This is a genomic window from Myxococcus sp. CA056 (genome assembly GCF_013336715.1).
GTDB lineage: Bacteria > Myxococcota > Myxococcia > Myxococcales > Myxococcaceae > Myxococcus > Myxococcus llanfairpwllgwyngyllgogerychwyrndrobwllllantysiliogogogochensis.
Map to the genome: position 1 here is coordinate 1 of NZ_JABUMT010000004.1, position 57,160 is coordinate 57,160.

Sequence of the window (57,160 nt, forward strand, 5' to 3'; positions counted from 1 at the left end):
TGGTTGCGGTGGTGGCGGTACGATCCCCGTGTTGACCGACGTGCTGGCGTAGTCGTTCAGTCCACCCGTTTCACCCGGAGAATATCCATGCAGATCAAGACCAAGGTTCGTGGCGGTCCCCGTGGTTGCGGTGGTGGCGGTACGATCCCCGGCCCCGTGCTCAGCACGGACGTGCTGGCGTAGTTCCTGGCGTCGACTGGCTTTGCCGGTTGACCTCGGCGGTATCTGTTCCTTCAACTCAGTCTTCACCAGGAGTTCATCATGCAGATCAAGACCAAGGTTCGTGGCGGTCCCCGTGGCTGTGGCGGTTCTCTTCCCTTCCCCACGCCTGTGTTGACCACGACGGACGTGCTGACGCAGGTTCCGTAGTTTTTCGTCGGGCGCCTCGGTGCCCGTATAAGACGTAAGTCGCCAGCGGGTGGTGGACCACCCGCTGGCGACTGTCATTGCGGGCAAAGACAGCCTCCCGGGCGCCACCTCTCCGGAGTGAACTCGCGCTAGGCTGGAGGGATGTCACTCCATGCCCAGAGCTATGCCTGGCAGGCCGCGATTGTCGGCAACGCCCGTCTTGGAGGCCTGGAGCTCCGGGCGCTGATGCTCGAGGACCCGTACGCCGGGGTCTTCTGCGGGGCGCCGGACAAACCCTTCCGAGGTTTCCAGGTGGAGGGAGGCTTCGAGCCGTCCTTCTATGCCTGGTTGGACTCGATGAAGGCGCGGGGGCTCGTCGCCATCCGTTCGGTCGAGGCCCTGGACCCGGCCGACTGGGTCCTCACCACGCCTCCGCCTCCGCTCCCCAGGATGCCGGAGCTGGTGCTCGTGTTTCCGGACCGGGACGTCTGGTACCAGCACGTCTTCCCGTGGCCAGGGCCCGACGGCAAGGCGAAGACTCCCGACGAGTGCTTCAGGGAGGTTCCGGAGTCGCGCTCCTCGGCCGTCCCGTCCGTGGAGGACGCGGAGCGCGAGCTGCTCGCGGCCACCCGGGCCTATGTCGACTTCGTCGGGGCGCGGGCCCGGGCGGATGACACGACGGACGTGTTCCATGCGGAGATGGGGCGCACCGCGCTGGCGCGACTCCTGGATACGGAAGCCCAGTTCCGCGAGCGACTGGTGGCGCTGCGGGACGAGCGGCTGCGGGAGTACCGGCGCCGCGCCAAGGACTGGTACCCGGTGAAGCCGGTGACGAAGGCGATGCGCCCGCTCATCCTGGAGAACGCGGCGAAGAACCTCCAGCTCGACGACTACCTGCGCATCATGGAAGCAGCGGGGCTGTCCTGGCGGGCCGTCCGGCTGGCCTGCGCGGCCGAAAACCTGCACCCCCTCAACATGCGCCACGAGCGCACGTCCGAGGAGCAACTGCCGCCCTTCGTCAATGCGCCGGGCTATGTGGCCGTCGGCGAGCGGTTCGACCGGGCGGCGGGGGACGCGCGCAATGCCGCGGTGAACGCGCGGTAGCTTCCGGGCCGGGGCGTCTCAGCGGGGCGTGTCCACCGAGGTGCCCGTGGGGGAGGGCGCGGAGCGGGAGAGGGCTTCGCGCAAGCGTCCCTCACGCTGGGCCACGCAGACCTGGAAGCCCTCCACGGTGCCGCAGGTGACGGCGTCACCCAGTCGCCGGAAGGACTCCAGCCGGGCCGGGTCGACGATGTAGAGCGTGTCCGGAGAGAGTCGCCCCGCCGAGACGTCGGCCAGGAGCGCCTCGCAGACCTCGGAGACGCGCGCCTCGCTGAGCCGGGCTGGATAGCCGCTGTTGGTCGTCAGGCCCTGCCTGTACGCCAGGTCCCCGAAGCTCACGTAGTCGCGCTCCACGAAGGCGCTCTTGAGGCAGGGCGTCTCCGAGAGGTGGACGTACGGGGGGACGAGGACGAGGTGTCGGTAGGACGCGTCCACCAGGGCCCACTCGGGGGCCTTGAGGCGGGGCCAGGGCGTGACGGCGAAGTGGTTGCGCGTCCAGAGCTCGGCCGTGTCCAGGGACTGGAGCAGCACCGCGCCCAGCAGCAGGCCCGTGGCCACCGCGGGCCGCTGGCGCCAGCGCCACAGCGTGAGCGCGAGCAGCCCCGTCAGCACCGCGTAGTGCAAGGGCCAGATGAAGCGGCCGGAGGCCCGGAAGGGACTGAGCAGCGGCAGCAGCGGGGACACGGCCTTGCGCAGCGACAGCACCGTCACGCCCGCCACCGTCAGCACCGACGAGAGCGCCAGCACCGCGAGCAGCAGCAGCACGACGACGAGCGGAGCGTGGGTGCGCAGGCGCTCGCGCGCCTGGGCGCCCACGCCCTGGGGCTTCCAGAGGGCCGCCGCCGCGAGGGCGAGCACGCCGGTGCCCAGGTAGCCGAACCCCTCATACTGTCCACGGCCGGTGGGCAGGCCCGGCAGCACGCGGGACCAGTCCATGGGGTTGACCAGGGTGAGCAGGTCGGAGCTGAAGTAGCCGAAGCCGGCCGAGCCCGAGCGCACGCCCTGGCCCACGTAGCCAAAGGCGACGAACAGCGCCGCCGGCACCAGGCAGAGCCCGGCCAGCGCCAGGGCCGCCGCGCGCCGCGACAGGTGGTGCTCGCGCCACGTCACGGTGGCCAACAGGGACAGGGTGAGGGCGAAGACCATCACCTCCAGGTACGGATGGATGCCCGAAGCGAGCGTGTTGAGCAGCAGCGCCCACCCCAGCGCCTTCCACGCGTCGCGAGTGCTCGCGCGCGGGCGCAGGTGCACCCAGAGCATGCCGGTGAGCAGCCATTGCGCGCACAGCGTGTCGTGCCCCGTCCGGTACAGCAGCACGGGCGCGAGGACGAACAGGGCGCCCCCGAGGACGCGCTGGACGGGGCTCGGCGTGAAGAGGCCCGTCAGCCGCGCGCCCAGCCAGCCCTGGAGCATGAAGCACAGGGCGAGCCACGGGCCGATGAACTGGAAGTCCCGGGGCAGCCAGTGCGCGAAGGGCTTGAGCGCGAGCGACACCCAGGGATTCGAGTCGGAGAAGGCCACCGACATGGGCAGCGGGCGCAGGAGGCCCGGCGTGCTGCCCAAGGGAAAGCCCCAGGGCGCGTCGCGGAAGTGCATCCAGCCGAGCGCGTGCTGCGCGAAGTCGCCCCCCAGCCAGTCCAGGTCGGTGGGGTCCAGCGTGGGCCCACCGCCCACCGCCAGGTACCAGAGCAGACCGAACACCGCCGCGAGGAGCGGAGCCACCCAGGTCCAGCGGCCCTCCACGCCCGAGCCCAGGTCCGCGCTCAAGCGAGGGCTCCACTCGGGAGGAGGGGAGGTGGGGCCGTCGTGTCGAGGGACGTCGAGGCCGGGCTGCGAGTCGCGGTCATCACCACCTGCGGGGCTCCTGGACTGTCCTGGTGTCTCGCTCCCCGGCAACCCGGGGGACAGGAGGGCGAGCCATATCGTCAGTCGAGCGTCGTCGCCAGCCCCGGGGCTTCAGGCCCTGTCAGCCCGGGGTGGAGGACGGCGTGGAGGGCCGCGCCTCGCCCCCGTGGACCTCGAGCACGGGAGCGAGCGCTGGCTCCGCGCGCTTCCGCGGAAGCGCGGGCAGGGGGCTCACCACAGCATGATGGCGGACTCGCCCGCGCGCTCCTCGTAGTAGAGCCGCAGGCGGACCACGTACTCGCGTCCCCGGAACAGCTTCAGCTTGAGGGCCGCGTTGGTGCCCAGGCCGCTGTCGTCGTCACCGGCGAGGAAGCGCAGCCCCGTGCCGCTCTTCTCGAAGAGCACCATGACGGTGTCGGAGACGCCGAACGTGCGCAGCTCGTACGTGCGGGTCTCCTGGGGCGTGAAGGTGAAGTTGCGCTGCTGTCCGGGCTTGAGCTGCAGGCGCACGGACTGGAACGGCTGCAGCGCGGTGTAGTCCTGCTCGGTGAGGGGCGGGTACATCGTCCGGGCCCAGGCCTTGTCCTGGTCCGACAGCCCGCCCTTCGGGGTGAGGCCGTTGCGGAAGTACTCGATGGGCTCCTTGATGAGCCCGGGCTGGAAGGGGTACTCCATGACGGAGTCCGGGTCCCAGGTGGAGCCCTCCACCGAGCTCGCGACCAGCTTGCGGATGATGTTGTGGAACGTCGTCTCGCGGCTCCAGCTGTTGGGGGGCCGGGCCAGCGCGGCGTAGACGGCCTCCTCGTCCCAGATGATGCCCGCGTGGGGGTTCTGGTGCTCGTGCGGGAAGCCGAGCGTGTGGCCGATTTCGTGGATGGCCGTGTCGATTTCGCGCGGGTGCTCCGTGAGGTCCCAGCCGAAGTTCATCGTCCGCTCGTCCTGCCCCTGGGCGAGGATGTCCCTGCCCACGTAGGACCAGGCGCCGTCGTCGCGCATGAAGCCGATGCGCACCTCGGCCTCGTCGCGTGAGGCCACCTCCTGGAACTTCAGGCCGAGGCCCACCTGCGTCCACCGCTCGAAGGCCGCGCGCACGACGTCCTTCTCGGTGTCCGTGGTCGTCCATGGCACGAAGCGCGTGGTGCCGTTGGCCAGCCGCACCTCCTCGCCATCCGTGGCCTTGTCGAAGAAGTAGTAGTGGAGGACCGTGCCGTTGGCCCACTTCTGCTCGTTCATGCGGATGAGGCGAAGTCGGCGCGCGTTCAAGTCCGGAGGCAGTGGCCGCTCCGGGACTTGCGGCAGTGCGCAGTAGGCATAGCCGAGCGCCTTCGTGGTTTCGCTCGTCGTGGCGCGGCCTGTCTTTCCCGCCGTCCTCGCGCGAGGCGCCGCCTTGCGGCCCCGGCGAGTCGTGGGCTCGGGTGCCGCCGCGCGGGGTTTCGAGCGCCCCCTGCCTCGCGCCCCGCCCGCGTTCTGTTTGAGTTTGTCCGTCATGGTGACTCTCCCCTGGCGGTGGATGCTCCGCCCGTCAGAGAGAGTCCCGAGGTGTTTCGTGTGACGGCGCGAGGACTGGGAGGGACGCGGCCAGCGCTCGGCGCCGGCCTCGCCCGGGCAGGGAGAGACCAGCGACGTGAAGCGGCCCGGGAGGCGTGCTCCGGGGCAGTCTCTCAGCTCGCCTTGGCGAGCACCTCGTTGGAGACCTGCGGCGGAACGACATAGCCGGCGGCCATGAGAATCTCCGAGGCGGCCATCGCGACGCGGGCTTGCACGGCGCTGGCCTGGGGCTGCTTGCAGTACACGCCGATGCCCAACACGGGACCCAGCACGCTGAACTCCGCCACCTCGACGCTGGGCGCGGGTTTGGCCTGGACGTCCGGCACCAGCGCCACGCGCTCCTCGAGGGCCCGCATCAGTCCGCGGACGTCACCGCCGTGCATCATCGGAACCTTCACGACAAGCTTGCGGTGGGGGTGGTGGCTGTAGTTGACGATGTTGTCGCCGAAGAGCCGGTTGTTGCCGACGGAGATGCGCAGGTTGTCGGACGTGTCGATGGTGGTGGCGAACAGGCCAATCTCCTGCACCACGCCTGTCGCCCCCGCGGCGGAGATTTCGTCTCCCACGCGGAACGGACGCAGCACGAGCAGGAAGATGCCCGCCGCGAAGTTGGAGAGCAGGCCGGACCAGGCCGTGCCGATGGCGATGCCCGCGGCGGCCAGCAGCGCGGCGAACGACGTGGTCTCGAACCCCATCATCCCCAGGATGCCGAGCAGCAGCAGGATGGTGAGGGAGCCTGCGAACAGCGATTCGATGTACCGGATGAGCGTGGCGTCGAACTGACGCTTCTGCAGGGTGATGTTCAGCACGCGCCGGAAGGTGTTGATGACGGCGCGACCCACGAACCACAGCACCAGGGCCCCGACTGCCTTGAGCAGGAAGGGGAAGGCCTCTGCGAGTGCCAGGGTTTTCAACTGCTCGATAATGGCGTCCATGACGTTCCTGAAGCGGCGGAGAGTCCACGTCCGTGGCGCGCCAGCTTCGCGGGTGCGCATGTGCAGGGGACGGGCCAGCAGTGGGGCTGCCGGTAAGCCCCCGGATGCAAAGCACTTTCACGCCCGCGGAGGCAATCGCCCCTCGGTCTGAGCCGCCCATGGACGCGTCAGCCTCCCCCGTTGACGTGTCAGCGGGGGCCCTCCGTCAGGGGTGGGGCCCTCAAGAGAGCTTCGTGGCCGTGAGCAGCTTCTCCACCGCGAGCAGCACCGAAGCGGCGGTGGCGGGGTGCTTCACGAAGGCGGCGGGGCTGAGGTTCGACAGCCGGCCCATCAACGAGTCGGGCCCGCTCACGTTGACCAGGATGGTGCGTGAGCCCGGCCGGCCCGCGGTGCTGAGCACGTCGAGCGCGGAGCCGGTGTCGACGACGATGATGGGCGCGGGCCTGTCGCTGTCCGTCACGACGCGCAGTCCCTTCTGGTGGAACAGCTCGGTGACGAGCGTCATCAGCCGCGCGTCCGACAGGCGCACCAGGATGGGGACTCGCGTATCCAGCTCCACGGCGGTGGCCGCCTGGGGCGCGGGGCCCTTGCCCAGCTCCCGCACGTCCGTCTTCAGCAGGCCCATCACGTCCGTCTTCAGCACGCTGCGCACGCGCTGGAGCAGCGAGGCATCCTGCGTGAGGAAGGACTTCAGCCGGCGCTCGGCTTCGGGCGGCAATTGGGTGAAGGCCACGCCCATGCCGTCCTCGCGGGACCAGACCACCTGTCCCTCGGCGCGCAGGGTCTGGGAGGCGTCGGGCAGGGTGATGCGCAGCTCCAGCGTGCTGCCCACCGGCAGCGCGCGCGGGGTGCGGATGGCCAGCCCTCCGGTGCCGATGTTCTTGCTGTACGCGCGCACCACGTCGTCCTGCGTGGCGAACGTCAGCTCCAGCACCGCGTCCGCTCGCGCGGGGCGCGGGGGAAGGGGACTGCCCTCGGGTGGCAGCGCGCCCAGCTCCAGGAGCACGTCGCGCAAGAGCTCCAGTCGTTGCTCGTCGTCGGGGCCGAGCGGTCGGGTTCGTTGTCGCTCGAGCAGCGCCTTGTACTCCTCGAGCGCGTTGACGCGTGGACTTCCCATGGAGCCCCCCTGCCTGCCTGGACTTCCGTGCAGCCTGCCATGTCCCCGCGGAGGCGCGCGAGAGGTCCGCTTCCACCCTGTCGTGATGGATACACCCTGGTATAGCGGGCCGCATGGACGTTCCCTGTGCGCTCCCTCCCCGCCCGGGTCTGCTGTCGAGCCTGCTGCGCTGGAGCGCGGCCTGCGCGGCGATACCTCCGCTGCTGACGCCCGCGCTGTTGCTGGGCCCGGTGAGCCAGGGGGCGTCGGATGCACTCATGCGCGCCTGGTGCCTCTGGGCGCGGCGGGTCTTCGGCGTGGACGTGGAGGTGGTGGACCACAACGCGGGCCGGTACGACGCCGCCGCGTACGTCTTCCTGCAGTTGAATCAGACGAGCCTGAGCGAGACGTTCGTGACCCCCCCGGCGCTGCCGCGACCCGCGCTCATCTTCATGAACCTGGGGTTCGCGGTGCTGCCCTTCGCGGGGTGGGTGCCGCTGTCGCAGGGCTCCACGGTGGTGGTGCGGCAGTGGCATGCGCAGGCGCGGCGCGCGGTGGACCGGGCCACGGAGGCGCTGCGGCGGGGGGCCAGCTACTACATGTCCATCGAGGGACTGCGCAGCCCCGACGGCGCGCTGGGGCCCTACAAGAAGGGCGCGGCGGTGCTCGCGATTCGCTCCGGGGCGACCATCGTCCCCATGGTGTTCCACGGAGCGCGCGCGGTGCTTCCCGTCGGCGAATGGCGTGTGCGCCCGGGCCGGGTGCGCGTCGAATTGCTGCCCGCGATGGAGACGCGGGGCCTGCGTTACGAGGACCGGGATGTGCTCCTCCAACGGCTGCGTGAGCTCGCGGAGGCTCACGGGCTGGGGCGGCCGCCGGGGTGAAGTCCCACGTCGGGGCCGGCCCCGAGTAGGCTCGGCGTCATGTCCTACCAACGCAACCCGGTGAAGGCGCCCCGCGTGTCGGGGTTCGCGCTCAAGGCGTTCGTCAACACCCTGGAGAGTGGGGTCGGCGCTCCCGTGCTGGAGAAACTGGTGCGGGACAGTGGCATCACCCAGTGGCGCGAGCTGCCCGCGGGTGACGCACCTCCGCTCCAGTTCCCGCTGCCGCCCGGTGCGCCCGCGACGGAAGTCCAGTCCCCGCAGGAGCAGGCCGCGCGTGCCATCGCCGCGCAGGCCGTGACGCCGGAGCGCGAGACGGTGGGCTCGTACGCGCGCGCCTACCGGGAGGGGGGAGCGGACCCTGTCGCCGTGGCGCGGCGGTTGAACGAGGCCATCGACCGGCTGGAGCGGGGCGAGGCGCGGATGGGCTTGTTCATCGCGCGCAAGCCCGACGAGGTGCTCCGCGCCGCCGAGGCGTCCGCCGAGCGCCTGCGCGCTGGTCGTCCGCTGAGCGTGCTGGACGGTGTGCCCGTGGTGCTCAAGGACGAAGTGGACCTGGCGGGTTTCCCCACGACGTTGGGGACGCGGTTCCGCAATCAGGTGGCCTCGACGGACTCGACGGTGGCCGCGCGCCTGCGGGCCGCGGGCGCGCTCATCCTGGGCAAGGCCAACATGAATGAGATTGGCATCAACCCCATCGGGTTGAATCCGCACCACGGTGCCGCGCGCAACCCGTGGAACCGGGCGCACATCACCGGGGGCAGCTCCAGTGGCTCGGCCGCCGTCGTGGCCGCGGGCCTGTGTCCGCTGAGCATTGGCGCGGATGGCGGTGGCTCCATCCGGATTCCGGCGGCGCTGTGCGGCATCGTCGGGCTCAAGGCGACCTGGGGCCGCATCCCGGAGACGGGCGTGCCGCCGCTGTGCTGGAACGTGGGCCACGTCGGGCCCATGGGACTCACCGTCGACGACGTCGCCGCGATGTATTCGCTGCTGGCGGGGCCGGATGGCAAGGACCTGGTCTCGCAGACGCAGCCGCCGCATCACCTGTCTGGTTACGAGCGCACGGATTTGATGGGGGTGCGGCTGGGCATCTGCTGGCCCTACTTCGAGGATGCCTCGCCGGACGTGGTGGCGCGCTGCAAGGACGCGGTGCGCGCCCTCACCGACGCGGGCGCGACGGTGGTGGAGATTCCCGCGCCTGACTTGAACACGGTGCTGTGGACGCACAGCTGCATCATCCTGAGCGAGATGGCGGAGTCGATGCTTCCGCACTCGCGCGCCAATGCCGCGGACTTCGGGCTCGACTCCCGCACCAACCTGGCCATCGGCCGGCACTTCCGCGCCACGGACCTGATTCATGCGCTGCGCCACCGCCACCGGCTGACTCGCGACTTGTTGGCCGTCATGGCGGACGTGGACGTCATCGTCACGCCGTCGACAGCCACCACCGCGCCGCTCATTCCGGAGGCGACGTTGCCGGATGGCGAGTCGAACCTGCCCGTGGTGGATGCGCTGATGCGCTTCGTGCGCGAGGGCAACCTGACGGGCTTCCCCGCGCTGTCGGTCCCGGCCGGCTTCGACCGCGCGGGCCTGCCGGTGGGTGTCCAGCTCATGGGGCGCCCGTATGAGGAGCACCTGCTCCTGCGGCTGGGCCGCGTGGTGGAGCGCGCCACGGCGGTGCGGACTCCCGCCATCCACGTCACGGCCTTGCGCTGACCTGGCGCGCGGTGTGCGCGCGTGTCACGGCGCGGAGGGCTTCATGGGCCTGGCGCGCCGACTCTCCCGGGTGGACATCTCCAGGGTGCCGTCGGGTGTGACGATGACGTCGCCGCCCGCGCAGGAGATGAACAGCCGGCCGTCTTCCATCGTCCCGGCGACCTTGGGCGAGCCGGGCAGCACCCTCCAGGGCTCGGCGACATAGGAGTCACCCTTGGGGACGATCCGGTACATCATTCCGCGATGGCTGGAGAGGTGGGCCAGTCCCGTGACGGCGACGAGGGTGTCGCCGATGCGGTGGATGGACCGCGTGTTCTCCTTCAGCAGCACCGAGGTGGCGCGCTTCGCGCTCCGGTGGACCAGCTCGCCTCCCCACTCTCCCCGGTTGGTGCCCAAGAGGTGCCCGTTCGCGACGCGCAAGCCACAGCCCGGCTCCGCCTGGAAGTTCTGGACGCGCCAACCCTTCTCGGCCCGGGTGCGCACCTGCATGGGGTACTTCAGTGGCTTGAGGTCCTTCTCGGAGAGTTCGTCGCTCCCCGGGACGAAGGGCGGCTCGACCGGGTTGGGCGTGTCGTCGACCGAGAACCGGTAGTGGAGGAACTCCGAGGGAAAGTGCGGATCCTCGGTGTACGTGGCCTCGCCCCGGATGACCTTGATGGCCTGGAGCGCTCCCTTGCGCACGAAGGGATACCAGTGCTCCTTCGCGACGCGCTCCAGTGGCCCCACGGCTTTCTGGGCCTTGAACTTTCCGAGGGCCTCGACCGAGACGATGACCATCCGCCAGTCCTTCTCGTCGTTGAGCTGGGCGATGAGCAGGTCGGTTGCGTCCGTGTACTGGAGGTAGCCCATGGCATGGACCGCCGCGACGCGTATCTCCCAGTTCTCGTGGGTCAGCAGCTCGACGAGGGCACCGCCGGCTCCGCGCCCGTCCTGACGCAGCTTCGCGAGGTCTCGCAGCAACGGGATGGTGGGCTCGACACGCAGCTGTTGGGCGAAGAGCGCCGCGGTCAGCTCGGGGCGGATGCTGATGAGCGCCAGGTCGATGTCCCGCTTCAACCGGGGCGTCTTCTCACGAAACTGCTCGAGCCTGTCGGCGGCGGGCTGGGCGAGAAAGCCGATGCATCCCAGCAGTCGTATCGCGTGGACCTGGTTCTTGGGATGGGTCTTCTCCTCCGCCATCACCGCGAGGAGCGGCTCGATGGCGGGGCTCGCCTTGTCCTTCATTTCACGCAGCAGCTCGCAGGCGACGTCAACGTACGCGGGTTTCCGGGGCTTGGGAGCGCGCAGTGACTCCGTGAGCGCGAGGGCTCCCTTGCCGCCCGCCGTTTCCAGGGCGCCCGTGAGCTGGTTGTATCTCGAGGGGTATTCATCGAGGGCCTCCGTGAGGAAGGCCAGGGCTCGAGGCGTTCCGATGTGGCCGATGGCCCGCTCGACCCACGGCGTGCCCTGACGCTGCGCCTCGATGAGCGGCTCCAGATGCTGCTCGGTGAGCCCCTCGATGTCGCCCAGGGTGTAGCCCGCGAGCACGCGCACGCCCACCTTGTCGCTGTCGAGCATGGCGAGCAGCGGGGGAATGGCGGCCGCGCCATGGGCCTGAATGGCCGTCGCCAGGGCTTGTCGTTCCTTCTGGATTCCCGAATCTTCTACTTCGTCGTCCGTTTTCGAATCGTCATGCGCGACGTCCTGGAAGCGATCCAGGAGGTCCGTAAGCGGCTCGCGAGCGTCGGGCGTCGGCGCGGAGCCCAGGGCCAGGGTGGTGGTGAAGGCGATGATGAGGGCGAAGCTCAATTCCAGGCCTCCGGGACGCGCGGATGGGTGGACAGCCTACACCTGGGCCGTGACACACGAATCGGGAACGGGGCGGGGCTGGTCCGGGGACCTCGTGGGGCGGCTAGCATGGCGCCATGTCGGAACGGGGAGACGCGGGGCGCCGGGAAGGGGACGACGGGCCCACGATGGATGGCAGCGAGGCGCCGGAGGACGCGCGCGCTCCAGACCTGGGCGTGGCGGAGGTGGCGATGGGCGAGCGCTTCGACTCGCTGGAGCTGCTGGGGCGCGGGGGGATGGGGGAGGTCTACAAGGCGAGGGACCGGAGGTTGGGTCGCTTCGTGGCGCTCAAGTTCGTGCGGGAGGCGGACCCGGACCGCGTCATGCGCTTCCTCCAGGAAGCCCGCGCGCAGGCGCGCATCGTCCATCCTCACGTCTGCCGCGTGTACGAGGTGGGCCGTGTCGGCGCGCGGGACTTCATCGCGATGCAGCTCGTGGACGGCACCCGGCTGGACCGCGTGGCGCCCGACATGTCGCTGGGCGAGAAGGTCCAGGTGATGCGGGAGGTCGCATCGGCGATGCACGAGGCGCATCGGCTGGGCGTCATCCACCGCGACCTCAAGCCCTCCAACATCCTGGTGGAACGGCAGGAGGAGCGGCGCTGGTACCCGGTGGTGACGGACTTCGGGCTGGCCCACGACGCGGACCTGGAGCAGGGCCTCACGAAGACAGGGGCGGTGCTAGGCACGCCTTCGTACATGGCTCCCGAGCAGGCGCGCGGAGACCGCGCCAGCGTGGACCGGCGCACGGATGTCTATGGCCTGGGCGCCACGCTGTACGAGCTGCTGACGGGGGTGCCGCCGTTCCGCGACACCACCTCCGTGGGCACGTTGCATCAGGTGTTGCACGAGGACGTGGTTGCTCCTCGCCTGCGCGTGCCGGAGGTGGCGGGCGACCTGGAGACCATCGTCCTGACGTGTCTGAACAAGGACCCGGCGCGACGGTATGCCTCGGCGCGCGCGCTGGCGGAGGACCTGGACCGGTACAGGGATGGCGAGCCCATCCTCGCGCGAAGACCGGGGCTCGTCGCACGAGGACGGCGGTGGGCGCGCAAGCACCGCGCGCTCGTCGTCGTCTCCGCCGTCTCCCTGCTGAGTGTGCTGGTCGTCTCCGTCCTGGGTGTGCGCTCGTGGAGTCAGGCCGAGGGACGCGCCCGCCTCGCGGAGCACCTGGGGCAGCAGGTGAAGGACGTGGAGTGGCTGATGCGCGCGGCCTTGATGGCGCCGCTGCATGACACGCGTCCGGAAGAGCGGCTCGTGCGTGAGCGGATGGTCCAGCTCACCTCGACACCGCACGCGCTGGGTGTGCATGGCGAGTCGCTGGTGCATTACGCACGAGGCCGCGGCCATCTGGCGATGGGCGAGTTGGAACAGGCCCGCGAGGAGCTGACTCGCGCGGCGGGGCTGGGGCTGGATTCTCCCGAGCTGAATCTGGCGTTGGGGAAGACGCTGGGCGGCTTGTACCTCCTGGCGATGGAGACGGCGCGACGCCGGGGCGGGCCCGAGTGGGTGGCCGAGCACGCGCGGACCCTGGAAGTGGACCTCCTCGCGCCCGCCCTGCGCGCGCTGGAGCGAGGGCAGGGCGCGGCGGGGGAGTCGCCACGGCTGCTGGCGGGATGGATGGCGTTCTATCGCCAGGACCTGGCTGGGGCGGAGGCCGCCGCGTCGGGTGCGGAGGCCGAGACTCCGTGGATGTTGGAGCCGCGGATGCTCGCGGCGGACGTGGCTCATGCGCGGGCCATGGAGCGGCTGGGCCGTGGGGATTACGAAGCCGCGCGCGCGGACTTCCTGGAGGCGGCACGTCGCTATGAACGTGCGCTGGAGCTGGGACGCAGCGATGCGCGGGGCCACGAGGCGCTCGCGGAGGTCTGGCTCCAGCAAGCGGACCTGGACCGGAAGGAGGGCCGCTCGCGCAAGGACTCGTTGTCGCTGGCGCTGGAGGCGAGTGAGCGGGCGCTCGTCGCATCGCCCATGCGCGCGTCCGCGCACACGAAGCGGGCGCTGGTGTTGATGAATGCCTATCGCGCGGCGAGTCCCCTGGATGGGAACGAGGAGCCGAAGCGGCTCCTGGGAGAAGCCATTGCGTCTGCCTCGCGAGCCATCGAGCTCGAACCCCGGGAGGTCCTGGCGTACGACACGCTGGGCTTCAGTCTCTTCCTGCGGGGGCTTCAAGTCGCGCGCGAGGGCGGAGACCCCGGGGCGTCGTGGGACGAGTCCATGGCCCAGCTCACCCGGGCACTGGAGCTGGAGCCGGCCTACCCCTGGGGACACAATGACCTGGCGCTCGTGCACCGGTGGAAGGGCAATCATCAGCGCGAGCACGGTCTGGACCCGCGTCCCGAGTACGAGGCCTCGGGGAAGCACCTGCGGCTCGCGCTGCGCACGGACCCCCGGTACCTCTTCGCGCACTCGAATCTGGCGGAGCTGCACAACTCGCTGGGGACGTACGCGCTGTCGCGAGGCGAGGACCCGAGCCCGGACGTGGAACGCGCATTGGAGGCGGGACGGGGCGCGCTCGCGTTGGATGGTCGCTTCTACTCCGCGCTGAACGAGGTGGCGCTGGCGGAGCTGACCCACGCCTCGTACCTCATCGACGTGGGAGGTGACGCGAGTCCCACGTTGACCCGAGCGCTCGATGCACTCGCCCGCTCGCTGAGCATCAATGCGACGGCGGGACGCACCCACTTCCATGTCGCGTCGGCGCACTTGTTGTTGGCGACCCAGGCGGTGCGTGACGGGAAGTCTCCCGAGACTCCGCTGGCGGATGGGCGCCGGGCGCTGGAAGAGGCGTTGCGTGTGGACGCGCGCTGCGCGGATTGTCGCGTCGTGGGCTCGAGTCTGGAGTTGATGGGCGCGGAGTGGGCCAGGCGGCAGGGGAGGCGCGCGGTGGAGACGCTCCTGCGAGCCCGTGCCGAGGCCCGTCGCGCCGTGGCGCTCTATCCGTATCTCGAGGCCCATGTGTCGCTCGCGCGGGCTTCGTGGAAGCTGGCTGAGGCGCAGCCCCTCGCGGAGGCGAGAGTCGCGCTGTCCGAGGGCTTGAGACAGGTGGAGCTGGCGATGCGGCTCGACCCGAATCAGGCGCAGGCACATGCGCTGCGTGCCGGATTGTTGTTCATGGAGGCACGGGTGGGCTCCACGCAGGAGGAAGGTGTCCGTCAGGCGAAAGCCGCGCTCGCGCGAGCCCTGGAACACAACCCCTTGCTTCGTCGTGAGTACATCGAACTGATACGAGGCCTGGACGCCATGGTCCACGTCCCCGTCGCAGGACCTGCAAAGTGGCTGGCCCCCGTAGAACATCCAGGGGTCATCCACCTCCAGGCACCCGGCGGTGAACGGTTGCTCGACACCCAGCGAGGCGTGAAGCCCCGTCAGCGGTGACCCTGACATCATTGCGCATGGATATGGGTAACGGAATGAAAGACAATACAGGGCGGCGGTTCGGAAGGCCAGCAGCGCTCTGGCTGGGATTGTTTCCATGGGTCAGCTGTGGACAGCCCACCGGCGCGCCAGGAGCGCAGGTTTCGACAGGCGCTGCTCTGTCGGGGGCTCAGGCTCAAGCCCGTATCGCCGCTGGCGATTCCCATTCGCTGGCGCTGCGCTCAGACGGCACTGCGTGGGGCTGGGGCTACAACGCATTCGGCGAGGTGGGGGAGGGCATCACGAGCAAGCGCTCCACCCCGGTGCCCGGGCTGATCGGGATATAGCCGCATCCTCCTGGTGAGCGAGCGCAACGCGGACACGGTGGACCTGTACCGCACCGGATTGTCGAGACACCCAGGCGGTCGTAATCAGGCCGCTTGTTTCAGCTGCGGCAGCGCTCGCCGGGCCTGACTCGGCGAGAGGAAGTTGTGGCGCTCCAGCAGCCGGTGCTCGTTGTATCGGTGGGCCCACTCCAGCAGGGCCGTCCGGAGGTACTCCACGGGGGAGAAGATGCGCACCCAGAGCAGGCGCTCCTTGAGGGTGCGAATGAAGCGCTCGGCGCAGCCGCTGCCCTCGGGGCCTTCGAACAGAAGCAGTACCCGGGTGTGAGCAGCAACCAGAGAACCAGGGTGACCCGCGCCATTGCAGTTATCGATGAGAGGAGGCTCCTCTTCCGTCTGGCTCACCTGGATGCTAGGTATCAAATATTCAGCTCTTTCTACCGTCACCAAATCCTCATGAACGCCTCCGCCGTCAATGCGTCCCCAGCCTTTGACAGTCGTCCACTACCGCAGCCGCCTGCAGCCGTGACGCCCTTTCTGTCGGATGTCGCCACGAAGAGAGGAGGGGGCTGGTGAAGGGCTTCGGCTGTCTAGCGGTGCTGTTTGGGGGTGCACTCAAGCTCTGGTCAGCCTGTTGGGTAATCGCCCTGCTCGTCGCCCACGCGCACGGGAAAATACAGGAGCCGGCCAAAATGGTTGCCGCCCTGTGGGGGGGGATGGTCGTACTCCCCTTCCTGCTCGGCCAATTTCTGTGGAAGAAGGGGCGTTCGTCCCAAGAAGAGCGCGAGCCCGCTCACTGGGTAACGCCGACCGTGGAGCGCCGTGACCCCATGGCTGAGCTGGCTGACTTCATCCGCAACAAGGGGGATGTCACCGTCAAGGACGTGGCCATCTTCTGTCAGGTGTCGGAAGAGAAGGCTGAACAATTCATCCTGAAGCTCATCGCCGCCGGTGAAATCAACCGAGTCTTCGAACCCCAGAAGGGGGCTTACGTTGTTTCCTCCTTCACCCCGGGGCGGACTTCCGCCGGCCTCCTGTCGAGCGCTGTTTCCCTCGGCAACGTGAGCACAGATGCATCCGCTTCATCAGAAAACGTCACTGTCTCAACTCGGCGCCTCGAGCACCGCTGCCCTTCGTGCAACGCTCCACAGGACCTCGGCGAATCAAGTCCCGGAGACAAGCGCGTCTGTCCCTATTGCGATATCGCCTTCCTGGTGGTCGCCGCGTCGCCCGGCCCCTGAACAAAGAGCCCGCCTGCTGCTGGAGGAGGAGATTCGAGGCCTGCTGACGTCCTTGGGGCACCTGGACGTGGTTACACTCCGCCTTGGCCCTGACCTGCTGGGCACGCCCTAGTGTCGCGGTGGCAGGCCCGTCGCGAGCTTGCCGTTGTCCCGCCACAGGATGAGCTGTCCCGACGGTGCCTCACAGCGCTCGATTCGGGGGCCATGTTCCGGATGCAGGGGAATCTCCGGGTGACGCCGGTGCTCGGGATTGAGGCAGACCGCGCCCTCGGGACTCCAGAGGGCCTCCAGGAAGTCGGTGCGCTCGATGCCACCCTCCGCGTCTCGCCCAAACCCATACTCATCCCGTTTGACGATGCGAGTGCCCGTCAGTGTGTAGCTCTTGAGGTCGCCCTTGCCCACGAAGTACGCCGCGCGCTTCGCCTGGAGACAGGAGCCATAGACATATTCCCGATTCGGGTCCGACACCCCTGTCTGGGGATTCCAGGGGCTGTAACCCCAATCCAGGCACGTGACGATGGCACCGGACTCGCAGCCGAGCGTCGTGACGTTGGCGTCGGCGGTGACGGCGGCATTCATATCATCCACCACCCGCCCCGGGAGGATGCCCACCCGGCCCCGCGCGGACCCTCCGCACGGATTCGTCCAGGCCGGATGGTTGCCATTGGGGTCCCTCAACCGGTGTCTCACCTCATACTTCTGAAGCTGGAACGGGGGGAGGAGTTGGTCGGCTCCCAGCGGGACGAGCTGGAGCTCGAAGAACGTCTCCTCGTCCGGCACGTTCCGGAAGAGCACGTCGAACGTGAAGCCCGCGAGCGCCGACCCCTGGAGCGTCTGGATGTCCTCCGGCTTGCTGCACTTCATCCGCGACTGACAGTAATTGACGACGAGCTGGTCCCCCTGTCCCTGCACGCTGTGAATCGCAACGAAGCTCGCGGGAGCCCCCTGTGGCGTGCGCCCGAGCTCACCCGGCAATACCCCCCGGAGCGTCGCGGTGTAGAAGAGCGTGCCCATGACTCGGTCCCTCCCCTTGAGCACCACGTCCCCGGGCGCGCGGTTGACGAAGGCCTCCGGGCAGAACCGGAACTCCGTCCCCTGGGTGAAGCAGAAGTCGCTGCCCTCGACGATGTAGATGCCCTGGCCGTTCGAGTTGTCCGGGATGCACTGCCCCGTCGGACACTCCAGCGGCGCCAGCGGTTGGGCCGTGGGCTCCAGGGGCGGGCAGTCCTTTCCCTTGCAAGGTGTGACGGGCAACTGGGTCTCCGAGTCCGTCACGTACTTGTCGCCCACGTCGGGCTGCCGGGGGTTCGGGTCCGAAGGTGACGGCGGGAGCTGGAGGGGCTTGAGGCAGGCGCTCGCGCCGAGGAGCGCCAGTGTCGCCAGCAGGATGGGGCCGGTGGTCCGGTGGGCTCCCCGCACGGGCGCCGCGATGTCGTCAGTCATGTTCCTCATGGTGGTGTCCCCTGGTGCCTCGTGATGCGTGCGCCCCATAGCGAGCGCCGTGCCACGGTTGAACGCGCCCCTGACATTCCCGTCGCCGGCGGGAGCATGTCCTCGCGAGGCGCCCGAGTCGCTCCGGAAATGGCACAAGCGCTGGCACCGTGCCGTGTGCCACCGCCCGGCGCGTATGATGACCCGGCATGGAACACGATGGGTCGACGCTCCGGCCGAGTGGTGATGGACGAGGGATGGAGGTCTCGGACGCGGCGCGCGTTCCCGGGCTGGTGCGCCTGTTTGGCGGAGGGGCGGCGCTGGCGGTGGCGCTCCGGCTCCCGCTGGAGGGGCTGGAGCTGGGGCGAGGTCCCCAACTCGGCGACGTCCAGGACCCGAGGATGTCGCGGCGCCATGCCCAGGTCCGCTTCGACGGGAAGCACTTCTGGGCCGTCGACCTGGGAAGCCAGAACGGAACCTGGGTGGATGGAGAGCCGCTCGCGCCCGGCGCGCCTCGCGAGGTGCGCGCCGTGCTCCGGATGGGAGACTCCCTCTTCGTGCCGAGCGTCGACGTGCGGCCCCTGGAAGAACACGGCGTCGGACTGGTGGACGGCTTCGTGCGGGGGCCCGGTGGCCAGAGGCTGCTCGCGGAGGTGACTCGCGCCGCGGAGCTGGGCTTTTCGCTCCACATCCATGGAGAGAGCGGCTCCGGCAAGGAAGGCATGGCGCGCGCCTTCCACCAACACGGTCCCCGGCGCGAGGGCCCCTTCGTCGCCGTCAACTGCGCGGCTATTCCCGAGGGCATCGCGGAGCGGCTCCTCTTCGGTGTCCGGCGCGGCGCGTACTCCGGCGCGGAGGCAGACGCCCAGGGATACCTGCAGGCCGCGGATGGCGGCACGCTGTTCCTCGATGAAGTGGTGGAGCTGGACCTGGCCGTCCAGGCCAAGCTGCTGCGCGCGCTGGAGACGCGCGAGGTGCTGCCCCTGGGCGCCTCCCGGCCGAAGACGGTGGACCTGCACCTGTGCTCCGCGAGCAACAAGGACCTGCGCGCCCTGGTGGCCCGGGGCGGGCTGCGCGAGGACCTGTACTTCCGCATGGGCCGGCCCGAGGTGGTGGTGCCTTCGCTGCGCCAGCGCCCCGAGGAACTGCCCCTGCTGCTCCAACGCGAAGCGGAGCGGGTGGCGCCGGGGCTTGGGCTCCACGTCTCCCTGGTGGAGCAGTGTCTCCTGCGGCCCTGGCCGGGAAACATCCGCGAACTCCTGGTGGAGCTGCGTGGCGCCGTCCAGGCCGCGCTGCTTCAGAGCGCCACTCGGGTGGAGGCTCGACACCTGAGCCCGAGCGCGGGAACAGCCTTTGGCCCCGGAAGTGTCACCGTGCGCGCCGGCCCCGAGCCTCGCGCGGATGCGACGGAGCGCGCCCAGGGGGATGTCCAGGAACGGGCCCGGATTGAAGAGGCCCTGCGCCAGCAGGGAGGCAATGTCTCCGCGACGGCGCGCGCGCTCGGTCTGCACCGCACCCAGCTTCGACGGCTTCTGCGCCGACATGGCCTCGACGGCGCGGAGTCCTCCGAGCCCGAGTGAGCCGCGTTCTCCCGGATGCGCGCGCCCCGTGTGTGAGCCCGCATGACGGAGTGTCCGGTATCTCCTGGCGTCGCCGCCGGGCGTGGATGTCTACAATCCTGATGGACGACGCTGTTTCAAGCTCCTTTTCAATTTTGCCATTGCAGTCGTCCGCCAGGGCTTGTGTGTATTTGAGCTAGTAAAACAGGAAAAACCTGCCAGTATGCCGCGACGCGGCGAAGAAGGACTTTCACCGTCGCGCCAAGGTCCCGCGCCAGGCCGGACGTCATTCCCTGTCATCCGGAAGCGGGCAGGAGGAATCGTTTCGTGCAACTGCGTCGACATGTGGGTTGGGTAGCCGTCGTGTTGGGTGCATCCCTGGTGGCCGCGTGTGGCCCCGCCGCGCCGTCAGCTCCCGCGCCCGAGCCGGAGTCGGAGGGCCAGGTGTCCTCGCCGCTCACGGAGCTGGTCGTCAATGGAACCTTCAGTGGCGGGACGGTGGCGCCGTGGTGGAGCGGTGCCAACTCCCAGTCGGTGGTGGAGAACGGGAAGCTGCGCATCAACGTCACGGGGACCCCCGCCAATCCCTGGGATGCACCCTCGGGACAGGACAACATCGTCCTGGTGAATGGCCGGGCGTACACCCTGTCCTTCACGGCGTCCGCGTCGGCGACCGTGCGGGTGCGGGTGACGGTGCAGTTGGGGGCCGCGCCGTACACCGCGCCGCTGGACCAGTACATCACCCTGGATGGAACCACGCGCACCTTCACATTCCCCTTCACCTCGAACCTGGCCACGACGGCGGGGCAGGTGACGTTCCAGCTCGGCGGCGTGGGCGCCTTCTCGGCCTTCCTGGACAACATCTCCCTCACCACGGAGGACGGCGGGGGTGGCACCGGGCCGGTGGGAATGACGAGCGGCTTCTACGTCGACCCCAACTCCAACTCCGCCGTCTGGGTGCGCAACAACGGTGGGGACTCCCGAGCGGCGCGCATCCAGTCGTCCATCGCGAGCAAGGCGGGGGCGCGCTGGTTCGGCAACTGGAGTGGAGACATCGCCTCGGCGGTGTCCAGCTTCGTCGCCGCCGCGGACACGGCGGACAAGCTCCCGGTGCTGGTGGCCTACAACATTCCCGGACGCGACTGCGGCAGTCACTCCGGCGGAGGCGCGGGCAGTCCCGAGGCCTACCGCACGTGGATCTCCGCCTTCGCCACCGGCCTGGGCAACCGCCCGGCCATCGTCATCATCGAGCCGGACGCGGTCGCCCAGCTCGACTGTCTGCCCAATGATGCGGAGCGACAGACGCGGCTCGGCCTCCTGCGCTACGCGACGGAGCAGCTGAGAGATCGTGCGCCGAACACGTGGGCCTACCTGGACGGTGGCAATGCCAACTGGATTGCCGCCGACACGATGGCGCAGCGGCTGGAGTCCGCCGGCGTCCGCAACATCCGGGGCTTCGCGCTGAACGTGTCGAACTTCTACACCACGGCCCAGTCGACCACGTACGGGGCGGCGGTGAACGGCGCGCTCAATACGCGCTACGGCTACACGAAGCCCTTCGTGGTGGACACCAGCCGCAACGGCAATGGCCACAATGGCGAGTGGTGCAACCCGGCGGGCCGCAAGCTGGGCGTGCTGTCACAGGTGGGCGGGGGCGCGGAGATGCTCCTGTGGGTGAAGGTGCCCGGAGACTCCGACGGCAACTGCGGCATCGCCCCCACGACTCCAGCGGGCCAGTTCAGCCCCGACATCGCCATCCGCCTCATCGACGGGACCTGAGTCCAGGGGCTCCCGGAGCGCGCGACGAATCAGCCGCGCTTCGGGAGCAGCCGGGCCAGCTCGCGGTCCAGCGCCGCGGCGAAGCGCTGGCGGTCCTGGGCGTTGAAGCCGCTCGGGCCGCCTGTCACGACGCCGCTCTCCCGCAGCTCCTGCATGAAATTCCGCACGGAGAGTCGCTCGGCGATGTTCTCCTCGGAGAACAGCTCCCCACGAGGGTCCAACGTCACCACGCCTCGCGGCACCAGCAGCGCCGCGAGCGGGATGTCCTGGGTGACGGCCAGGTCCCCGCGCTGGGCCGACGTGGCGATGTGCTGGTCCGCCACGTCGAGCCCCGCACCCACCTGCACGGTGGAGACGAACTCCGCGCGGGGCAGGTTCATCGCCCGGTTGGCCACGAACACCAGGGGCACCTTGAGGCGCTGTGAGGCGCGCAGGAGGATTTCCCGGACAGGGCCCGGACAGGCATCGGCATCGACCCAGATTTTCATGCGGCCCGCATCCTCGCGTGGATTCACGGCGCGGTGCTCCGGAATATTCGGCGTGGACCGTGCAGTGCGTCGACGAGCGCTCACTGGATGACGGCGACCCGGAGTGAACGGTGCCGCGTTGTGGACGAAGTGCTTGACGACGCGGGAGCGCGGCGCTCGGATGCGCGCCCATGTCCGAGCTGCTCACCCGTGCTGAAGCCTCGAATTACGCCGAAACCTCGCGTCATTCCGACGTGCTCGCCTTCATCGACGAACTCTGCCGCCGCACGAAGCTCGCCCGACGGGTGGACTTCGGGACCAGCGGCGAGGGTCAGCCGCTGGTGGCGATGGTCGTGAGCGACCGCAACTGCTTCACGCCAGAGCTGGCGCGCAAGCAGAAGAAGGTCGTCGTGCTGGTGGAGGCCAACATCCACGCCGGCGAGGTGGAGGGCAAGGAGGCGCTGCTCGCGCTCGCGCGGGATTTGACGCTGACGAAGCTGGGCGCGAAGTTGCTCGACAAGCTGTGCCTGGTCCTGGTCCCCAACTTCAACCCGGACGGCAATGACCGCATCAGCCCCAACAACCGCAAGCTCAACCTCAAGAGCCTGGAGGGGCAGGTCAATCCCGAGGGCGGCGTGGGCACGCGCTACACGGGCGAGGGGTGGAACCTCAACCGCGACAGCACGAAGCAGGAGGCGCCGGAGACGCGCGCCATGGCGAAGCTGCACCAGACGTGGTGGCCCGAGCTGTTCATCGACTGCCACACCACTGACGGCAGCATCCACGCCTTCGACCTGACGTTCGACACGTCTCACTCGAACGAGCCGCTGTTCCAGGAGCTGCGCGACTACAACCGGGCGATGCTGGAGCGCGTCTCCGAATCGGTGAGCAAGCGCCACGGGTTCGACAGCTTCTGGTACGGCAACTACCGCGAGGAGGACGTGCCCGCCTCGGGTTGGCACACGTACCCGGCGCTGCCGCGCTTCGGCAGCCACTACCGGGGGCTGCTCGGCCGGCTCGACGTGTTGCTGGAGACGTACAGCTACATCGACTTCCCGCGCCGCTGCGCCGTGACGCGCGCGTGGCTGTTGGAGCTGTTCCGCGAGGCGGCCCGGAGCTCGAAGGCGTTCCTCTCCGTCACGGAGGCCCAGCAGGCGGCCATCATCGCGCGCGGCAAGACGCCGGACCTCCAGTCGCTGGTGGGCATCAACTACGGCGTCGCCACCCGGGACGCGCAGGGAGCGCTGACGTTCGACTACCCGGCCTATGCGAAGGACGGGGACCAGGCGCGCATCCAGGCGTTCGACGAGAAGAGCATCGCGGAGCATCGCTTCCCCGGGAAGAAGCGCCGCGTCTACCGCGTGCCGCACTACCGCACGTTCATCCCGACGCAGGCGGTGAGCACACCGGAGGCGTACCTGGTGCCCGCGGAGCTGGCGCCCCGGCTGGAAGGGCAGGGCATCCGGTTCGAGGTGCTCCCCAAGCCGCGCCACTTCCTGGTGGACAGCTACCGGATTGCCCGGCGGGAGGAGACCTTCAGCCCCGACGTCGCGGCGAACGTGCCCGCGCCCGGCGAGGCCGAGGTGCCGCTGAGCCTGAAGCCCAAGCCGGTGCGCTTCGAGACGGTGCTGACGGTGTCCTCCGAGCGGACGAAGCGCGAGTTCGCCCAGGGGACGCTCTACGTGCCCACGGCGCAGCGCGCAGGCACGCTGGCCGTGTACCTGCTGGAGCCGCACTCGGACGATGGCTTCTGCCGGTGGCAGTTCCTGGACACGATGCTGGAGGTGGGCGGGCTCTACCCCGTGCACCGCGTGGTGAGCCCCGCCCCGGCTCCGAAGAAGGCGGAGTGAACGAGCGCGCGCTGGGGCCCCGTGCTCAGTTGGGGCTCCAGCAGAACTGACCGGTCTCCGCGGGGGCGGAGGTGACGCCCGTCGCATCCGTCACGCGGAACCGGACGTGCTTGCGGTAGTACGTACCGGTGGTGGAGAGCTTGAAGACGCACGTCTCCTCGCGCGACGTCGTCCCGATGCCCCAGTAGGGGCTGTTGGGGCCGTGTGGCTGGATATGTCCCTGGTGCCTCCAAATGACAGGCGCTGTTGAGTTGCAACTGTTTGCGGTATGCCGGCAGGGGTTGGGGCTCAAGACAGGGCGTTCCGTGAGACATTGAACCCGGGGCCACTGTCGCGCCACAGTGCGGGGTTTCGAAGGGGAGGCGCTCATGAGGAAGTCCGTCGGACTGAGTCTGTGGTTGATGTTGGGCCTGGGCTGCGCGCATTCGTCCGGGAAGCCCCAGGACGTGGTGTCCACCGTGGGCGCGATGACCTCGCAGGAGTTGTCCCTGCGCGCGGAGAAGGCCTACGACGCCGAGGACTTCGCCACCTGCGCCGATTTGCGGCGCCAGTCCGCGGAGGCCCTGTCGGACCCCGACCTTCGCGCGGAGGAGTACTACTCCGCCGCCGGCTGCGCTTCGCTGGGAGGGCGCACCGAGGACGCGATGGCCTTCCTGAAGCGCGCGGCCGACAGTGGTTTCCTCTCCGTGGATCAGCTCCGGTTCGACCCCGAGCTGGCCTCGCTCCACTCGCTGCCGGGCTGGGCGGAGGTGGTGGCGGGTGTCCAGGCCAACCTGGACAAGGCGGGCACCCCACCCATGCCCATCCCCGTGCTCGCGACCATCGACGTGTCGCGCTCGCGTCGCGCCACCGCGGCCGAGGTCATCAAGATGCTTGGCCTGGAGGTGGGCAAGCCCATCGTCCGCAGCCGTCATCTCATGAAGAAGCGTGAGGAGGCGCTGCGCCAGCGCTTCAACCTCGCCTACACCCACGTGGGCGTCATCGCGTTCTTCGCGGAGGAATTGAAGGGACAGGCCTTCGCCAGCGTGGACCTGGTGGATGCCGAGGATTCGCACCGCTTGAGCTTCCTCCCCGCACCCACCGGACACGTGGAGGACCCGGAGGGGCTCATCGCGCACTGGCTGGAGTACGAAGACAAGGTGGTGCGCCTCATGCGCGCCGGCGCGCTGAACACCGACCAGCCTCCGTCCTGTCGTGTCGCCCACTGCTCGTTCGGGTTCGGTCACCCCGAGCTCGCCCCCTACGAGCCGCGCTTCGTCGAGAAGGCCCCCGCCGCTCGGGAGGCGCTGCTGCGCATGCTGCGCGAGGACGCCGATGCGAACCGTCGCTCGGCGGTCCCCTATGTGCTGGGTTATGCCGGCACGCCGGAGCAGGTCATCGGGTGGCTCCTGCCCTTCTTCAAGGACCCGGACTCCGGCGTGCGCAACAACGTCGTCCGCTCGGTGCTGGCCTTCCAGCAGGGCCTGGACCGGCCCGTCGTCGACCTGTCCAAGGTCTTCGAGGCGATGACGATGCCGGACGTGTCGGACCGGAACAAGGGCACGTACCTGCTGGAGATGGTGCTCCAGAAGCTCTCGCCCGAAGAGCTGAAGGCCCGCCGCGCGGAGGTGCTCCAGAAGGTCGGCACGCTGCTCGTGGACATGTCGGCCTACCAGCAGCCCATCAATCGCGAGCCCGCGGTGCTGGTGCTCCAACTGCTCTCCGGTGAGAAGTTCGAGCGTCCCGAGCAGTGGCGGCAGTGGCTGTCGAGCCAGGGCGGCTGAGCGACGCTCCGTTCGTCCCTGTCCGCGAGCGGTTTGTCCCAGGCCTCGTGGAAGCCATCCCCGGGGCCCGCTACCCTTGCCCGTCATGCGCGAAGAGGAGACGGCGAGACTCCGGGCTGGTGAGGTGGCGCCCCTGCCATCCTGGGCCGTGTGGCCAGGCGCCCTGGGCTGGTGGCTCGCGGACGCGCTCATCTCCGTGAGCCAGGTCCAGCTCCTCCAGCGCATCGGCGAGGCGGAGGTCTCCGGAGGCGCGCTGTGGCGCATGTCCCTGGCCAGCTCCCTGTTGTGGGTGCCCATCACCGTGATGTGTCTGCGCCTGTCGGAGCGAGTCCCCCTGGCGCGCGGGCGCCTGCCTTCCGCCCTGGGCTTCCATCTGGTGGCCCTGCTCCTGGTGGTGTTCGGCAGGGCGACCTTCGTCGTGCTCACCCAGGACCTCATCGGCTGGTACGAGCGCGAGCCCCGCGTGCTCGACGTGCTGGCCCAGAGCGTCGTCAACAACCTGCTGCCCTTCGTGCTGCTGACGGCGGGCGCCCACGCCCTGGGCCTCGCCCGCCGGGCGCATGTGCGTCAGCGTCGCGCGGACCAGCTCCAGGCCCAGCTGGCGGAGGCTCGGCTCCAGGCGCTCGCCTCGCAGCTCCGGCCACACTTCCTGTTCAACGCGCTCAACGCCGTGGCCTCGCTGGTCCACGCGGACCCGGATGCCGCGGAGCGCATGCTGGCGCGACTGGGCGACCTGCTGCGCCACAGCCTGGAGTCCCATGCACGACAGGAGGTGACGCTGCGCGAGGAGCAGGCGGCGCTGGCTCCCTATCTGGACATCGAACAGATTCGCTTCGGGCCCCGCCTGGAGGTGTCGTGGCGGCTGGCTCCGGACGTCCTGGATGCACGGGTGCCCTATCTGGCGTTGCAGCCCCTGGTGGAGAACGCCATCCGTCACGGACTGGCGCCGCGCGCGGAGCCGGGGCGGATTGAAATCTCCGCCGAGCGGGAAGGGGACGTGCTGCGGCTGTTCGTGCGGGACGACGGCATGGGGCCGCCCGTGGGAGGCCCGCCTCGCGGTGGAGGCGTGGGCCTGTCCAACCTGCGAGCGCGACTGGCGACCCTCTACGGGGGCAGGGCGGGGCTGGAGCTGCGGCAGGGGACGCCCCGGGGCGCGGTGGTGGAATTGCGCGTGCCGCTCGACGCGGGCCCCGAGGGGGCTCGGGTGGCGGCATGAGCGTGGAACCGGTGGAGTCGACGCTGCTTCGCGTGGCGCTCGCTGACGATGAGCCGCTGGCGCGCTCCCGGCTGCGCGCACTGCTGGCGGCGGAGCAGAACGTCGAAGTGGTGGCCGAGGCGACCAGCGGCGCGGAGGCGGTGCGCGCGGTGCTCCACACGTCGCCGGACGTGCTGCTGCTGGATGTCGAGATGCCCGCGGGTGACGGCTTCGAGGTCCTCCGCGCGCTGCCTCCGGAGTCGCTCCCCGTGGTCGTCTTCGTCACCGCGTGGCAGCAGCACGCCGTGCGGGCCTTCGAGGCGCAGGCGTTGGACTTCCTGCTCAAGCCCTATGACAAGGAGCGCTTTCGGGCCGCGCTGGTCCGGGCACGCGAGCAGGTGCGCCTCGTGCGGCGCAGCGAGGCCGTGGCGCGCCAGGAGGCACTGCTGTCGGGTCTCGCGATGGCGGAGGCCCCTCTGCGCAGGCTGCCCATCAAGGTCGACGGGCGCATCCGCTTCGTCGACTGCTCCACCATCACCCACGTGGAGTCCGAGGCCAACTACGTCCGCGTCCACGTCGGGGGCGAGCAGCACGTCCTGCGAGAGACGCTGACGCATCTGGAGGAGCGGTTGGACCCACGTCGCTTCCTCCGCGTGCATCGCTCCGTACTCGTCAATCTGGACCAGGTGCGGGAGATGGAGCCCCTGTCCCAGGGCGAATACCTGTTGGTGCTGGGCCCTGGCGGCACCGCGGTGCGCACCGGACGCAGCCATCGCGCTCGCGTGGAGTCCGCGCTCGGACTGGGGCCAGGTTCGGACGGAGCGCGCTGAGGCGCGTCCCCGAGGGGCTCCCGTCCGTCCCGCGTCCCTCTCGCTTCATCCCCGCTGCCCGGACAGCGGCGGGCAACGCGCGTACCTCTTGGGCCATGGCGGGAACGACGTCACTTCCTCCCGCCACATCCCGAGAGGAATCCGTCATGTCATCGTCATTCCGTCGCATCCCCGTGGTGCTCGCGGCGCTGGTGCTGTGCGCCGCCATGTCCGCTTCGGCCTCCGCGCCTCGCACGCCCGAGGTGTTCGCCCCGGGGTTCGTCTCCCTTCCGGGCCAGGAGGAGTGGCGCATCGCCTTCACGCCGGATGGGCGCACGGCCTTCTGGGGCGTGAGCCCCGGCTTCTTCCCCGAGACGCGCCAGGCCACCATCGTCTTCTCCGAGCTGCGCCATGGCCGATGGACGGAGCCCCGCCCCGCGTCGTTCTCGGGCGTGTATTCGGACATCGACCCGTTCGTCTCGCCGGATGGACGTCGGCTGTTCTTCTCCTCCATCCGTCCCGTCAACGGCGCGCCGCGCGAGGATGTGGAGATGTGGGTCGTCGAGCGACGCAGGGACGGCGGCTGGAGTGAGCCGCGTCACCTGGGGGCCGCGGTGCACAGCCTCGGTGACGAGCTGTACCCCAGCGTGGACGAGGACGGCACGCTGTACTTCGGCTCGGACCGTGAGGGCGGCTTCGGCGGCTGGGACGTGTGGCGCTCGAAGCTCCGCGCGGATGGCAGCTACGGGCCCGCGGAGAACGTGGGCCCCGCCGTCAACACCGAGCTGTGGGAGTTCAACCCGAACGTCCTGCCGGACGGCGACACGCTGTTGTTCGCCTCCATCGGTCGTCCGGAGGGCTACGGCTACGGCGACCTCTACGTGGCCACGCGCACGTGGCGCGGCTGGCAGCCGGCCCGCAACCTGGGGCCGACGGTGAACACCGCGCTGGACGAGTACCATCCGACGCTCTCGCCGGACCACCGCACGCTCTACTTCGTGCGGCACCAGTATGAGCCGTTCCTCCCCAGTGACCTCTTCCACGTCCAGGTCGGCCGGCTCCTCTCCGATGCCGGCTCGTGCGACGTGCGCGACTGAGCGCCCAACGCGGCTTCCACCCGGAGCCAGGGGTCTGACTCCGGGCGGAGGCGCGATGTGGCTTCCGGCTCGTCGCTCAGCGGGTCACGAGGCGGAGGTTGTCCAGGATGAGGTCGGGCTGTCCGGCCGGCAGGTCGACGAAGAAGGCCACGGGCTGTGCCGCGCCGAGCTGGAAGTGGGTGCGGACGCGTCCACGCACCGCGTTGCAGCGCGTGCGCAGCTCCCGCCCGTCAGCGGTGATGAAGCCGCAGGACACTCCCACCGTGTCGCGTGACGTGTCGAATTCGACCGTCCAGGCGCGGCCCGACACGAAAGCCTGTCGTGTCACGACGAACCGCTGGCCCCCACGCAGGAGGGCCGCGAAGCGCGAGGGAGGGAGTCGCGTCCAGGTCGCCGGGACGGGCGTGCGAGCGCCGGGCTCGAGGATGCCCATGCCCACGCGCTGCGAGCGATACTCGAAGCCGTTGGCCAGCGGGTCCGCGACGACGACGACCTCCGTCACGGCGAAGGCCCCCGAGTCCTCGCCTGGGGCGAGCCGCAAGGGCTGCGCCGCGCCGGACAGCGGCACGAAGGTGGTGGCGATGAGCCCCGCGGCCTCGCCCGGGAGCGCGACGGGACTCGCGTTGCTCAGGAGGGACTGAGTCCCGAGCGAGAGCGTGACAGTCGCCGGAGTGCTCTCCAGGGCCCGGACGCGCACCGACACGCGATAGGTCATTCCCGCGATGACCTCCGCCGAGGGCAGCGTGAGGGACTCTCCCCGCGCCAGGGGTACCAGGGGCTCATTGGGAAAGCGCAATCGCTCCCAGGCGGAGCACGAGGAGGCGGTGCACGGCCAGGGCTTGGGAAAGGGTTGTGTGCCCAGCGCGCCCCGGCGCAGGAGCCACACGTCGTGCGTCAACCAGAGCAGGGGATTGGGAAACAGGCCCGGCACCAGGGTGTCGCAGACATCGTCCGGGCTCCTCGACTCGACGAGCTTCCGGGTGAAGGCCAGCCGGGCATAGCCCAGCCCGGCGTCGCCCGGGAGCCGCGCGGTGCGCGCGGGGTCTTCACAGAGGAAGTCGTAGTCGTGCGCGGGGAACACCCAGTGGGCCCAGACCGCGACGGGCCCGAGCAGCTCCTGGGTGCCCAGGTGCTCGTTGAGCTGCGTGATTCCGGAGCCGGACGAGCCATGGCAGCCATGCAGCTCCGTGAGCCGCGCGTCGGTGCCGAAGCCGGAGAGGCCCAGGGAGACGCGAGGCCGGGACGGATTGCTCCAGGGACTGGAGAGCAGGGGCAGCAGCTGATTCACCCCGTAGTAGTGGTAGTTCTGCGCGGGCTCGTAGTCGATGTAGCGCGTGTAGCGCTGCCAGAGCTCGGTGCTCCGGTCCTCCGGAATCGAGTAGACCTCGTGGGCCCACGCCATGGACACGGGGACGCCCAGGCCCTCCGACTCGGCGACGTCCAGGTAGTCGTAACGACAGCCGGGGCTCTCGGCGCCGCAGTCGAGCAACGCGGTGTCGGCCCGGGGGAACGATGCGGGGCACTGGTAGTTGCCGAACGAGTCGCCGCAGCGGGCAATCACCCGACACGAATAGGACGACGTGCTGTAGCCCCCGCCGAGCGGCGTCCGGTGGAAGCCGGGAAAGGTGCCCGACAGGCTCTCCGCGGTGGCCTCCCAGTTCACCTCCGCGTCAATCATCGGGTCATACATCCGGACCTCGAGCGACTGGTTCGCGGGGTCCCAGACGCTGACGTCGTCCAGGCAGTGCGCGGCGGTGATGGCCCTGCGTGGGGAGATGAACGTGACGCCGCACGTGTAGCGAAGAGGCGTGCCATCCAGACCCAGGAGCGGCGCATGGGTGACGGGCTGGAGGATGGGGACGAAGACGGTGCCCCGGCTGAGCTGACTGCTGCCCGTGGGACCGCCCGGCGCGAGGGCCACGCTGTAATAGTCCTGGTACGCACGCTGGACGGCCTGGGGGGCCATTGTCCGCGGCTCCTGGGGTGGCGACTCACCGGGTCCATCGCAGGCCGCGAGGACTGCTCCCAGGATGACGAGGTGGATGCTCGTGCCGACGAACGCGGCGCGAAGAGACGTCTTCATTGAATGACCCCCCAACTCCAGAGACAGACGTGGCGAGTCCTTCCGCCGCGAGGGGCCGGTGTCCTCGGCGCCCTGGGCACATCCTGCCTTCCGAGTCGTGGGTGTGGCCCCTGACGTCCGTCTCCGATGTCGAGGAGTAACACTCGCCACATGTCACACGTCGTGGACGGGACGGCGCGCGAGGGCAGGGCCTTCGTTCAGCTTCGCACCCAGGATTGGTGGAGCAGGGCGGACCTGCCCAACGAGCGAGAAACGGAAGCAGCATCTGCCCCCTTCATCGAGGGCGACGCGCACGGCTTCCTCCACTGCGACGAGGACTGAGGCGGCCGCCGCTACGCCCACTGGATGTGCAGTGGGGTTGTAGCGCTGGGTGTCACGGAGAGTGAAGATTTGTTGCGGCGGACGCAACAACGGCACCGGCATAGCACCCCAGATTCCGAGGGAAGCCAGAGATGGCCTACTTCCTGCCTTCACGGGGAGTGCAGCAACCATCGCACCCGGCCTTGCGCCAGGTGCGAGTTCCCCACAGCAAGAGGAGTGTCCCCACATGTTTCATCCGGCTGAGTCACACCGTGGTTCTTCCAACGGCATGCGCGCGGCAACGCTCGCGATGCTCGCGGTCTTCACCGTTCAGATCGGCTGCAGCCGTGCTCCCGAAGCCAACCCGATGACCAAGGCGCGCGAGGCCCTGGCCGAGAACATCGTCTTCAGCGCCGTGGAGCCCGCGCAAGTCGTTGACGGGAGCCTGGAGCGGTTTGGCCGGCTGGGCATCGCGATGCATGACGAGGTGCCCCGTTTCATGAACTTCGTCCTGCGGCAGACGCTCGTCCGCGGCACGGAGGACGCCGTCCTCGAGGTGTATGACGAGAAGACCGGGGAGCGCACCATCTACACGGTGAACAACGAGACGGGCGACGCCTGGGTCCACCATGAAGGCGGCAAGCTGCACATGGTCTTCAACGCGGACAAGACCATCCTGGTGGGTGACAAGCTGGCCGCCAACGAGCAGGAAGCGGCCAGTATCCTCCTCGAGACCGGGGCGCTGGAAGCCGTCTCCGAGTACTCCCTGTTCACGATGATTGAAGTCATCAGCAAGTACCTTCCCGAGGACAATAATGGGAAGGGCGGCGCCGCGGCGGTGGTCGTCCTCATCGCGGTGGGCGTCTGGTACGTGGGCTCCACCGTCGGCTGCTCCCAGCAGTACCGGCGGAACGGCTGCAGGCTCACCGGGTTGAGCAACTACTGCCGCTCGTGGTGCGCCTCGTATTGGTGCCGCTGCTAGCAGGCCTCCCGGTGTTTCGAGCCAGGAACTGGAACCGTCCATGACTGTGTTGGTAAGGCACTGGCTCCTGGCCCTGCTTCTGGGGGCCTGCGCGTGTCGGCAGGCCCCCGGAGTGCAGGAGCGCGTCGTGGCGATCTACTCACGAGTGGATGTCGCCGAGTTGCAGCAGTCGCCGTGCTCGGATGCCCGCTGCCCGCATGTGGCCCTCGAGGACTTCTCCTGTCCCTCTGGAGTGAGGGCCGAGGTGCTCGTGCTCAGCGGACACAGCCTGCCGCCGAGCTATCTCAACGCGACCCCGGAGGACCTCGCGCGGGTGGTTCGGTGCTACCGCCCGGACCTCATCGTCCTGGATACCTGCTACGGCTTCTCCACGCCGCTGCTCACGGCGCTCGCGGAAGAGGCGCCTGGGGCCTGGGTGCTGGGCTCCACGTACAAGCTGCCCCTCGATGGGCTGCTCTATTACGAGGGCTTCTTCCAGGCCGGGAGCCCCGAGCAGCGCGCTCGCTTCGTCCGGACGCGCTCTGGCAAGGCGCTCGAGTTGTGGCGGTTGGATGCGAAGGCCATGGACACGGCGCTCGAAGAGGTGTCGCGCTGGGAGCCCGAGGTGCTGGAGGCCCGGTTGGCGCGCAAGCACCCCAACCTCGTGAAGGTGGTGCTCCCGGGGGAGGCCACGGCGCTGGTCCCCGTTCCGCCCGAGAGGTTCCGGAAGCGATGAGCCTGCTCCTGGCCCTGGGCTCGGGTGTCGCGCTGGGCGTCGCCTTCCTTTGGACGTGGGCGCAGCCTTTGGCCTGGGTGGGCATCGCGCTGTTGGGGTGGGCGCTCCACCGAGCCAACGGCTGGCGCCAGGCCGCCGCGGCGCTGCTGCTGTCCGCGCTGGTGCGCCAGGGCGTGGCCCTGCACTGGTGGGTGGGGACGGCGGAGTTCTACACGGCCCCCTGGCTTCCTCCTCCGTTCATCGTGGCGTTTCTGGGCTGGACGGCCACGGGGGCGCTGTCCCAGGTGCCGCTGCTGGCGCTGGCGGCGCTGCCCGTGAAGCGGGTGCCTCCAAGGTACTGGTTGCCTTTGGGCTGGGTGCTGGGCGAGGCGGGGCTGGAGGCGTGGAGCGGCTTCTCCATGACGCACGTGCTGCATTCCCAGTGGATGCAGCCGCCAATCCTGAGGGCCGTGGGCTTCGTGGGGTGGGTGCCCACCCTGGTGCTCTGCCTGCTCGCCGCCGTGTGCGTTGGAGAGGCCGTGGCCCTGCGCTCGCGCCGCCTGTTGCTGCCGGCCGTGGGCGTCATGCTGGCCCTGGCCGCGCTGCCCCGGCTGCCCGTGGCGGACGATGCGCTCCAGGGGACGGGCGTGGTCCACATGGCCTCTTCCGTGCGGGTGCCGGAGTCGGTGCCCGAGGCCACGGAGCGGCTCATCTGGCCAGAGTCCACGGTCCGGGGGCTCCAGCGGGGGACCGAGGGGCGTGTGTCACGGCCGGAGGTCCTCGAGGCCTTCGATGCGCGCCTGCCGGTCCCCGCCATCGCGGGGCTGATGCTCCGAACGCCCGAGGGTTTTTTCAATGCCGCCGCCGCCTTTGATGCGGACGGGCGTCTGCGGGAGACCCGAGGCAAGTCCATCCTCGTCCCCATCGGCGAGCGCTCCATCTTCGGGCTTCAGGGAAGAGGGGAGCCGCTGCTCGCAAGCCAGGCGCGACCGCTGCTGTCCCTCGCGGGGCGGAAGGTGATTCCGCTCATCTGCTACGAGGCCTTCAGCCGCGCCACCGCCTTGCGTGGACGGGAGGCGGGAGGAGAGCTGCTCGCGGTCCTGGCCAGTGATCTACCCCTGGCTGGAAGTCGCTTCGCCGTGGACCAGGCCATCGGCGGTGTGGTGATGCGGGCGGTGGAGTTGCGCATGCCCGCGGTAAGAGCCTCGCTGGGAGGCATCGCGGTGGTGGTGTCTTCCGACGGCCGCGTGCTGGCGCGGAGCGCACCGGGGGCGAGCAGCATCCTCACGGTGTCCCCGCCGCCGCGGATGGTGGAGGCGATGCAGGAGTAGGCAAGGTCCTCGTGGGCATGCGCCAGTCCTCGGGATGTCGATGTTCACGGGCTCAGCCGGCTGTGCGCGTGAAATGAGGCGACGTACCGGGTAGCAGCGAGGGCGCGGAACGGGCGTGCAGAGGTGCTTCGAGCTCCGCTGTGGCACAACTACGGGTTCTGCCACTGCTGAGAGGGGTCCAGCCGGCCGGTGTCGAGGAACGCAAGCCCGGCAGCGAGAGCCTGCTCTTTGGTCACTATCTGTTCGGCTGGATAGTCCCCCTCCTGTCCCCCGACGTTCAGCAGGGTCGTGCCGGTGGCTGGCTGGGAGCGCAGCAGGTTCCAGAACTGATTGTTGTCGAAGGTGGCGTACACGACGTACTGGCCGGCACCACCACCCATGGTCAGGTGCTGCTCTCCCTCCCGCAGGAGGGTGACCATGGTGTGGCTGCGAGCGTCGAGTCGATCAAGAGCGCGCTCAAGGTCGGCCGATGACGCGCGGTCGACCTTCCACTCGTGGAGCATCAGTCCCTCCCAGCGGTCCCCGTGAATCATCGCCATCTTCGTCATCGCTCCAGGGAATGCTCTCAAGGTCCGTTTCCGACCCACAGCAGCCGTGCGAGGACGCTGAGTCCGCCGCGGCAATATGCGCCAGTGGGTCCGCGTGCGCCTTCTGAAACGCTGCACCCGGTAGGGCAGCCACTCGCCCTCGGCGCGGCTGGGTGGAGTGGTGACTGCCGGACAACGTTCGCTCCCTTCAGTGACGCTCCGCCGTGGCAGAGCTGCATCCTCGCAATGCAGCGTGTCCGGGGGGACGCAAATGACGACGCATCGGTGGTTGGTTGTCCTGCTCTTGGTCACTGGCTGTGCCGCAGCACCGGAGTACATCCGTGCCGGTGAGTTGCTCGACACGAGCGTGGATGACTCCGCGGAGGCCTGCGCTCAGTCAGCCGGGGACAATGACGAAGGCTGCTACGCGCCCTCCTGTGGCGAGGATGAGTGTGGCCTCTACCGCTGCGAGGACCTCGCCTCTCCGCCGTATGCACTGAGGCTCCCACCTGCCCGGGCTCCAGACGGGGCTACAGCGCGCATCCAGCGGTACTGGGGCGGAGCTGTTCCCCTTCCAGGGCGGCAGGCCGTCTTCATCATCCCGTGGTACCGGAGGGACGAATTGCCAAGCGTCAAGGCAGCGCGGAAGGCCATCGCAGACTGGAGCCGCCGCGAGAAGGAGCGACACCACATCTTCCCGCGTGCCTTTGAGGGGTACTTCGCGACTATCGGCATCGAGATCCACCAGTACACGCTTCTCGTCGGCGTCGCGGAACACCGGCGGGTGCATGAGGGGAAGGATGGTGGACCATGGAATCGGGACTGGTTCGACTGGATTCAGGCGAACCGACTGCGTGCGACGCGTGCTGACCACTTCCGCCATGGCGGGAGATTGGTGGAGCGGTATGGTCTCCTTGGCGTCCCGATGACGTACTGGCAGCGGCTCTCGCTGGCCGCCGCCGCTGGAGAGTGAATGCGCTACTACACGCTGACCCGGCGACGCGTGGAGCGGTCGAAGTGGACCGGAGCCTACGATCTGGGACGGGAGTGGGGACTCCCCGGAGTGGCGTGCCCGACGTGCAAGGCGGTTTGGGGGGGCGGCGGATACGACTACCCGACGGTCGACCTCTCCGAGATGTCAGGGCGGCGGGACTTCGAACGGCCGCGGTGCGTGCCCTGGGACCAATTCGTGAGCCTTCGGAATCGCGTGTTGCCGCTGGTGCCGCAGGGAGTCGTTGTGGAGCCGGGCACAGGGTTCGGCGCGTTGACCGGCAGGGCCAGGGGACGCTTTCCCCCCGTGGTCATCCACGTGCCGTGGATGCTCGTCGTTCAGCCGGCCGTGGTGGAGAGACTCAAGGGGCTCACGGGGGCCAGCCCAGTCCCGACACGCTTCAGGGCGCGGCCTGGGGTGGCCGACCTGGTGGAACTCGAGGTGCGGTCTGGCGGGAGCATCGCGGGCGCCGATGCCCATGGGGCCTGCAAGACCTGCAGTCGTACGGACTTTGTGCTGCCCCCCTTCGGTCAGTTGCGCCTGGCCGAAGTTCCCGACGTCGATTTCGCGCGGAGTTGTGCGTCTCTCGTGGTCGTGAGCGAGCGTGTTGTCGAACGGTTGGGCCGTGAGTTGGAGGAGTCGGAGATTGTCCCTCTGGATGTCACTGGCGGGGCCCTGACGACGCGTGCGGTGCGGCCACCTGCCGGGGCAACTCATCACCGCTGACGCTCCTGCTGTTCGCCACCCTGATTGCCCCCCAACTCCAGCGACAGACGTGGCGAGTCCTCCCGCCGCGTGGGGCCGGTGTCCTCGGTGCCCCGGGCGCATCCTGCCTTCCAGGTCGCGTGCATCGCCCTCGATGTCCACCCTCCGACGTCGGGGAGTAACACTCGCCACACGTCACACGTCTTGGATGGGACGGCGCGCAAGGGTGTATCGAGACCCAAGCCCTGTCGCCGACGCTCGCAAACCCATGTTTGCGTTTGACTCATCCTCTTTGTGGATTTTGTGTCAGTGAACAATGTATAAACGCGGAATCATGGGATTTCTTGCCGACCCGTGAATCCGGCAACGTGCCGGAGTGCTCATCCCTGGCAGGGGGCGCGGCCGTCCGCGCGGGTGTGAGACCTCGAATGCAACGCATGGTTGAGAAGAGCCAGTTGGCCTGGCGCGGGATGCTCGTGTGCGCGGTGGTGGCCCTGGCGGCCGGCTGTGACAACGCGGCGCCGGAGGCGGAGCCGACCGGGATGGACCCGGCGGAGGAAGTGACGGTGGACCCGACGAGGCACCCGGAGCGCCGCGGCATCGGTGCCATGGCGCTGCCACCCATGGGGCCGTCGGCGATGGTCGTCACGGTGGACCCGCGCTCGTCGCTCATCATCACCGACGACGCCATCGTGAGGAACTTCCCGCTCGTGCGGGTGATGAGTCAGCTGGTGACGCAGTCCGGTGTCGCGGGGCTGACGCCGCTGGCGCTCTTCCAGGACTGGTGGAACACGGCGAACCCGCCCAACTGCGGCCCGCTCTTCAACGGCTTCCAGTATCAGTGTCCTCGCATCGAGGGGAACCAGGCCTTCGTCAATCCCTTCCTCAGTCCGGGCACCAACCCCGACGAGTACGTCCCGCTGGCGCTCGTCAACCGCTTCGACCTGGCGCCGGCGTCGGGCGTGGACTGCGGTGAGTACCGCATCGTCTATGGCAAGCGCTCCGGCATCCCCGGCGGTGGCAATCGCAACCTGCTCATCTTCGAGGCGGTGCTGCCCAACCCCAATCCGACCGCCGGCCTCAATGGCTGTGCGCCGGTGGCCAACTTCTGGGCCTCGCTGACGGGCGCGGCGCTGGCCACCCGCATCGGCGGGCTGCAGAACTTCTACTTCACGGGCCTGCCGGGCTTCATGCCGGTGGTCCACATCGACAACTACGGCAACCGGACGACGGGGAGCGTGCCGACCGGGCAGGTGCGAACCAACCAGTTCATCCAGCCGCCGTGGACGCTGCGAGAGTTCAGCGTGCGGCGCACGATGTGCGGCAGCGTGCCCTGCCAGTTGAATTTCCGGCCGGTGACGGTGAAGGTCAACCCGGGCGGCACGTTGTTCGACCCCGTCTCCGGGCACCCGCTGGCGCCGTCCTTCCAGAACGTCCTGTTCCCCTCGCAGGTGCCGGCACTGGCCGTCACCGACATCAACCTGTTCAACAACACCATTCCGGACATGTTCAACAGCGGCCAGAGCAACGCGCAGGGCCCGGAGAACGACTACCGCTTCCAGTTCGGCCCCAACCCCAGCCCCTTCCGCACCAACATCCAGAACGAGCTGCTGCTGCTGGGCAGCCCGCTGCTGCCCCAGGACATCGTGGAGCGCTCGATGGCGCTGTCGTGCGGCGGCTGTCACGAGCTGAGCAACGGGGCGAACCTGGGCGGCGGCCTCGTCTGGCCTCCGTCGGGCGGCTTCGTCCATGTGGGTGAGCAGTTCGACCCGGCCCCCGGCCCGTTCGGCCCGCGATTCCGCATCTCCCCCGCGCTCAACGCCGTCTTCCTGCCGCACCGCCGGGCCGTGCTGGAGACGTTCCTCAACTCCTCGTGCGGGGATGCCGTGTGCCAGCCTTGGGAGTCGCCCGCCGCGTGCCCGGCTGACTGCTAGCCCTCCTTCGCGCAGGCAGGCATGGGAGTGGGCGCGGAGAGGTGCGTATACTCCGCGCCCACCATGACGGCGGACTCCCTCAAGCAACAACTGCGGCGCACGCTGCGGCGCGACCTGTGGTTCACCCTCGCGCCCGCGGTGCTCCTCATCGGCATCGCCTTCGCCGCCGCGTTCCATTTCATCGAGCCCGCGCCTCCAAAGAAGCTCGTGCTGGCCCTGTCGCCCGACGAGGGCGGCTTCCGCTACTACGCGCGCAAGTACCAGGACTTCCTCTCCAAGCACGGCGTCACCCTGGAGCTGCGCTCGACGAAGGGCTCCATCGAGAACGTCGCGCTGCTGTCGGACGAGAACTCCGACGTCGACGTCGCCTTCGTGCAGAGCGGCACCGCGGGCGGCGAGAAGGCCGCGAGCGTCGTGTCCCTGGGCAGCCTCTCCTACGTGCCCCTCTGGGTCTTCTACCGGGGCGAGCCCCTGGAGGACGTGCGCCAGCTGAAGGGCCGCCGCATCGCGGTGGGGCCGGAGGGCAGTGGCACGCGCGCGCTCGCCGTCACGCTGCTGAAGGCCAATGGCATCGACCAGGCGCCCACGGAGCTGTTGCCGCTGGAGCGCGAGGCCGCCATCGAGCAGCTCAAGCAGGGCCACCTCGACGCCATCTTCCTCATCTCGCCCGCGGAGTCGCCCCCCATCCAGAAGCTGGCGGCGGTGCCCGGTGTGAATCTGCTCAGCTTCGCGCGGGGCGAGGCGTATGCGCGCCGCTTCCCGTACCTGACCCGGCTGGTGCTGCCGCGCGGCGTGTTCAACCTCGCCTCGGATATCCCCGCGCGGGACGTGGTGGTGCTCGCGCCGACGGCGAACCTCGTCGCGCGCGACTCCCTGCACCCCGCGCTCTCCTACCTCCTCATGCGCGCGGCCAGCCAAATCCACGGCAGCGCGGGCCTGCTCGATGGCGCCAGCGAGTTCCCCGCGCCGCGCGAGACGGGCTTCGCCCTCAGCAGCGAGGCCCGACGCTATTACGAGGCGGGAATCCCGCTGCTCCAGCGCTACCTGCCGTTCTGGGCGGCGAACCTGGTGGACCGGTTGTGGGTGATGCTGGTGCCCATCATCGCCGTGGTGGTGCCGCTGTTCCGCGCCGTCCCCGCGCTGTACCAGTGGCGCATCCGCTCGCGCATCGTCCGTTGGTACGCGCGGTTGAAGGAGATTGAAATCCAGCTCGATGAGAACCCCGGGCGGGACATGCTCGAGGACATGCTCAAGCGGCTGGAAGAGGCCGAGCGCGAGGTCAACCGCATCCCCATGCCGCTCGCCTACGCGGAGAACCTCTACTTCTTCCGCGAGCACATCGAGGTCGTCCGCCGCCGCCTCATCCGCCGACTCGACGGTGCGCGGGACGGGGTGGGCGCGCTCGTCCGCTCCGCCAACGCGTAGTCGGCCCCCGTCTGGCGCGCGGCGCCCGGCTCGGAGGCAGGGACTGCTCCGCGCCGCCGCGCACGGGAGGCTCCAGGTCCGTGCCGCGCGCCGAGGTGCCGAGCGCCAGGCGCAGCACCTGATAGGCCCGAAGCAGCCGGCGGCGGGTATTCACATGGGTGATGCCCAGCTCCACGGCCATGCTGCGGCCATCCAGCTCCCGCTCGAAGCGCAGCAGGCATGCCCGCCGCAAGGGTTCCGGCAGCCGGTGGACGTGGCGCCACAGCAACTGGGACTGCTCCTGCTCCAGGACGAGCTGCTCCGGCGACGGGGCGTGCGCCGGCTGCACTGCCTCGGACGCGGCCTCGTCGTCCTGCTCGGGCGGCTCCTCCGCGCGCCGGGCCCGCATGCGATGCAGGTCCACGCAGGCGTTGTGGAGGATGCGTGTCAGCCACGCCTCGGGGTTTCGCAGCCGCTGGACTTCCCGGGGCCAGGCCTCGGCGGCTCGCAGCATCGCGGTGCTCAATGCGTCCTCCGCGTCGGCCTGGTGGCCACCCAGGTGGCGCAGGCTCTTCGCGAGGAGCTTCGGGTGGTGGCACAGCCACAGCTCCCAGAATCCAGTCGTCTTCGCTTCCATGAGGGTTCTCACCGTTGGCAACCCCTCCGAGCGCCTCCTAGAGCAACCGCTGTGCCGGGGCGTGCTCCCTCGGAGAAGGGCGCAGGGCCGGTCGGCGCGGTGCTCGGCTGGCATGTCAGCGGCGTCGGCTGACATGTCAGCGTGTGCCAGCCCGGGGGCTCCCACGGTCCGTCGCGCTCCGGGCTCGTGTAGCCTGAGGGAGAACGCGGGCCCTGGCTCCGAGCGTCCCCCTCATGAAGCAGAGACTCCTCGACGACGTCTCCACCGCGAGTCCTCAGCGGCAAGGCGGTGATTCGCAGGCCACCGCGCACCTGCCGGCGCTGACGCTGGTCTCCCATCCGCTCGCCTCGCGGGTGGGGGAGCGGTTCGTGTTGGAGTCCCTGGCGCGCGGCAAGGAGGTGGCCCTGTCGCGCAACGAGCCGCTGTTCACCCGCGTGGGGGAAGTGATTGGCCGGCCGCTGGCGGACCCGTTCGTGAGCCGCCGTCCCCTGCGCTTCCTCCCGCGTCCGGAGGGTGGTGTCCGGCTGGAAGGGGATGCCGAGGGGACCCAGGTGATGGTGGGCGGGGTGCCAGGGGTGAGCTGGGACTTCCGACCGGAGGCGCTCGCGGCGGGGGTGACGCTGGAGCTGGCCGGGCGCGTGGTGCTGCTGTTGCACCGGGTGGCGGTGGACGAGGAGCGGTCCGCGGACACGTTGGGCATGGTGGGGCAGAGCTCCGCGCTGGGCCGGGTGCGCACGCGCGTCCGCCAGGTGGCGGACCTGGACGTGCCGGTGCTCATCCGGGGCGAGACGGGCTCGGGCAAGGAGCTGGTCGCGCGCGCGCTCCACCAGCGCGGCCCCCGTCGCAAGGGGCCCTTCGTCAGCGTCAACCTGGGCACGCTGGCCCGCGAGCTCGCCGCGGCGGAGTTGTTCGGCGCGCAGCGGGGCGCCTACACCGGCGCGTCCCAGAGCCGCGAGGGCTTCTTCCGCGCCGCGCACGGCGGCACGCTGTTCCTGGATGAGGTGGGCGAGGCTCCCGCCGAAGTGCAGGTGGCGCTCTTGCGCGTGCTGGAGACGGGGGAGGTGTACCCGGTGGGCGCGCACACTCCCATCGCCACGGACGTGCGACTGGTGGCGGCGACGGACGCGCCCCTGGAGGACCTCATCGAACAGGGCCGCTTCCGGGCGCCCCTGCTGCACCGGCTCTCCGGCTACTCCATCCAGATGCCCCCGCTGCGCGAGCGGCGGGAGGACATCTCGCTGCTCTTCCACCACTTCGCGCGGGTGGAGCTGGAGGGGCTGGGGGAGGCCTGGCGCCTGGAGCCCACGGACCCCTATGCGGAGCCGTGGCTGCCGGCCGCCCTGGCGTCACGGTTGCTGCGGCACGACTGGCCCGGCAACGTCCGCCAGCTTCGCAACGTGGCCCGCCAGCTCGTCATCAGTGGCCGGGGGCAGGCTCGCCTCCAGGTGGACGCCACGCTGGAGGCGGAGCTGGCACCGAAGCCCTCGGGCGAGGAGGCGCCAATCCATGAGCCCACGCCCGTTGCCCGTCGCAAGCCCTCGGACGTGACGGAGCCCGAGCTGCTGGAGGCGCTGCGCGAGTGCTCCTGGGACTTGAAGAACACGGCGGAGAAGCTCGGCATCACCCGGGCGTCGCTCTACAACCTCGTCGACCGCAGTCCCCACATCCGCACGGTGAAGGACCTGGGCGCGGAGGAAATCACCCGCTGCTTCCAGGCCTGCGGTGGCGACCTGGACGCCATGGTGCGGAAGCTGGAGGTGTCCCGTCGCGCCCTCCAGCGGCGGGTCAGGGAGCTGGGCCTCGAGCCTCCCGAGTCATGAAGCCGTGGGGCGTGGCAAGCTCCACGGGCCACCGTCCGGGTCGGGCCAGTCCCGCGCATCCCAAGCGACGTGGCGGGGAGGCTTGCACCATGGATGGGCACTGGAAGCATTGGCTGGGCGTCGTCATGTTGTCGCTGGGGTGGAGCTGCGCGCCCGACACGTCGGGGCCCGCGGAGGTCGATGCGCGGGGTGTGCAGTCCCAGGCGGAATACGACGCCTCCGCCTGCGCCAAGCTCCATGCCGTGCCCTGTCCCATGGTGGACGGGGGGTGCCCCAAGCCCGAGGAGGGGACGCTGTGTTTCATCACCATCTCCCTGGGGGCCGACCCCGTGACGCCTCCCCGAAGCTGCGTCTGGCAGCGACACCTGCTCAAGTTTCAGCTCGCCCCGGGTGTCCCCTGGGCGTTGCTCAAGTTCCATGGAGAGGGCGCCGACGCCATCTTCGAGAACTACAACAAGGACGACATCAAGCTGGTGGCGGGGCCCATGTCGAGCTGGTGCCGCAGGGTCCGTCGCAATGCGGTCTGGAAGGACTACCCCTTCGTCGTCTCGACCGACACGGGCGAGGGCCAGCCCGGGGACCTGGAAGTGGTCAGGGATCCCAACGAGCCCGAGGAGGAGTGACGCTCCAGCTCTTCACGGAGGCGTCGCGCGGGAGCGGCCCGGCTCCGTGAGCAGGGGCGCCCAGGTCCGAGCGAGCAGGGGGCGCGCGGTGAGCGCGCTCGACAGGGCTTCCCGCGCGCGTGCCTGCTGACCGGGATGCTCGGCCGGGAAGGCCCGGGCCTGGGTGAGCTCCAGCGCCGCATGCAGCGCGCGCGCCTCTTCATCGTGGGGGCGCGCCTTCAGCACCGGGGCCACCCATGACAGGCCGCGCTCCAGCACCTCGCGAGGGTCCTTGTCCGCGAGCCGCCGCGCCAGCGCCCAGTCCAGGTGGAGCCGCGCCAGTGCGCGCCGGTCATCGTGGGGACGGGAGCTGACGGCGAGGGCGGCCTCGTGGGCCTGCTCGGCGCGAGTGAAGGCGGCCTCCCAGTCCTTCGCGTGGAGGACACTCCAGGCCGCGCTCAGGCCGCGAGCCTCCGCGGCGTAGCGCAGCGCTTCCTCGTCCCGGGGGTTGCGTCGCAGGGCCTCACCCAGGGCCTGCTCGGCGGCGTCGAGCTCGGGCCTGGCGTCTGTGCCTCGCTCCAGCGCGAAGGCGGCGAGCACCCGGTGGGCCTGTCCCAGGTTGGCCCAGGCCGTCGAAAGGTCCGGCTGGAGCGCGAGCGCGGCGCGGGCCTCGCGTTGCGCGGCGCGGGCGTCGTCTCGCGGGTCTTCTCCCCGGGCCAGGCGATGGGCCGCGCGGGTGGCGTGGGCTTCCGACAGGTTGCTGTGCGGCAGGCCCTGCTTCGGGGCCAGGGCCAGGGCGCGGCTGAAGGATGCATGCGCTTCGTCCAGGGCGGGGAAGGGGGCCTCGCCGCGAAGCCACGCGGCCCGCGCGCGCTCCAGGTGCACCAGCCCCACGCCCCCGTGGAGCTGGGGCACGTCCGCGTTGAGGGCCAGCGCGCTCCGGTACGACGCGAGCGCGGTGTCCAGGGAAGGACTCGCGTCGCCTCCACCGTCGCGCAGTCGCGTGGCGCGCAGCGCGTGGACCTGGGCCTCGTAGAAGTGGCTGACGAGGTTGCGGGGATTGAGCGTCCGCGCCTTCTCCAGCGCCTGTCGCGCGCGCTCCAGGTCCGCGTCCGCGTCGGGGTTGCGAGGGTTCGACGCGCGCTTGAACCAGGCGCTGCCCAGGTTGATCCACGCGTCGGGCAGCGCCTCGTCGATGCGGATGGCGGTGAGGTACGCGTCGATGGCGCGCTTGCGATGGCCGAGCGAGTCCTCGCCCACCGCGTCCTCGTGGTCCGCCCACACCTTGAAGATGAGGCCCAGGTTGGAGTGGTAGTCGTAGCCGCGCTCCTGGAGCGCCACGCCGTCGAAGGCCTCGATGGCCTGCTTCAGCGATTCCCGGGGGTCCTCGCTGCGCGCCTGTTGAATCCGGGCGCGCTGCCAGAGCACCAGCCCCAGCGCGTGGCGGACCTCGCTGCTCACGGGGTCCACGTCGAGCGCGGCCCGGGCCGCCTTCAGCGCCGCCTGGAGCGCGGCTTCCGCGTCGCCACCCTGTCGGCTCCGGAACTCGGCGAGCCTGCGATGGAGGTGGGCCTTGCGCACCAGGGACGGCAGGTGTCGGGGCGACGCTGTGAGCGCGCGCTCCAGGGCTTCGAGTGCCCGCTCGATGTGCGGTGTCACGTCACCCTGGCCATACAGGCCCATGCGCAGGGCCACCTGCTCGACGCCGGCCAGGGCCAGGTGTGACTCCGGCAGGCTCTCCGCCAGGGACGCGGCGCGGACATGGGCCTTCCTCGCCGCCTCCAGGTCTTCTTGCGCGCGCTCGCGACGTCCCGCGTCCCAGTGCCCGGTGGCGCGCGCCACCAGCACGTCACCCCTCAGGAGCGGGGCCTCGAAGAACCAGGGCAGCCGGTCTCCCAGCGCATCCAGCCGCTCCAGCGCGTCCTCGTACCGCTCCTCGTGGTACGCGAGCAGGGCCGCGACGTACTCGGCCGGGGGCAGGTCGGCGCCGCTGCCCTGTCGCAACCACGCCAGCGCGGGCTCCCGGTAGAGCGTCACCAGCTCGCGCCGCCGCGCCTGTCGCTCCGAGGCGGGCAGGTGCTCGTAGGCGCGCAGCCGCTCCTGGTAGAGCTGCCCGAGCGCGAGCGCCAGCGCGCACGCGACGCGAGGCGTGCGGGTGCCATGCTTCCACGCGGCCTCCAGGTGCTCCCGGGCCCGCGCCGGTTCTCCGAGCGCCAGCCAGCCCCGGCCCAGCGCCTCGTTGCCCGGCCCGAGCGCGTGCTCGCCGCCATCGCGCATCTCCCCCGCGATGTCCTGGAGGCGCGTCTCCAGCACGTGCCGCTCATTCCGGGTGTCGTGCAGTCGCGCCAATGCGGTGTAGCGCGCGCGGGACTCGACGTGCTCGGCCAGCTCGGAGAATCGCCGCGCCAGGTGCTCGCGCACGTCCGCGTCCCGGCGGGCCAGCACGGCCTGCACTCCGGCCAGCAACATCAACAGGCCCGCCACCGCCGCGAGCAGCAGCCCCCGCCAGTGCCTGCGCGTCAGCCGCGCCAGCCTCCAGGCCGTCCCCACCGAGCGCGCGAGCACCGGCTCCCCGTCGAGGAAGCGTTGCAGGTCCTCCGCGAGCGCGCGCGCCGAGTCGTAGCGGGCCGCGCGCTGCTTCTCCAGACACTTGAGGACGATGGCCTCCAGGTCCGCGGGCACCTCCGGCGCGAGCACACGAGGCGGTGTGGGGTCCTCGGTGGGGATGCGGCTGAGCACCTCCAGCGCGTTGCCCCCGGGGATGGGCGGCTGGCCCACCAGGAGCGCGTAGAGCGTGGCGCCCAGGGCATAGACGTCCGCGCGGCGGTCCAGGCGGTTCACCTCTCCGCGCGCCTGCTCCGGCGCCATGTAGTGCGGCGTGCCGAGGATGGAGCCCGTGGCGGTGGCCCCTTCTCCCGGGTCCCTGGCGAGGCCGAAGTCCATGACGTACGGCTTCCACTGCCCGTCGGCCGTGCGCTCCACCAGGATGTTGGACGGCTTGAGGTCCCGGTGGATGAGGCCCGCGCGGTGGGCGGCGTGCACGCCCTCGGCGGCCTGGGCCAGGATGAGCGCCTTCTGCTCCAGGCTGAGCACGCCCGCGAGCTGGTGGAGGGGCTGGCCGTCCACGTACTGCATGGCGATGTACGCGCGGCCCTGGACCTGGCCCACTTCGTACACCTTGCACACCCGCTCGTGGTCCACCCGTGCCTGGGCCTGCGCCTCGGCGACGAAGTGCCGCGCCCGGTCCGAGTCGTCGTCCCTCACGAACTTGAGCGCCACGGGGCGACGCAGCACCGGGTCCTGGACCAGGAAGACGCGCCCCATGCCGCCCTGTCCCAGGAAGCGGATGGGCGCGTAGCGCTCCCAGCCCGGCACGGGGAAGCCAGGCTCCGGCTCCGGCTCCAGCGCCTTGGGGGGCCCCACATGGCCGGTGGCGGTGGGGGCGCCCACCAGCGCGCCCTGGAGGGCCGCGCGCGACGCGCTCCTCAGCGAGGCGAGCGTGTGCTCGGACAGTCGCCCCCGCTCCCGCAACAGCTCCAGGGGCGCGGCCTCGCGTCGCAGGGCCTCCGCCCGCAGCGCCTCCACTTCGCTGTCCGAGAGCAGGCCCTCGAAGAGCACCGCCCGCAGCTCCGCCTCGTAGTCCTCGCGCATCGGCGTTCCCAGGCTCGTGTGTCCGCGGCCTTCTCTACCGAGACGACGGGCGGGACGTTTTGTACCACCCGCCCCCCACGACATCCCCCGTGCACGGGGCGGGCCTCGTTGATATGCAGGGGGCGCCGGACGACGGTCGTCGTCGTCCCGCGTGTCCCCTGGAGGCCCCATGCACGCCGACATTCATCTTGCCGCGGTGGGAGTCCTGTTCACCCGGAGGACGCGGGCCTGGTAAGGCCGGCGTGAAGGCCCGTCACAGCGCGGTCCACGTCCCCCCGGGTGCCCCTGAAGAACCGAGGTGCGCCGCAGGCACCGCTCTGTCCGGAGTCTTTCCACGTGTCACTTGAAACCTTTGGTTGGGGGCCCGAGCTGGCCCAGGCTTTCTCCGTCGTCGTCGCGTCGTCCCCTCTGCCCCTCGTCCCCGGCCGCGTGGTGCGCCAGCACCGAGGGCTCGTCTCCGTACAGACCGCCGAGCGCACCCTGTGGGCGCGCACGGCGGGAAAGCTGCTCCACCAGGCCCCCGGCGCCGAGTCGCTGCCCACCGTGGGGGACTGGGTCGCGATGCTCATGCCTCCCGGAAAAGGGGAGGGAATGCTGCACGCCGTCCTGCCGCGCAAAAGCCTGCTCGTGCGCCGGGAGGTCGGCCGCGAGCAGGGCGGCGGCCAGCTCATCGCCGCCAACCTGGACGTCGTGCTGCTCGTCGCCGGGCTGGATTCGAACTTCAACCCCCGCCGCATCGAGCGCGCGCTCACCCTGGCCTGGAGCAGCGGCGCCACCCCCGCGGTGCTGCTCACCAAGGTGGACCTCCACGACGACGCGACGTCGCTCGTCCAGGCCGTGGAGGCACTGGCCCCCGGGGTCCCCGTGCTCGCGCTGAGCTCATGGACTGGCGAGGGGCTCGACGCGGTGCGGGCGCTGCTGCCCTCCGGCAAGACGGGCGCGCTTTTGGGCTCCTCCGGCGTGGGCAAGTCCACCCTCGTCAACCGGCTGCTGGGCGAAGAGCGCCTGGCCACCCAGTCGGTTCGCGTGGAGGATGACAAGGGGCGTCACACGACGACGCACCGCGAGCTGTTCCTCCTGCCCCACGGCGCACTGCTCATCGACGGCCCTGGGATGCGCGAGCTGGGGCTGATGGGGGATGAGGAGGAAGGCATCGAGCAGACCTTCGCCGACATCCTCGAGCTGGCGGAAGGGTGCCGTTTCAACGACTGCACCCACCAGGGCGAGCCGGGGTGCGCCGTGCGCGCCGCCGTCAAGGCCGGAACACTTCCCGAGGAGCGGCTCTCGAGCTTCGAGAAGCTCCAGAAGGAGAAGGCGTTCCAGTCGCGCCAGGCGAGCCCCGCCGCGCAGCGTGAGCAGCGCAAGTTCGAAAAGGGCCGCACGATGATTGGCTGGGAAGTCTCTCGCGCCAAGCGCCGCCGCGACTGAACCCCCCGGGCTGAAAATCGCCGCGGAAATCCCGCGCTCAAGGATTTGGACCCGTCGCGTTTGGATATTTCGAAAGGTGGGGACACCCGGGCAGAGCCGGGGTGTCCAAGGGGTTCAGACGCAGAGCGTCTGAAGGGCGGTTGGGGGGAGTGTCCGGGCGGTTTGCCGGCACTCGAGTTTTCGAACGCACTGCGTTCGAGGGGGGACGAGGCGCGCCGGGGGGCTCGCCTCTGACCTTATGAGGGGGCGCCCCTGGGGAGGGGCGTGGCTTCCGGAGGGCATGCCGAGGGGCGTGCCCGACGTTGGACCGGAAGTTCGAATTCGAGCAGTCCATACGGCGGGGAGCGCGTCGAGGGGGCGCGCTCCCCGCGGTTCTTTTCAGGGCCCGTCCAGGCCCGCCGCACGTGAGCTACCGCGCGGAGTCGGACGAGGGCATCAGCTTGATGGGCTGACCGTCGTCGCCCGTCACCACGTCACCCGTGGTCTTCTGCTGCTGCACGCTGGGCTCTCCCACGGAGAAGGTGGCCACCTTCGTCATCGGAGCGCCTCGGAAGGTGCCGCTGATGGCGACGACGAGGAGCGAGCGCCCGTCGCCCGGGGTGAAGTCCACGTCCAGGGTGGTGGTGGTGGCCTGCTCGAAGCGGGCGCCCCGCATGGGCGTGGTTTCGCTCGTCACGCGCAGCCCGTCCAGGCCGGAGATGTCCACCTGGACGTCGTCCGCGGGGCCCTGGAAGCGCAGGGTGACGGTGGCCTTGTCGCCGGCCAGACTGGCGCCCACCTCCACGGGCGCGCTGATCTTGCCGGTGGTGGCCCCGTTCGCCTGCGACGCGGTGTCCGCCGTGCCACTCCCGGCGGGGCTGCTCTTCGCGGGAGACGTGCAGGCCACCGGCGCCACGAGCGCGAGGAGGCCGGAGAGGAGCGCGGGTGCGATGCGATTCATGAGAACTCCTGGGGGAGACTGAAAGAGGCGAGGTCCGTTCATGGGCTGGTGATGGAGACGGAGTAGTTGTAGGTGCCCGTGCTGTCCTTGAAGCCCGTCACGATGAGCACGTATTGACGGTCCGCCTGGCTGGAGAAGCGGAAGGACTCCGTGCCTCTGAGGAAGTCGTCGGCGAAGCCCGCTCGGGTGCCCTGCTGGAGGGCCTGGATGCCCACGTCCTCGGTCGAGTTGGCGGAGACGATCACCGTCCTGCCCGTGCCGTTGAAGACGTAGTACCGGTTCTGCTGTTGCTGGTTGGAGGGCTTGCCGCCCGTGAGGGTGCCGTTGGCGTTGTACGGCAGCGACGACACCGTGGTGTACATGGCCGCCAACTGGGTGTCGCCTTCGCCGAAGGCGGAGCGAATCGAGCCGATCTGGTAGTGGGCCGCGAGCGTGTCCAGGGCCGCCGCGTTGACGCCCGGCTGCGCCTTGAGCCCGTGGATGAAGGAGCCGATGGTCGTCAGCGCGGGCGTCGTCTTCTGCGGTCCCACCAGCACGTCGTACAACGTGCCGAGACCGATGTTCACCTGGTCATACGAAGCCTCGGCCGCGCTCGAGGCGTCGAAGATGTCATAGAGCAGCCGCATGACGCTGAACTCGGAGAAGACGCTTGGCGTCGGGTCGTCCGCGGCCGCCGTCTCCATGTCGAAGCCGAAGGCGGTCTGCCGGCCTGCTCCCCAGGAGGTGTCGACGTAGAGGGGGTCCGGCAGGAGGATGGCGGAGAGCGCGTTGCCGTAGCCCTCGCCGAAGGCGATGCGCGGATCCAACACGTCGCCGCCGATATGCTGGCCGCCCGGGTTGTCCGAGCGGGAGAGGTTGGACTCGAAGTAGTGCCCCCACTCGTGGACGATGACGTGGTTGTCGAACTCGTCTGTGTCCGCGCCCTCCTTGCCCAGCACGTAGACTTCGTTCTCCGAGGGCGAGAAGTGCGAGGTGCCAATCTGCCCGGTGGAGGTGTCTCCGCTGTTGTTGCGCTCCGCGATGTTGTTCGGGCTCCAGTTCACCTTGAGCGGTGGAAAGGGGACCGTGCGCACGGCGAGGAAGGCCCGTGACGCGGTGTACATGCTGTCCAGGATGGCGAAGGGCGCCGCGACACGCTGGCTCGGGTTGTAGGAGGAGCCCGTCCAACCGTGGCCCGCGTGCAAATCCCTGCTCGTGGTGCCGCCGGTGATGGTGGCGGACACGGCCCAGATGGCGTTGCGCGCCGTGTTGTCCTCCACCTGGATGGCGGGCGTGGTCGTCTTGGCCAGGGTCGCGAGCGTCAGGTTGGCGCCGGTGCCGGCGGTGTAGGTGAGCTGGTAGCGGCCGTCCTCGTCCGTGGTCGCCGTGCCGAGCACGGTGGTGCCCCGCATCACCTGGACGGTGGCGTTGCGCACGGGCCGCACGCTCGTCTGCGCGAAGGCCAGCATGCCGCCACGGGTGGGCGTGGTCGTGAGAATGGCCGGAACAAAGTCGTACGTCACCCTGCCGGTGAGGGTGGCGGTGATCGGCGGGCCCGCATCGGGCTCGGGCACCCCCGCATCGGGATTGCCTCCGCCGTCGGGCTCGTCGTCGTTGCCGTTGTCGGTACAGCCGAACATGGTGAGACTGAGCGCGAGCGCCAGCATCGCGCTGGTGCGGCCCCAGACCGATTTGCGAGACACGTACATTCCGTCCTCCCCCTTCCTTTCGCTTTCGATGGGTGGCGGGCATTCTCGGCGGGTCCTCCTGGAACTTCAAACGTTGGAGGGCGGATGCGGCCCGTGAGCCGCGAATTGTCGGGGAAGGGTGTGCACTCTGGCCGGGAGCGTCCGGGCGTGCGGGCCCGTCCTCGAGGCTCGGCAGGCAGGCAGGCCGGCCTCGCCTCGGACCCAGGTGTGGGTTGGCGTTGGAGCAGGGCGCGCGCATCGTTCACGCAGGCGTCGCGCGCGCGGGGGGCGAGCGACCCCCTGGCCCATCGTCTCCTCGCCATGCCCTCTTCGACCGACAGTCCGAGCCTGCCTCACCCCGTCGGGAGGGATGTGCCTGTCGAGGGCGGCGAGAGCTTCTTCCAGTCCGTCGTCACCAGCATGGCGGAGGGCGTGGTGGTGGCGGACGAGCAGGGGAGGTTCGTCTTCATCAACCCCACCGCGGCGCAGTTGATGGGGGTGGACGCCTCGGGCACGGCGCTCTCCGAGTGGTCGTCGCACTTCGGCCTCTTCCTGCCGGACCAGGTCACGCCGTATCCCCCGGAGGACCTGCCGCTGGCGCGCGCCATCCGGGGCGAGTCGATGAGTCAGGTGGAGATCTTCCTTCGCAACCCCGAGAAGCCCTCGGGCGTCTGGCTGCTGGTGAGCTGCCGACCCGTGCGGGACGCGAGCGGAGCACCGCGCGGCGGGGTCGCCGTCTTCACCGACATCACCGAGTTCAAGCGGGCCGAGCAGGCCCTGCTCGAGAGTGAGCAGAAGCACCGGACGCTCTACAACAACACGCCGGTGATGATGCACTCCATCGACCGCGAGGGCCGGCTGATCAGCGTCAGCGACTGCTGGCTGTCCACGCTGGGCTACCGGCGCGAGGAGGTGCTGGGCCACGACTCGGTGGAGTTCCTGTCCGAGGAGTCCACGCGGCTTGCCCGGGAGAAGGTGCTGCCCGCCTTCTTCGCGACGGGCTTCTGCAAGGACGTCCCGTACCGGCTTCGCAAGAAGAACGGCGAGTACCTCGATGTGTTGCTGTCCGCCATCGCCGAGCGCGACTCGAGCGGCGCGTGGGTCCGCTCGCTGGCGGTGCTGCTCGACGTGACGGAGCGCAAGCGCGCGGAGGAGGCCCTCCTGCAGAGCGAGCAGCAGCTGCGGGCCATCCTGGACAACGCCACCTCCATCTTCTTCCTGCTCGACACCCAGGGCCGCTACGTCTTCGTCAACCGGCAGTGGGAGCTGATGTTCCGCCGCACCCGCGAGGACGTCATCGGCAAACAGGTCCACGACCTCTTCCCGCCGGAGGTCGCGGACGGCTTCCATCGGATGACCGACGCGGTGCTCCAGCGACGGATGCCGCTGGTCCAGGAGGAGCGCATCCCCCAGGAGGACGGCCTCCACACGTACATCACCCAGAAGTTCCCGCTCATGGACGCCCTGGGCGTGCCCTATGCCGTCTGCGGCATCTCCACGGACATCACCGAGCGCAAGCGCCTGGAGGAAGCGCAGCGGTTTCTCGCCGAGGCGAGTCGCGAGCTGGGCACGTCGCTCGACTACGAGACGACGCTCCAGCGCGTCGCGGAGCTGACGGTGCCCCGGCTGGCGGACGTGTGCGTCGTCTTCATCCCGGGGGAGGGCGGGCGACTGCGTCCGGTGGCGGTGTCGGCCCGAGAGCCCGGGCAGGCCGAGGATGTGCGAGCGCTGCTCTCGGCCCACCCGCTGCTTCCAGACGTCCACCGGGGCCCGGTGGCGGTGATGGCGACGGGGCGCTCGGAGTGTTCGCGATTGCCTGGGGGCATCCTGGACAAGGATGGGCTGGATGCGAGGCAGTGGCGCCGCGTGCGCGCGTTGGGCGGTCGGCCCTCCCTCAGCGTGCCGCTCCAGGCGCGCGGCCGGAGCCTGGGCGTGCTGACGCTCCTGTCGACGTCGCGGTCCGCGCGAAGCTTCGGCGCGGACCAGGTGGCGCTGGCGGAGGAGCTGGGGCGCCGCGCGGCCTTCGCCATCGACAACGCGCAGCTGTACCGCAAGTCCCAGGAGGCCATTCGCGTCCGCGACGAGTTCCTCTCCATCGCCTCCCATGAGCTGAAGACGCCGCTGACGTCCATGAAGCTGCGCATGCAGCAGATGGCGGCCCTGCTGTCGCGGCCCCGGCCCGACTCGACGCTCGCCGCCAGACTGTCCAGCATGCTCTTCGTCTGCGAAAGCCAGCTGTCCCGGCTGTCCCGACTGGTGGAGCACCTGCTCGATGTCTCCCGCATCCACGAGTCGCGGCTCGCGCTGCGCCTGGAGGAGATGGACCTGTCGGTGGTGGCGCGCGACGTGGCGGCCCACCTCCGGGAGCAACTGGAGAAGGCGGGCTGCGAGCTGGTGTTGGAGGCGCCACCGTCGCTGCCGGGCCGCTGGGACAGGCTTCGCGTGGAGCAGGTGATGATGAATCTGCTGACCAACGCGGTGAAGTATGGGGCGGGCCAGCCCATCTGGATGCGGCTGGCCTCCCACGACGAGCGGGTGTGGCTGAGCGTGGAGGACCGGGGGATGGGCATCCCCCGCGAGGCCCAGGTGCGCATCTTCGAGCGCTTCGAGCGCGCCGCCTCACCCAACTACGGAGGGCTGGGGCTGGGCCTCTTCATCACCCGACAAATCGTGGAGGCCCACGGTGGCCGGGTGTGGGTGGAGAGCGAGCCGGGGCGGGGCGCCCGCTTCGTCGTCGAGCTGCCCCAGTGGACTCACGTCAGCGGGCCTTCCACCAGCCGCAGCACGTCCGCCAACACGCCGGACGCCGTCACCGCCGCGCCCGCGCCGTAGCCCCGGATGACGAGCGGCGTGGGGCTGTAGCGCTCGGAGAGGAAGCTGAGCGCGTTCTCTCCGCCCTTCACCGCCGCCAGGGGGTTCTCCAGGGGCACGGCCTTCAAGCCCACCGCGCAGCCCTCCTGTCCGACGCTGCCCACGTACCGCAGCACCTTCCCCTCGTCGCGCAGGCGCTCCACGCGGCGCTGGAAGGCGGCGTCGATGCTCGGCAGCCGCTCAAGGAACGCGTCGAGCGGGCCGTCCGCGTCGAAGTCCGCGGGCAGGAGCGACTCCAGCGCCACCTGCTCCAGCTCCACCTCGCGTCCCAGCTCCCGGGCGAGGATGAGCACCTTGCGCGCCACGTCGGTGCCCTGCAGGTCGTCGCGAGGGTCCGGCTCGGTGAAGCGCTTCTCCATGGCGGTGCCCACCGCCTGTGACAGCGGCACGCCCTGTTCGGTGAGGCCGAGGATGAAGGACAGCGAGCCGGAGAGGATGCCTTCGATGCGGTGCACCTGGTCTCCGGTGCGCAGCATGTTCTTCAGCGTGTCGATGACGGGCAGGGCCGCGCCCACGTTCGTCTCGTACAGGAAGCGGCGCTGGTGGCGCGAGGCCGTCTCGCGGATGGCGCGCCAGTGGGCCATGCGTCCCGCGTTGGCCTTCTTGTTGGCGGTGACGACGTGGAGCCCCGAGGCCAGGAGGGACGGGTAGGCGAGCGCCACGTCCTCGCTGCTGGTGCAGTCCACGAAGATGGGACGGCCCGGGCGCTTCTCGCGCGCCTGCTCGCGGAAGGAGTCCAGCGACGCGGACGCGGTGCCCGCCTCCAGCTTCTCCTTCCACTGCTCCAGGGGGATGCCCGCGGGCTCGATGACGCCCTTGCGGCTGTTGGCGATGGCGCACACCCGCAGGTCCACGCCCTGGGCGCGCAGGTGGGGGGCCTGCTGACGAATCTGCCGCATCAGCTCCCCGCCCACGCTGCCCACGCCCGCCACCAGCAGCTCCACCACCTCCGTGGTGCCGAAGTAGCGGTGGTGGACGTGGGCCATGGCGCGCGGGCCGTCCGCCTCGGTGATGACGGCGGAGATGCTGCGCTCACTGGAGCCCTGGGCGATGGCGGCGATGCTGCAACCCACGTCGGCCAGGCCACTGAAGAAGGTGCCGGCCACGCCCACGCGGTGGCGCATGCCGTCGCCGACGATGCTGAGCACCGCCAGCTGGCCCTGGCGCTCAATCGTGTCCACCTTGCCGGCCTCTCGCTCCACCTCGAACTCGGTCTCCAGCGCGCGCACGGCGGCGTCGGACTCCGACTGCTGCACGCAGAAGCTGATGGAGCACTCGCTGGAGCCCTGGGTGATGAGGACCACGGAGATGCCGGTGCGGGCCATGGACGCGAAGACGCGCGCGGCGGTGCCCGGCACGCCCTTGAGGCCCGCGCCGGCGATGTTGATGAGCGCCACGTCGCGCAGGAAGGACAGGCCGCGCACGGGGTGGTCCGGCGGCGCGGCGGAGTCCGTCACCAGGGTGCCGGGGTGCTCGGGCCGGAAGCTGTTGCACACGCGCACGGGGATGCCGCGCTCACGGGCGGGGGCAATCGTCTTGGGGTGGAGCACCTTGGCGCCGAAGTACGCCAGCTCCATCGCCTCCTCGAAGCTCACCTCCGCCAGGGGGAAGGCCTCGGGGACCAGCCTCGGGTCGGCGCTGAAGATGCCGTCCACGTCCGTCCAGATTTCCAGGAGCCGGGCATCCAGCGCGGCCGCGGCCAGCGCCGCCGAATAGTCCGAGCCTCCGCGTCCCAGCGACAGCGTCTTGCCGCGCTCGTCACCGCCGAAGAAGCCCGGCATCAGCATCAACCCGGGGCCGCTCGCGTCGCGCAGCGGGGCGAAGCGTGCGCGAATCTCGTCCATGCGCGGCGTGGCCTGGAGCGGATCTCCCGTGCAGATGAGCACGTGGCGCGGCTCCACCGCGTGGGGGGACAGCTTGCGCGCGGACATCAGCGCCTCCAGCAGCAGACAGGAGGCGCGCTCGCCCAGGCCGGACAGGTGGGCGAGCACGGAAGGGGAGCACTCGCGCAGGAGGCCCACGCCCTGGAGCAGGCCGCGCAGCTCGGTGGAGATGGCCGCGAGCCCCAGCTCCAGCGGCGCGAGCGCCTCCAGCTCGCTCCCCAGCTCCCGGGCGATGGAGAGGTGGGTCTGCTCGAAGCGGGAGAGCGCGGCGTCCACCGCGCCGCCCTCCTGCGCGAGCCGCGCCGTGTCCACCAGGAGGTTGGTGATGCCGGTGACGGCCGAGGCCACCACCATCACCCGTGTCTCCTTGCGGGCCTGCTCCACCAGGTCCACCACGCGCCGAATCTGCGCGGTGCCGCCCACGCTCGTCCCGCCGAATTTCATCACGCGCATGACGGCACCTCGTGGAGGGCGGGGCGGCGCGAGACTGCGGACTGGCGGGGCGTCGTCGAGGTCTGGGTCTGCATGGCGTTCCAGGTGGGTGGAGGAAAACGAAAAAGGCCCCGCGCCGGGGAGCGCGGGGCCAGGTCGGAAGCACTGCCGATTCCGAGCTAGACCTCCCGCGCTCCGCGAGGAGTCGTGGTGGTAGTGGTCGTCGTCGTCGTGCGAGTGGAGGGAGCGGTCGCCGCGCGCGCGAAGGACGAGGACGTCTGTCCCCGGGTCCACGCGAAGTCCTGGCGCATGCCGTTCACGAAGTGGAACGCTGACCGATGACCCTGGTGCGAGTCAAGCCACCCTCCCGAACGAGCGGGCGAGGGCCGTGTCGCTCCATCAGTCCCACGCCACCCGGTGGAGCGTCAGGGCGTCCTGCTTGCCCTTGACCCGGGTGGGCGGCAGCGTCGTCAGGCGCCAGGTCGACTCGCGCAGTCGGGCGCGCGTGGCCTCCGAGAGGACGACCTCTCCCGCCTTCGCCACGCCGCACACGCGACTGGCCACGTTGGTGACGTCACCCAGGGTGGCGTACTGCAGATAGTGCCCGGAGCCGATGTTGCCCGCGGCGGCGGGGCCACTGTTGAGTCCCACGTGGATGCGCAGCTCCGGGTGGCCCTTCGCGCGGAAGCGCGCGTTGAGCGCCACCAGCGCGCGTTGCATGTCCACCGCCGCGCGCACGGCCCGGTCCGCGTCGTCGTCCCGGGAGAAGGGCGCGCCCCAGACGGCCATCAGCGCATCGCCGATGTACTTCTCCAGCGTCCCTTCGTGACGGAAGACCGCGTCCGCCATCACCGGGAAGTACTCGTTGAGCATGTCCACGACTTCCCGGGGACGCAGCGACGCCGACAGCGGCGTGAAGTCGGAGATGTCCGCGAAGAGCACAGTCACCTCCGTCTCCACCACCTCCAGCGACGCGCCCGGTGACGCGTTGAGCCTGCGGACCACGGCGGGAGGGAAGAAGCGCAGGTACGTGTTGCGCAGCACGGCCTCCTCTTCCAACCGTCGCGCCAGCCGCGCGTTGTCGATGGCGACCGCGGCCTGGTTGGCGAAGGCGGTGAGGAACTCCAGGTCCTGCTCCGTGAAGAGCCCGCCCTGCGAGCGGTTGTCCACGTAGAGCACGCCCAGCCAGGTGTCGCGCGGACGCAGCGGCACGCACATGGCGGAGAGGATGGCCTGCGAGCGGATGGAGGCGGAGCTGTCCAGGCGCACGTCTCGCTGGGCGTTGGCGAAGAGGGACGCCAGGCCGTGGGCGCGCACGAAGTCGACGATGCGCTGGCTGAAGAAGCGCTCCGGGAGCGTCTCTCCGCTCGCCGCGCGCGCCACGCGAGGGCGCAACTCTCCGGTGGCTTCGTCCACCAGCAACAGGGCCGCGCGGTCCACGCCGAGGATGCGGAAGACGAGCTGGAGGATGCGCTCCAGCAGCGTGTCCAGCGAGCCGGGCGAGGCGAGCAGTTGCGCCACGGCGAGCAGCACCTGGAGCCGCTCCCGCGTCGTGTCGCCCTCGGGCTCCGGTCGCACCCGCAGCCGGGGCACGTCCGCGTCCAGCAGGGTCTCCAGGGGAGACAGGGTGAAGCGCGTGTCCAGCGTGCGAGTGTGCAGCGGACTCAGCTCCTCCTCGGGCTCGGGGTCGCCCGCGAGCAGCTGGAACCACACCTCGCCGCAGCGGAAGGCCTCGCCTTCCTGGAGCACGTGCCGCTCGACGCGGACCTCTCCCATGAACGTGCCGTTCTTGCTGCCCTGGTCCACCAGCACCACGCGCGAACCCTGGCGCTCCAGCCGCGCATGGCGCCGCGAGATGCTCTTGTGGAGCACGCAGACGGAGCTCTCGTCCGTCCTGCCGATGGTGGTGGTGCCCTCGGAGAGCAGGAGCTCCTGCTCTCCCTCCCGCCCGGGGTTGAGGATGAGACGCATGGAGTGGGGAATGCTAGCACCCGCCCGCGGGCCTCCCGAAGGAAGTGGCCGGCGCGGGCGGGCAGGGGGAGGCCGGACTCAACCGACCAGCCGGACGACCACCTGGGTAAGCCCGTAGA

General features: G+C 69.9%; 43 protein-coding genes and 1 pseudogene (1 of these 44 cut by a window edge). 25 read left to right on the top strand and 19 right to left on the bottom strand.

Going from position 1 to position 57,160, the window contains the following annotated elements; all coding sequences use genetic code 11:
* Positions 1-510 precede the first annotated feature (510 nt).
* Positions 511-1,452, top strand: a complete 942-nt coding sequence (locus tag HUA76_RS18640) for a hypothetical protein (RefSeq protein WP_174461645.1) — start codon at positions 511-513, stop codon at positions 1,450-1,452.
* An 18-nt stretch (positions 1,453-1,470) separates the two neighbouring features.
* On the opposite strand, the gene HUA76_RS18645 is transcribed toward HUA76_RS18640, so the two are convergent.
* From HUA76_RS18645 to HUA76_RS18660, 4 genes are all read right to left on the bottom strand, one after another.
* Positions 1,471-3,216 carry a DUF6311 domain-containing protein gene (locus HUA76_RS18645; protein WP_254614334.1) on the bottom strand — a complete coding sequence of 582 codons (1,746 nt, stop codon included), beginning with the start codon at positions 3,214-3,216 and terminating at the stop codon, positions 1,471-1,473.
* Positions 3,217-3,525: 309 nt separating this feature from the next.
* Positions 3,526-4,782, bottom strand: coding sequence for a M12 family metallopeptidase (locus tag HUA76_RS18650; RefSeq protein ID WP_174461646.1), 1,257 nt, complete (start codon positions 4,780-4,782; stop codon positions 3,526-3,528).
* Between the two features lie 173 nt (positions 4,783-4,955).
* Entirely contained in the window at positions 4,956-5,777 is an 822-nt protein-coding gene (locus tag HUA76_RS18655; protein WP_174458487.1) for a mechanosensitive ion channel family protein, read from the bottom strand.
* Between the two features lie 220 nt (positions 5,778-5,997).
* The gene (locus tag HUA76_RS18660) at positions 5,998-6,894 is read right to left on the bottom strand and encodes a TIGR02266 family protein (RefSeq protein WP_174461647.1); all 897 of its coding nucleotides are present in this window, start codon (positions 6,892-6,894) and stop codon (positions 5,998-6,000) included.
* 113 nt (positions 6,895-7,007) lie between these two features.
* Here HUA76_RS18660 and HUA76_RS18665 point away from each other — a divergent pair, with 113 nt between their 5' ends.
* Both HUA76_RS18665 and HUA76_RS18670 read left to right on the top strand, forming a co-directional pair.
* Positions 7,008-7,757, top strand: a complete 750-nt coding sequence (locus tag HUA76_RS18665) for a 1-acyl-sn-glycerol-3-phosphate acyltransferase (protein ID WP_174461648.1) — start codon at positions 7,008-7,010, stop codon at positions 7,755-7,757.
* Positions 7,758-7,796: 39 nt separating this feature from the next.
* On the top strand, positions 7,797-9,470 hold the full coding sequence (locus HUA76_RS18670) for an amidase (RefSeq protein WP_174461649.1): 1,674 nt from the start codon (positions 7,797-7,799) through the stop codon (positions 9,468-9,470).
* A gap of 24 nt (positions 9,471-9,494) precedes the next feature.
* On the opposite strand, the gene HUA76_RS18675 is transcribed toward HUA76_RS18670, so the two are convergent.
* On the bottom strand, positions 9,495-11,258 hold the full coding sequence (locus HUA76_RS18675) for a HEAT repeat domain-containing protein (RefSeq protein ID WP_174461650.1): 1,764 nt from the start codon (positions 11,256-11,258) through the stop codon (positions 9,495-9,497).
* A 116-nt stretch (positions 11,259-11,374) separates the two neighbouring features.
* Between HUA76_RS18675 and HUA76_RS18680 the strand changes: the two genes are divergently transcribed.
* Positions 11,375-14,674: a serine/threonine-protein kinase gene (locus tag HUA76_RS18680; RefSeq protein WP_174461651.1), complete on the top strand. Its 3,300-nt coding sequence runs from the start codon at positions 11,375-11,377 to the stop codon at positions 14,672-14,674.
* 35 nt (positions 14,675-14,709) lie between these two features.
* Positions 14,710-15,000 (top strand): RCC1 domain-containing protein, encoded by a 291-nt coding sequence (locus HUA76_RS18685; RefSeq protein ID WP_254614365.1) that lies wholly within the window; start codon positions 14,710-14,712, stop codon positions 14,998-15,000.
* A gap of 84 nt (positions 15,001-15,084) precedes the next feature.
* Here HUA76_RS18685 and HUA76_RS18690 read toward each other — a convergent pair.
* Positions 15,085-15,294 (bottom strand): annotated as a pseudogene (locus HUA76_RS18690) (integrase core domain-containing protein); the annotation flags it as partial.
* Positions 15,295-15,569: 275 nt separating this feature from the next.
* On the opposite strand from HUA76_RS18690, the gene HUA76_RS18695 reads away from it, so the two are divergent.
* Positions 15,570-16,238: a hypothetical protein gene (locus tag HUA76_RS18695; RefSeq protein WP_174461653.1), complete on the top strand. Its 669-nt coding sequence runs from the start codon at positions 15,570-15,572 to the stop codon at positions 16,236-16,238.
* A 108-nt stretch (positions 16,239-16,346) separates the two neighbouring features.
* Here the strand turns inward: HUA76_RS18695 and HUA76_RS18700 are convergent, their stop codons facing one another.
* Positions 16,347-17,681: an ADYC domain-containing protein gene (locus HUA76_RS18700; RefSeq protein ID WP_217439885.1), complete on the bottom strand. Its 1,335-nt coding sequence runs from the start codon at positions 17,679-17,681 to the stop codon at positions 16,347-16,349.
* A 245-nt stretch (positions 17,682-17,926) separates the two neighbouring features.
* On the opposite strand from HUA76_RS18700, the gene HUA76_RS18705 reads away from it, so the two are divergent.
* Together HUA76_RS18705 and HUA76_RS18710 are read left to right on the top strand one after the other, a co-directional pair.
* Entirely contained in the window at positions 17,927-19,249 is a 1,323-nt protein-coding gene (locus HUA76_RS18705; protein WP_254614335.1) for a sigma 54-interacting transcriptional regulator, read from the top strand.
* 306 nt (positions 19,250-19,555) lie between these two features.
* Positions 19,556-21,007, top strand: a complete 1,452-nt coding sequence (locus tag HUA76_RS18710) for a glycoside hydrolase family 6 protein (protein ID WP_174458478.1) — start codon at positions 19,556-19,558, stop codon at positions 21,005-21,007.
* Between the two features lie 29 nt (positions 21,008-21,036).
* On the opposite strand, the gene HUA76_RS18715 is transcribed toward HUA76_RS18710, so the two are convergent.
* Complete coding sequence (locus tag HUA76_RS18715) at positions 21,037-21,495, bottom strand: YaiI/YqxD family protein (RefSeq protein WP_141643811.1); 459 nt, start codon at positions 21,493-21,495, stop codon at positions 21,037-21,039.
* A gap of 170 nt (positions 21,496-21,665) precedes the next feature.
* Here HUA76_RS18715 and HUA76_RS18720 point away from each other — a divergent pair, with 170 nt between their 5' ends.
* Entirely contained in the window at positions 21,666-23,324 is a 1,659-nt protein-coding gene (locus tag HUA76_RS18720) for a M14 family metallopeptidase (RefSeq protein ID WP_174461656.1), read from the top strand.
* Positions 23,325-23,349: 25 nt separating this feature from the next.
* Here the strand turns inward: HUA76_RS18720 and HUA76_RS18725 are convergent, their stop codons facing one another.
* Positions 23,350-23,616, bottom strand: a complete 267-nt coding sequence (locus HUA76_RS18725; RefSeq protein WP_174461657.1) for a hypothetical protein — start codon at positions 23,614-23,616, stop codon at positions 23,350-23,352.
* A gap of 76 nt (positions 23,617-23,692) precedes the next feature.
* On the opposite strand from HUA76_RS18725, the gene HUA76_RS18730 reads away from it, so the two are divergent.
* The 4 genes from HUA76_RS18730 (at position 23,693) to HUA76_RS18745 (ending at position 28,188) form a co-directional block, all read left to right on the top strand.
* A complete protein-coding gene (locus HUA76_RS18730; protein WP_174461658.1) occupies positions 23,693-25,087 on the top strand; it encodes a HEAT repeat domain-containing protein in 1,395 nt (464 codons plus the stop codon).
* Positions 25,088-25,172: 85 nt separating this feature from the next.
* Entirely contained in the window at positions 25,173-26,303 is a 1,131-nt protein-coding gene (locus HUA76_RS18735; protein WP_174461659.1) for a sensor histidine kinase, read from the top strand.
* Positions 26,300-27,112: a LytTR family DNA-binding domain-containing protein gene (locus HUA76_RS18740; RefSeq protein ID WP_141643816.1), complete on the top strand. Its 813-nt coding sequence runs from the start codon at positions 26,300-26,302 to the stop codon at positions 27,110-27,112. Before HUA76_RS18735 ends, HUA76_RS18740 begins: the two co-directional genes overlap by 4 nt.
* Before the next feature lie 146 nt (positions 27,113-27,258).
* The gene (locus HUA76_RS18745) at positions 27,259-28,188 is read left to right on the top strand and encodes a PD40 domain-containing protein (protein WP_174461660.1); all 930 of its coding nucleotides are present in this window, start codon (positions 27,259-27,261) and stop codon (positions 28,186-28,188) included.
* Between the two features lie 76 nt (positions 28,189-28,264).
* Here HUA76_RS18745 and HUA76_RS18750 read toward each other — a convergent pair whose 3' ends face one another.
* Positions 28,265-30,271, bottom strand: a complete 2,007-nt coding sequence (locus tag HUA76_RS18750) for a hypothetical protein (RefSeq protein WP_174461661.1) — start codon at positions 30,269-30,271, stop codon at positions 28,265-28,267.
* 150 nt (positions 30,272-30,421) lie between these two features.
* Here HUA76_RS18750 and HUA76_RS18755 point away from each other — a divergent pair, with 150 nt between their 5' ends.
* From HUA76_RS18755 to HUA76_RS18770, 4 genes are all read left to right on the top strand, one after another.
* Positions 30,422-30,592, top strand: a complete 171-nt coding sequence (locus HUA76_RS18755) for a hypothetical protein (RefSeq protein ID WP_174461662.1) — start codon at positions 30,422-30,424, stop codon at positions 30,590-30,592.
* Between the two features lie 226 nt (positions 30,593-30,818).
* Positions 30,819-31,553: a hypothetical protein gene (locus tag HUA76_RS18760; protein ID WP_141643819.1), complete on the top strand. Its 735-nt coding sequence runs from the start codon at positions 30,819-30,821 to the stop codon at positions 31,551-31,553.
* 127 nt (positions 31,554-31,680) lie between these two features.
* Positions 31,681-32,268 (top strand): hypothetical protein, encoded by a 588-nt coding sequence (locus HUA76_RS18765; protein WP_174461663.1) that lies wholly within the window; start codon positions 31,681-31,683, stop codon positions 32,266-32,268.
* Positions 32,265-33,578: a nitrilase-related carbon-nitrogen hydrolase gene (locus HUA76_RS18770; protein WP_174461664.1), complete on the top strand. Its 1,314-nt coding sequence runs from the start codon at positions 32,265-32,267 to the stop codon at positions 33,576-33,578. Before HUA76_RS18765 ends, HUA76_RS18770 begins: the two co-directional genes overlap by 4 nt.
* Before the next feature lie 149 nt (positions 33,579-33,727).
* On the opposite strand, the gene HUA76_RS18775 is transcribed toward HUA76_RS18770, so the two are convergent.
* The gene (locus HUA76_RS18775; protein WP_174461665.1) at positions 33,728-34,126 is read right to left on the bottom strand and encodes an Imm1 family immunity protein; all 399 of its coding nucleotides are present in this window, start codon (positions 34,124-34,126) and stop codon (positions 33,728-33,730) included.
* A 268-nt stretch (positions 34,127-34,394) separates the two neighbouring features.
* Between HUA76_RS18775 and HUA76_RS18780 the strand changes: the two genes are divergently transcribed.
* Both HUA76_RS18780 and HUA76_RS18785 read left to right on the top strand, forming a co-directional pair.
* Positions 34,395-35,078, top strand: coding sequence for a TIGR02269 family lipoprotein (locus HUA76_RS18780; RefSeq protein WP_174461666.1), 684 nt, complete (start codon positions 34,395-34,397; stop codon positions 35,076-35,078).
* Positions 35,079-35,822, top strand: a complete 744-nt coding sequence (locus HUA76_RS18785) for a double-CXXCG motif protein (protein WP_174461667.1) — start codon at positions 35,079-35,081, stop codon at positions 35,820-35,822. It abuts the gene before it with no gap.
* On the opposite strand, the gene HUA76_RS46085 is transcribed toward HUA76_RS18785, so the two are convergent.
* Positions 35,813-35,947: a hypothetical protein gene (locus HUA76_RS46085; protein ID WP_256434370.1), complete on the bottom strand. Its 135-nt coding sequence runs from the start codon at positions 35,945-35,947 to the stop codon at positions 35,813-35,815. The two genes, HUA76_RS18785 and HUA76_RS46085, sit on opposite strands and share 10 nt — an antisense overlap.
* A gap of 291 nt (positions 35,948-36,238) precedes the next feature.
* On the opposite strand from HUA76_RS46085, the gene HUA76_RS18790 reads away from it, so the two are divergent.
* Both HUA76_RS18790 and HUA76_RS18795 read left to right on the top strand, forming a co-directional pair.
* The gene (locus HUA76_RS18790) at positions 36,239-37,735 is read left to right on the top strand and encodes a hypothetical protein (protein ID WP_217439886.1); all 1,497 of its coding nucleotides are present in this window, start codon (positions 36,239-36,241) and stop codon (positions 37,733-37,735) included.
* 63 nt (positions 37,736-37,798) lie between these two features.
* Positions 37,799-39,160, top strand: a complete 1,362-nt coding sequence (locus tag HUA76_RS18795; RefSeq protein ID WP_174458467.1) for a TAXI family TRAP transporter solute-binding subunit — start codon at positions 37,799-37,801, stop codon at positions 39,158-39,160.
* On the opposite strand, the gene HUA76_RS18800 is transcribed toward HUA76_RS18795, so the two are convergent.
* A complete protein-coding gene (locus HUA76_RS18800) occupies positions 39,096-39,776 on the bottom strand; it encodes an RNA polymerase sigma factor (RefSeq protein WP_174461669.1) in 681 nt (226 codons plus the stop codon). The two genes, HUA76_RS18795 and HUA76_RS18800, sit on opposite strands and share 65 nt — an antisense overlap.
* Before the next feature lie 233 nt (positions 39,777-40,009).
* On the opposite strand from HUA76_RS18800, the gene HUA76_RS18805 reads away from it, so the two are divergent.
* Both HUA76_RS18805 and HUA76_RS18810 read left to right on the top strand, forming a co-directional pair.
* A complete protein-coding gene (locus HUA76_RS18805; protein ID WP_174461670.1) occupies positions 40,010-41,596 on the top strand; it encodes a sigma 54-interacting transcriptional regulator in 1,587 nt (528 codons plus the stop codon).
* An 89-nt stretch (positions 41,597-41,685) separates the two neighbouring features.
* A complete protein-coding gene (locus HUA76_RS18810) occupies positions 41,686-42,219 on the top strand; it encodes a hypothetical protein (RefSeq protein WP_174461671.1) in 534 nt (177 codons plus the stop codon).
* A 12-nt stretch (positions 42,220-42,231) separates the two neighbouring features.
* On the opposite strand, the gene HUA76_RS18815 is transcribed toward HUA76_RS18810, so the two are convergent.
* Positions 42,232-45,849: a serine/threonine-protein kinase gene (locus tag HUA76_RS18815; protein ID WP_174461672.1), complete on the bottom strand. Its 3,618-nt coding sequence runs from the start codon at positions 45,847-45,849 to the stop codon at positions 42,232-42,234.
* Positions 45,850-46,185: 336 nt separating this feature from the next.
* Here HUA76_RS18815 and rsgA point away from each other — a divergent pair, with 336 nt between their 5' ends.
* Positions 46,186-47,277, top strand: a complete 1,092-nt coding sequence (gene rsgA / locus HUA76_RS18820; RefSeq protein WP_174461673.1) for a ribosome small subunit-dependent GTPase A — start codon at positions 46,186-46,188, stop codon at positions 47,275-47,277.
* 409 nt (positions 47,278-47,686) lie between these two features.
* Here rsgA and HUA76_RS18825 read toward each other — a convergent pair whose 3' ends face one another.
* Together HUA76_RS18825 and HUA76_RS18830 are read right to left on the bottom strand one after the other, a co-directional pair.
* Positions 47,687-48,217 carry a hypothetical protein gene (locus HUA76_RS18825; RefSeq protein WP_174458461.1) on the bottom strand — a complete coding sequence of 177 codons (531 nt, stop codon included), beginning with the start codon at positions 48,215-48,217 and terminating at the stop codon, positions 47,687-47,689.
* A gap of 38 nt (positions 48,218-48,255) precedes the next feature.
* Positions 48,256-49,905 carry a hypothetical protein gene (locus HUA76_RS18830; protein ID WP_174461674.1) on the bottom strand — a complete coding sequence of 550 codons (1,650 nt, stop codon included), beginning with the start codon at positions 49,903-49,905 and terminating at the stop codon, positions 48,256-48,258.
* 300 nt (positions 49,906-50,205) lie between these two features.
* Here HUA76_RS18830 and HUA76_RS18835 point away from each other — a divergent pair, with 300 nt between their 5' ends.
* Positions 50,206-52,716, top strand: a complete 2,511-nt coding sequence (locus HUA76_RS18835) for a PAS domain S-box protein (protein ID WP_174458459.1) — start codon at positions 50,206-50,208, stop codon at positions 52,714-52,716.
* Here the strand turns inward: HUA76_RS18835 and thrA are convergent.
* The 3 genes from thrA to HUA76_RS18850 all read right to left on the bottom strand — a co-directional run.
* Positions 52,638-55,091: a bifunctional aspartate kinase/homoserine dehydrogenase I gene (gene thrA / locus HUA76_RS18840; RefSeq protein WP_174461675.1), complete on the bottom strand. Its 2,454-nt coding sequence runs from the start codon at positions 55,089-55,091 to the stop codon at positions 52,638-52,640. The two genes, HUA76_RS18835 and thrA, sit on opposite strands and share 79 nt — an antisense overlap.
* Positions 55,092-55,469: 378 nt before the next feature.
* Positions 55,470-57,041, bottom strand: a complete 1,572-nt coding sequence (locus HUA76_RS18845) for an adenylate/guanylate cyclase domain-containing protein (protein WP_174461676.1) — start codon at positions 57,039-57,041, stop codon at positions 55,470-55,472.
* A gap of 78 nt (positions 57,042-57,119) precedes the next feature.
* Positions 57,120-57,160: the end of an inorganic phosphate transporter gene (locus tag HUA76_RS18850; RefSeq protein WP_141643834.1), read on the bottom strand. 985 nt of this gene lie beyond the right edge of the window; the window shows 41 of its 1,026 coding nt (coding positions 986-1,026); the start codon falls outside the window, past its right edge; it ends in the stop codon at positions 57,120-57,122.

Excerpts from the sequence above, each read along its gene's own strand:
- HUA76_RS18650 (WP_174461646.1), bottom strand. The coding sequence starts at position 4,782 with ATGACGGACAAACTCAAACAGAACGCGGGCGGGGCGCGAGGCAGGGGG.
- HUA76_RS18715 (WP_141643811.1), bottom strand. The coding sequence starts at position 21,495 with ATGAAAATCTGGGTCGATGCCGATGCCTGTCCGGGCCCTGTCCGGGAA.
- HUA76_RS18745 (WP_174461660.1), top strand. The coding sequence starts at position 27,259 with ATGTCATCGTCATTCCGTCGCATCCCCGTGGTGCTCGCGGCGCTGGTG.
- HUA76_RS18700 (WP_217439885.1), bottom strand. The coding sequence starts at position 17,681 with ATGACTGACGACATCGCGGCGCCCGTGCGGGGAGCCCACCGGACCACC.
- thrA (WP_174461675.1), bottom strand. The coding sequence starts at position 55,091 with ATGCGCGTGATGAAATTCGGCGGGACGAGCGTGGGCGGCACCGCGCAG.
- HUA76_RS18740 (WP_141643816.1), top strand. The coding sequence starts at position 26,300 with ATGAGCGTGGAACCGGTGGAGTCGACGCTGCTTCGCGTGGCGCTCGCT.
- HUA76_RS18665 (WP_174461648.1), top strand. The coding sequence starts at position 7,008 with ATGGACGTTCCCTGTGCGCTCCCTCCCCGCCCGGGTCTGCTGTCGAGC.
- HUA76_RS18660 (WP_174461647.1), bottom strand. The coding sequence starts at position 6,894 with ATGGGAAGTCCACGCGTCAACGCGCTCGAGGAGTACAAGGCGCTGCTC.
- HUA76_RS18810 (WP_174461671.1), top strand. The coding sequence starts at position 41,686 with ATGGATGGGCACTGGAAGCATTGGCTGGGCGTCGTCATGTTGTCGCTG.
- HUA76_RS18785 (WP_174461667.1), top strand. The coding sequence starts at position 35,079 with ATGCGCTACTACACGCTGACCCGGCGACGCGTGGAGCGGTCGAAGTGG.
- HUA76_RS18815 (WP_174461672.1), bottom strand. The coding sequence starts at position 45,849 with ATGCGCGAGGACTACGAGGCGGAGCTGCGGGCGGTGCTCTTCGAGGGC.
- HUA76_RS18825 (WP_174458461.1), bottom strand. The coding sequence starts at position 48,217 with ATGAATCGCATCGCACCCGCGCTCCTCTCCGGCCTCCTCGCGCTCGTG.
- HUA76_RS18730 (WP_174461658.1), top strand. The coding sequence starts at position 23,693 with ATGAGGAAGTCCGTCGGACTGAGTCTGTGGTTGATGTTGGGCCTGGGC.
- HUA76_RS18805 (WP_174461670.1), top strand. The coding sequence starts at position 40,010 with ATGAAGCAGAGACTCCTCGACGACGTCTCCACCGCGAGTCCTCAGCGG.
- HUA76_RS46085 (WP_256434370.1), bottom strand. The coding sequence starts at position 35,947 with ATGCACGCGACCTGGAAGGCAGGATGCGCCCGGGGCACCGAGGACACC.
- HUA76_RS18680 (WP_174461651.1), top strand. The coding sequence starts at position 11,375 with ATGTCGGAACGGGGAGACGCGGGGCGCCGGGAAGGGGACGACGGGCCC.
- HUA76_RS18830 (WP_174461674.1), bottom strand. The coding sequence starts at position 49,905 with ATGTACGTGTCTCGCAAATCGGTCTGGGGCCGCACCAGCGCGATGCTG.
- HUA76_RS18750 (WP_174461661.1), bottom strand. The coding sequence starts at position 30,271 with ATGAAGACGTCTCTTCGCGCCGCGTTCGTCGGCACGAGCATCCACCTC.
- HUA76_RS18760 (WP_141643819.1), top strand. The coding sequence starts at position 30,819 with ATGTTTCATCCGGCTGAGTCACACCGTGGTTCTTCCAACGGCATGCGC.
- HUA76_RS18735 (WP_174461659.1), top strand. The coding sequence starts at position 25,173 with ATGCGCGAAGAGGAGACGGCGAGACTCCGGGCTGGTGAGGTGGCGCCC.
- HUA76_RS18655 (WP_174458487.1), bottom strand. The coding sequence starts at position 5,777 with ATGGACGCCATTATCGAGCAGTTGAAAACCCTGGCACTCGCAGAGGCC.
- HUA76_RS18685 (WP_254614365.1), top strand. The coding sequence starts at position 14,710 with ATGAAAGACAATACAGGGCGGCGGTTCGGAAGGCCAGCAGCGCTCTGG.
- HUA76_RS18640 (WP_174461645.1), top strand. The coding sequence starts at position 511 with ATGTCACTCCATGCCCAGAGCTATGCCTGGCAGGCCGCGATTGTCGGC.
- HUA76_RS18705 (WP_254614335.1), top strand. The coding sequence starts at position 17,927 with ATGGAGGTCTCGGACGCGGCGCGCGTTCCCGGGCTGGTGCGCCTGTTT.
- HUA76_RS18755 (WP_174461662.1), top strand. The coding sequence starts at position 30,422 with ATGTCACACGTCGTGGACGGGACGGCGCGCGAGGGCAGGGCCTTCGTT.
- HUA76_RS18770 (WP_174461664.1), top strand. The coding sequence starts at position 32,265 with ATGAGCCTGCTCCTGGCCCTGGGCTCGGGTGTCGCGCTGGGCGTCGCC.
- HUA76_RS18670 (WP_174461649.1), top strand. The coding sequence starts at position 7,797 with ATGTCCTACCAACGCAACCCGGTGAAGGCGCCCCGCGTGTCGGGGTTC.
- HUA76_RS18845 (WP_174461676.1), bottom strand. The coding sequence starts at position 57,041 with ATGCGTCTCATCCTCAACCCCGGGCGGGAGGGAGAGCAGGAGCTCCTG.
- HUA76_RS18795 (WP_174458467.1), top strand. The coding sequence starts at position 37,799 with ATGACGGCGGACTCCCTCAAGCAACAACTGCGGCGCACGCTGCGGCGC.
- HUA76_RS18720 (WP_174461656.1), top strand. The coding sequence starts at position 21,666 with ATGTCCGAGCTGCTCACCCGTGCTGAAGCCTCGAATTACGCCGAAACC.
- HUA76_RS18835 (WP_174458459.1), top strand. The coding sequence starts at position 50,206 with ATGCCCTCTTCGACCGACAGTCCGAGCCTGCCTCACCCCGTCGGGAGG.
- HUA76_RS18775 (WP_174461665.1), bottom strand. The coding sequence starts at position 34,126 with ATGACGAAGATGGCGATGATTCACGGGGACCGCTGGGAGGGACTGATG.
- HUA76_RS18790 (WP_217439886.1), top strand. The coding sequence starts at position 36,239 with ATGGTTGAGAAGAGCCAGTTGGCCTGGCGCGGGATGCTCGTGTGCGCG.
- HUA76_RS18800 (WP_174461669.1), bottom strand. The coding sequence starts at position 39,776 with ATGGAAGCGAAGACGACTGGATTCTGGGAGCTGTGGCTGTGCCACCAC.